This is a genomic window from Proteus sp. PR00224 (genome assembly GCF_016238105.1).
Lineage (GTDB): Bacteria > Pseudomonadota > Gammaproteobacteria > Enterobacterales > Enterobacteriaceae > Proteus.
Genome location: NZ_JAEHQU010000006.1, coordinates 1 through 57,671 on the forward strand (window position 1 = coordinate 1; position 57,671 = coordinate 57,671).

51 protein-coding genes, 1 tRNA gene and 1 pseudogene (1 of these 53 running past the window's edge) are annotated in these 57,671 nt (G+C 38.5%); 28 read left to right on the forward strand and 25 right to left on the reverse strand.

What is annotated here, in order from left to right; translation table 11 throughout:
- Nucleotides 1-284: 284 nt before the first annotated feature.
- The 4 genes from JEP71_RS11325 to acs all read right to left on the reverse strand — a co-directional run bounded on the left by JEP71_RS11325 (nt 285) and on the right by acs (nt 6,380).
- Complete coding sequence (locus JEP71_RS11325) at nt 285-1,865, reverse strand: phosphoethanolamine transferase (RefSeq protein WP_198626250.1); 1,581 nt, start codon at nt 1,863-1,865, stop codon at nt 285-287.
- Between the two features lie 434 nt (nt 1,866-2,299).
- Nucleotides 2,300-3,955, reverse strand: coding sequence for a cation acetate symporter (locus JEP71_RS11330; RefSeq protein ID WP_196533866.1), 1,656 nt, complete (start codon nt 3,953-3,955; stop codon nt 2,300-2,302).
- Nucleotides 3,952-4,263, reverse strand: coding sequence for a DUF485 domain-containing protein (locus tag JEP71_RS11335; RefSeq protein WP_196533867.1), 312 nt, complete (start codon nt 4,261-4,263; stop codon nt 3,952-3,954). The genes JEP71_RS11330 and JEP71_RS11335 overlap by 4 nt, the downstream gene beginning before the upstream one ends.
- 158 nt (nt 4,264-4,421) lie before the next feature.
- Nucleotides 4,422-6,380, reverse strand: coding sequence for an acetate--CoA ligase (gene acs / locus JEP71_RS11340; RefSeq protein WP_198626251.1), 1,959 nt, complete (start codon nt 6,378-6,380; stop codon nt 4,422-4,424).
- 372 nt (nt 6,381-6,752) lie between these two features.
- Here acs and sodA point away from each other — a divergent pair, with 372 nt between their 5' ends.
- Both sodA and yiiM read left to right on the forward strand, forming a co-directional pair.
- Nucleotides 6,753-7,376 (forward strand): superoxide dismutase [Mn], encoded by a 624-nt coding sequence (gene sodA, locus JEP71_RS11345; RefSeq protein WP_198626252.1) that lies wholly within the window; start codon nt 6,753-6,755, stop codon nt 7,374-7,376.
- A gap of 115 nt (nt 7,377-7,491) precedes the next feature.
- Nucleotides 7,492-8,166 (forward strand): 6-hydroxyaminopurine reductase, encoded by a 675-nt coding sequence (gene yiiM / locus JEP71_RS11350; protein WP_198626253.1) that lies wholly within the window; start codon nt 7,492-7,494, stop codon nt 8,164-8,166.
- A gap of 110 nt (nt 8,167-8,276) precedes the next feature.
- Here the strand turns inward: yiiM and trpS are convergent, their stop codons facing one another.
- From trpS to JEP71_RS11405, 11 genes are all read right to left on the reverse strand, one after another.
- Nucleotides 8,277-9,305 (reverse strand): tryptophan--tRNA ligase, encoded by a 1,029-nt coding sequence (gene trpS, locus JEP71_RS11355; RefSeq protein WP_196533871.1) that lies wholly within the window; start codon nt 9,303-9,305, stop codon nt 8,277-8,279.
- A gap of 21 nt (nt 9,306-9,326) precedes the next feature.
- A complete protein-coding gene (locus JEP71_RS11360) occupies nt 9,327-10,016 on the reverse strand; it encodes a phosphoglycolate phosphatase (RefSeq protein WP_198620164.1) in 690 nt (229 codons plus the stop codon).
- Nucleotides 10,016-10,687 carry a ribulose-phosphate 3-epimerase gene (rpe, locus tag JEP71_RS11365; RefSeq protein WP_109374158.1) on the reverse strand — a complete coding sequence of 224 codons (672 nt, stop codon included), beginning with the start codon at nt 10,685-10,687 and terminating at the stop codon, nt 10,016-10,018. The genes JEP71_RS11360 and rpe overlap by 1 nt, the downstream gene beginning before the upstream one ends.
- A gap of 44 nt (nt 10,688-10,731) precedes the next feature.
- Complete coding sequence (gene dam, locus JEP71_RS11370) at nt 10,732-11,547, reverse strand: adenine-specific DNA-methyltransferase (protein WP_160230824.1); 816 nt, start codon at nt 11,545-11,547, stop codon at nt 10,732-10,734.
- 82 nt (nt 11,548-11,629) lie between these two features.
- Entirely contained in the window at nt 11,630-12,571 is a 942-nt protein-coding gene (locus JEP71_RS11375; RefSeq protein WP_109374160.1) for an SPOR domain-containing protein, read from the reverse strand.
- 170 nt (nt 12,572-12,741) lie between these two features.
- On the reverse strand, nt 12,742-13,836 hold the full coding sequence (aroB, locus tag JEP71_RS11380) for a 3-dehydroquinate synthase (RefSeq protein ID WP_198620162.1): 1,095 nt from the start codon (nt 13,834-13,836) through the stop codon (nt 12,742-12,744).
- Between the two features lie 54 nt (nt 13,837-13,890).
- Complete coding sequence (aroK, locus tag JEP71_RS11385) at nt 13,891-14,412, reverse strand: shikimate kinase AroK (protein WP_129586866.1); 522 nt, start codon at nt 14,410-14,412, stop codon at nt 13,891-13,893.
- 579 nt (nt 14,413-14,991) lie between these two features.
- Nucleotides 14,992-16,095 carry a type IV pilus secretin PilQ gene (gene pilQ, locus JEP71_RS11390; RefSeq protein ID WP_198620161.1) on the reverse strand — a complete coding sequence of 368 codons (1,104 nt, stop codon included), beginning with the start codon at nt 16,093-16,095 and terminating at the stop codon, nt 14,992-14,994.
- On the reverse strand, nt 16,092-16,622 hold the full coding sequence (locus JEP71_RS11395; protein ID WP_198626254.1) for a hypothetical protein: 531 nt from the start codon (nt 16,620-16,622) through the stop codon (nt 16,092-16,094). Before JEP71_RS11395 ends, pilQ begins: the two co-directional genes overlap by 4 nt.
- The gene (locus JEP71_RS11400) at nt 16,619-17,188 is read right to left on the reverse strand and encodes a fimbrial assembly protein (RefSeq protein ID WP_198626255.1); all 570 of its coding nucleotides are present in this window, start codon (nt 17,186-17,188) and stop codon (nt 16,619-16,621) included. The genes JEP71_RS11395 and JEP71_RS11400 overlap by 4 nt, the downstream gene beginning before the upstream one ends.
- Nucleotides 17,176-18,000 (reverse strand): hypothetical protein, encoded by an 825-nt coding sequence (locus JEP71_RS11405; RefSeq protein ID WP_198626256.1) that lies wholly within the window; start codon nt 17,998-18,000, stop codon nt 17,176-17,178. Before JEP71_RS11405 ends, JEP71_RS11400 begins: the two co-directional genes overlap by 13 nt.
- A gap of 115 nt (nt 18,001-18,115) precedes the next feature.
- Here JEP71_RS11405 and mrcA point away from each other — a divergent pair, with 115 nt between their 5' ends.
- The gene (mrcA, locus tag JEP71_RS11410; protein WP_109374166.1) at nt 18,116-20,650 is read left to right on the forward strand and encodes a peptidoglycan glycosyltransferase/peptidoglycan DD-transpeptidase MrcA; all 2,535 of its coding nucleotides are present in this window, start codon (nt 18,116-18,118) and stop codon (nt 20,648-20,650) included.
- Nucleotides 20,651-20,701: 51 nt separating this feature from the next.
- Here the strand turns inward: mrcA and nudE are convergent, their stop codons facing one another.
- Entirely contained in the window at nt 20,702-21,250 is a 549-nt protein-coding gene (gene nudE, locus JEP71_RS11415; RefSeq protein ID WP_109374167.1) for an ADP compounds hydrolase NudE, read from the reverse strand.
- Nucleotides 21,251-21,603: 353 nt separating this feature from the next.
- Here nudE and umoB point away from each other — a divergent pair, with 353 nt between their 5' ends.
- The 4 genes from umoB (at nt 21,604) to pckA (ending at nt 26,932) form a co-directional block, all read left to right on the forward strand.
- Nucleotides 21,604-23,712: a flagellar biogenesis regulator UmoB gene (gene umoB / locus JEP71_RS11420; RefSeq protein ID WP_109374168.1), complete on the forward strand. Its 2,109-nt coding sequence runs from the start codon at nt 21,604-21,606 to the stop codon at nt 23,710-23,712.
- 71 nt (nt 23,713-23,783) lie between these two features.
- Nucleotides 23,784-24,197, forward strand: coding sequence for a ribosome-associated heat shock protein Hsp15 (hslR, locus tag JEP71_RS11425; protein ID WP_100158535.1), 414 nt, complete (start codon nt 23,784-23,786; stop codon nt 24,195-24,197).
- Nucleotides 24,198-24,223: 26 nt separating this feature from the next.
- Nucleotides 24,224-25,108, forward strand: a complete 885-nt coding sequence (hslO, locus tag JEP71_RS11430; protein WP_198626257.1) for an Hsp33 family molecular chaperone HslO — start codon at nt 24,224-24,226, stop codon at nt 25,106-25,108.
- Nucleotides 25,109-25,312: 204 nt separating this feature from the next.
- Nucleotides 25,313-26,932 (forward strand): phosphoenolpyruvate carboxykinase (ATP), encoded by a 1,620-nt coding sequence (gene pckA / locus JEP71_RS11435; RefSeq protein WP_198626258.1) that lies wholly within the window; start codon nt 25,313-25,315, stop codon nt 26,930-26,932.
- 172 nt (nt 26,933-27,104) lie between these two features.
- On the opposite strand, the gene JEP71_RS11440 is transcribed toward pckA, so the two are convergent.
- Both JEP71_RS11440 and JEP71_RS11445 read right to left on the reverse strand, forming a co-directional pair.
- Nucleotides 27,105-27,806, reverse strand: a complete 702-nt coding sequence (locus JEP71_RS11440) for a pirin family protein (protein WP_109374170.1) — start codon at nt 27,804-27,806, stop codon at nt 27,105-27,107.
- 541 nt (nt 27,807-28,347) lie between these two features.
- Nucleotides 28,348-29,556, reverse strand: coding sequence for an NAD(P)/FAD-dependent oxidoreductase (locus tag JEP71_RS11445; protein WP_160230820.1), 1,209 nt, complete (start codon nt 29,554-29,556; stop codon nt 28,348-28,350).
- A gap of 309 nt (nt 29,557-29,865) precedes the next feature.
- Between JEP71_RS11445 and pitA the strand changes: the two genes are divergently transcribed.
- Nucleotides 29,866-31,365, forward strand: coding sequence for an inorganic phosphate transporter PitA (pitA, locus tag JEP71_RS11450; RefSeq protein WP_198620170.1), 1,500 nt, complete (start codon nt 29,866-29,868; stop codon nt 31,363-31,365).
- A 67-nt stretch (nt 31,366-31,432) separates the two neighbouring features.
- Here pitA and uspB read toward each other — a convergent pair whose 3' ends face one another.
- Nucleotides 31,433-31,765, reverse strand: coding sequence for a universal stress protein UspB (gene uspB, locus JEP71_RS11455; RefSeq protein ID WP_160230819.1), 333 nt, complete (start codon nt 31,763-31,765; stop codon nt 31,433-31,435).
- A gap of 406 nt (nt 31,766-32,171) precedes the next feature.
- Between uspB and uspA the strand changes: the two genes are divergently transcribed.
- Both uspA and gdhA read left to right on the forward strand, forming a co-directional pair.
- Complete coding sequence (uspA, locus tag JEP71_RS11460; protein ID WP_023583131.1) at nt 32,172-32,603, forward strand: universal stress protein UspA; 432 nt, start codon at nt 32,172-32,174, stop codon at nt 32,601-32,603.
- A gap of 256 nt (nt 32,604-32,859) precedes the next feature.
- Nucleotides 32,860-34,200: an NADP-specific glutamate dehydrogenase gene (gdhA, locus tag JEP71_RS11465; protein ID WP_198620154.1), complete on the forward strand. Its 1,341-nt coding sequence runs from the start codon at nt 32,860-32,862 to the stop codon at nt 34,198-34,200.
- Between the two features lie 76 nt (nt 34,201-34,276).
- Here gdhA and rsmJ read toward each other — a convergent pair whose 3' ends face one another.
- On the reverse strand, nt 34,277-35,023 hold the full coding sequence (gene rsmJ / locus JEP71_RS11470; protein ID WP_198626259.1) for a 16S rRNA (guanine(1516)-N(2))-methyltransferase RsmJ: 747 nt from the start codon (nt 35,021-35,023) through the stop codon (nt 34,277-34,279).
- 3 nt (nt 35,024-35,026) lie between these two features.
- Nucleotides 35,027-37,069 (reverse strand): oligopeptidase A, encoded by a 2,043-nt coding sequence (gene prlC / locus JEP71_RS11475; RefSeq protein WP_198620152.1) that lies wholly within the window; start codon nt 37,067-37,069, stop codon nt 35,027-35,029.
- A gap of 241 nt (nt 37,070-37,310) precedes the next feature.
- Here prlC and JEP71_RS11480 point away from each other — a divergent pair.
- Together JEP71_RS11480 and JEP71_RS11485 are read left to right on the forward strand one after the other, a co-directional pair.
- Nucleotides 37,311-37,405: transfer RNA gene (locus JEP71_RS11480), tRNA-Sec, on the forward strand.
- Nucleotides 37,406-37,576: 171 nt separating this feature from the next.
- A pseudogene (locus JEP71_RS11485) lies at nt 37,577-38,613 on the forward strand (virulence RhuM family protein).
- 183 nt (nt 38,614-38,796) lie between these two features.
- On the opposite strand, the gene JEP71_RS11490 reads toward JEP71_RS11485, so the two are convergent.
- Nucleotides 38,797-39,159, reverse strand: a complete 363-nt coding sequence (locus JEP71_RS11490) for a YibL family ribosome-associated protein (RefSeq protein ID WP_198620146.1) — start codon at nt 39,157-39,159, stop codon at nt 38,797-38,799.
- Between the two features lie 97 nt (nt 39,160-39,256).
- On the reverse strand, nt 39,257-39,604 hold the full coding sequence (yajD, locus tag JEP71_RS11495) for an HNH nuclease YajD (protein ID WP_006534437.1): 348 nt from the start codon (nt 39,602-39,604) through the stop codon (nt 39,257-39,259).
- 182 nt (nt 39,605-39,786) lie between these two features.
- Between yajD and JEP71_RS11500 the strand changes: the two genes are divergently transcribed.
- Both JEP71_RS11500 and JEP71_RS11505 read left to right on the forward strand, forming a co-directional pair.
- Nucleotides 39,787-40,320: a DUF2058 domain-containing protein gene (locus JEP71_RS11500; RefSeq protein WP_198626260.1), complete on the forward strand. Its 534-nt coding sequence runs from the start codon at nt 39,787-39,789 to the stop codon at nt 40,318-40,320.
- Between the two features lie 101 nt (nt 40,321-40,421).
- Nucleotides 40,422-40,904, forward strand: coding sequence for a cold-shock protein (locus tag JEP71_RS11505; protein ID WP_109374180.1), 483 nt, complete (start codon nt 40,422-40,424; stop codon nt 40,902-40,904).
- Nucleotides 40,905-40,914: 10 nt separating this feature from the next.
- Here JEP71_RS11505 and JEP71_RS11510 read toward each other — a convergent pair whose 3' ends face one another.
- Nucleotides 40,915-41,622: an RluA family pseudouridine synthase gene (locus tag JEP71_RS11510; RefSeq protein ID WP_198626261.1), complete on the reverse strand. Its 708-nt coding sequence runs from the start codon at nt 41,620-41,622 to the stop codon at nt 40,915-40,917.
- 125 nt (nt 41,623-41,747) lie between these two features.
- Between JEP71_RS11510 and JEP71_RS11515 the strand changes: the two genes are divergently transcribed.
- The 4 genes from JEP71_RS11515 (at nt 41,748) to JEP71_RS11530 (ending at nt 46,205) form a co-directional block, all read left to right on the forward strand.
- Nucleotides 41,748-41,993, forward strand: a complete 246-nt coding sequence (locus tag JEP71_RS11515; protein ID WP_198620143.1) for a DUF2543 family protein — start codon at nt 41,748-41,750, stop codon at nt 41,991-41,993.
- A 198-nt stretch (nt 41,994-42,191) separates the two neighbouring features.
- Nucleotides 42,192-42,932, forward strand: a complete 741-nt coding sequence (locus tag JEP71_RS11520; RefSeq protein WP_109374182.1) for a MurR/RpiR family transcriptional regulator — start codon at nt 42,192-42,194, stop codon at nt 42,930-42,932.
- Between the two features lie 334 nt (nt 42,933-43,266).
- Nucleotides 43,267-44,823, forward strand: coding sequence for a PTS transporter subunit EIIC (locus JEP71_RS11525; RefSeq protein ID WP_198626262.1), 1,557 nt, complete (start codon nt 43,267-43,269; stop codon nt 44,821-44,823).
- A gap of 11 nt (nt 44,824-44,834) precedes the next feature.
- Nucleotides 44,835-46,205: a class-II fumarase/aspartase family protein gene (locus JEP71_RS11530; protein ID WP_198620141.1), complete on the forward strand. Its 1,371-nt coding sequence runs from the start codon at nt 44,835-44,837 to the stop codon at nt 46,203-46,205.
- Nucleotides 46,206-46,292: 87 nt separating this feature from the next.
- Here JEP71_RS11530 and JEP71_RS11535 read toward each other — a convergent pair whose 3' ends face one another.
- On the reverse strand, nt 46,293-47,609 hold the full coding sequence (locus JEP71_RS11535) for a sodium-dependent transporter (protein ID WP_198620140.1): 1,317 nt from the start codon (nt 47,607-47,609) through the stop codon (nt 46,293-46,295).
- A gap of 953 nt (nt 47,610-48,562) precedes the next feature.
- Between JEP71_RS11535 and JEP71_RS11540 the strand changes: the two genes are divergently transcribed.
- From JEP71_RS11540 to JEP71_RS17560, 10 genes are all read left to right on the forward strand, one after another.
- On the forward strand, nt 48,563-49,720 hold the full coding sequence (locus JEP71_RS11540; RefSeq protein WP_198620139.1) for an N-acetylneuraminate epimerase: 1,158 nt from the start codon (nt 48,563-48,565) through the stop codon (nt 49,718-49,720).
- A gap of 80 nt (nt 49,721-49,800) precedes the next feature.
- The gene (locus JEP71_RS11545) at nt 49,801-50,496 is read left to right on the forward strand and encodes an oligogalacturonate-specific porin KdgM family protein (protein ID WP_109373765.1); all 696 of its coding nucleotides are present in this window, start codon (nt 49,801-49,803) and stop codon (nt 50,494-50,496) included.
- Between the two features lie 210 nt (nt 50,497-50,706).
- Nucleotides 50,707-51,405: an N-acetylmannosamine-6-phosphate 2-epimerase gene (locus tag JEP71_RS11550; RefSeq protein WP_109373764.1), complete on the forward strand. Its 699-nt coding sequence runs from the start codon at nt 50,707-50,709 to the stop codon at nt 51,403-51,405.
- Nucleotides 51,402-52,271: an N-acetylmannosamine kinase gene (nanK, locus tag JEP71_RS11555; protein WP_198626263.1), complete on the forward strand. Its 870-nt coding sequence runs from the start codon at nt 51,402-51,404 to the stop codon at nt 52,269-52,271. Before JEP71_RS11550 ends, nanK begins: the two co-directional genes overlap by 4 nt.
- Nucleotides 52,272-52,321: 50 nt before the next feature.
- Nucleotides 52,322-53,812: a sodium:solute symporter gene (locus JEP71_RS11560; protein WP_198620137.1), complete on the forward strand. Its 1,491-nt coding sequence runs from the start codon at nt 52,322-52,324 to the stop codon at nt 53,810-53,812.
- Nucleotides 53,813-53,825: 13 nt separating this feature from the next.
- Nucleotides 53,826-54,299 carry an N-acetylneuraminate anomerase gene (nanQ, locus tag JEP71_RS11565; protein ID WP_198626264.1) on the forward strand — a complete coding sequence of 158 codons (474 nt, stop codon included), beginning with the start codon at nt 53,826-53,828 and terminating at the stop codon, nt 54,297-54,299.
- A gap of 187 nt (nt 54,300-54,486) precedes the next feature.
- Nucleotides 54,487-55,374 (forward strand): MurR/RpiR family transcriptional regulator, encoded by an 888-nt coding sequence (locus tag JEP71_RS11570; RefSeq protein WP_109373760.1) that lies wholly within the window; start codon nt 54,487-54,489, stop codon nt 55,372-55,374.
- 172 nt (nt 55,375-55,546) lie between these two features.
- Nucleotides 55,547-56,437: a dihydrodipicolinate synthase family protein gene (locus JEP71_RS11575; RefSeq protein ID WP_100158564.1), complete on the forward strand. Its 891-nt coding sequence runs from the start codon at nt 55,547-55,549 to the stop codon at nt 56,435-56,437.
- A 175-nt stretch (nt 56,438-56,612) separates the two neighbouring features.
- A complete protein-coding gene (locus JEP71_RS11580; RefSeq protein ID WP_198620134.1) occupies nt 56,613-57,329 on the forward strand; it encodes a hypothetical protein in 717 nt (238 codons plus the stop codon).
- 101 nt (nt 57,330-57,430) lie between these two features.
- Nucleotides 57,431-57,671, forward strand: partial view of an SGNH hydrolase domain-containing protein gene (locus tag JEP71_RS17560; RefSeq protein WP_232797601.1) — the 5' portion only. 155 nt of this gene lie beyond the right edge of the window; only the first 241 of its 396 coding nucleotides appear in the window; its start codon is at nt 57,431-57,433; the stop codon falls past the right edge of the window.

Below are 57,671 nucleotides of genomic sequence, written 5' to 3' on the forward strand. Positions count from 1 at the left end.
TTAAAAAGATCACAGTTTATATGTTAGTCGTTAATTAGAAACTATGGTTACATTCCTCAATAAAATAGCCAATCTTCATGCCGTTAAACACTATTTATGGCAACTCATTAGTAAAATGATCCCCGTATCAAGCATCTAATATCACATTAATTTAATGCCTAGTGTTCTGATCTTTTATTTCTTGTTATCTCTGATGGATCTTATTAAAAGCAGATGGTGTAAATGTAAAAATACACTCTTTATTACTGAGTCTATTTTTATTTAGATATCTTTTAATGAGAATGTTATTGAGGCTCCTGCTCTTCTGAACGCAGTAAATCATAGTTTAAGATATTTTTATTACCATCAATAACAGTGATTGGTGATTTAGGCTGATAGCACTCATTTAATGGTGAGTGACACTGTTGAGGGGAGTTATGTTCTATTCCAAGCCAACTACTTAGTAGCCAATAGTTATTTACTGTTGAATAAGGCTTATTCAATGCATCATTATTGATAGTAGGTTTAATAGATGATGGGCTATACCAAATAAACAAAGGGATATCATAAGCTTCTTTTCGTGGCGTATTTACACCATGATGATAACGAACCTCTCTATTTTTATCGAGACGCTGTAAAGCGTGATCTGCAAAGTAGAGAATAGAAGCTGGTTTATCTTTGACTCTCTCGATGATGTTATTAATTAATTTATCTGTATAAGCGATAGAGCTGTCATAGCAGTTATCATCATCTTCTTGCGTGAATTTCTTTAAATACTGACTTGGAAATCGATTACAGGCTGGCTCATGGCTACCATATGTATGTAAGATGATTAGTTTTTTCTCTTCAGATGGCTCATTGAGAGCTCTGTCTAAATAAGGAAGCAACTCTTCATCATAACCGATAAATTCATTCCACTTTTTATTTTGAGCCATATTAGCAATGACAGAAATAACACTAGTTTTCTGATTACCTTCACCTTGATTACTTAACCAATATGTTTTAAACCCAGCATGATTGGCAAGAGAAACAATATTATCAGCGTAATGACTTTTATCTTGTAACTGTTCCAATCCTATATTTGAGAGTGAAATTGGTACAGAAAGAATAGTTACTGGTGCAGGAGAATAAACTTGATTGAATAGGATAAGATTACTCTTTTCTTTCATTAGATTAGGTGTTGTATCGTACTGATAGCCATAAATTCCTAGATGATCTCTGCGAACGGACTCTCCAAGAATAAGGATATAAATTTCTGTATTATCATTATGTTTATTATATTGAAACTCAACTTTTTGAGAGGCAATTCTTCTAATTTGGCGATTTTCATGGAAGGTTCGGACAAGTGCTGCTGCATTATAAAAAGGTGTGTTCAGAAGGGTATATTCTGCAAGTAATTTACTGTTGTCATCGTTTTTCAATGCTAAGATTTTATAAATTGGAATGATGGCTATTAATATAACAAAAGCAGTCACACTTTTTTTTGTCGTTTTTAGATCAGATACTTGAGCTGCTTTATGGATGAAAAAATAGTAAATGGCAAAAGCACATAGGTAAAATAAGACATAATACTTATTATAAGAGAGCATACCGACAGTTTCGCTGCCATTGGTATTAATAAAAGTTTCAGCAATGGATGATGAAAAAGCAATATCGTGTTCACGATAGAAAAATAGAGAAATAGACAGGTTTAAAGACCATAGCGCACTAGTAATAAAGGTTATTATTTTTCCAAAAACAGAACGATAAATGCCACTACATATCAGTATAAGTAGCCAACCAATAAGAACAATATAGATTTGTTCTATATGCAGTGTTGAACCACCCAATATTGCAGGTGCCATAGATAAGAAAAATAAAAGTGCGTAATGAGTTAATTGAGACATAATCTATTTAAAAACTACCACCTCTTTTTATACAGAATAAAAAGTTAACCATTTACTTTTTGACAATACAAGCCTTGTTTGGCTGAAGTGTGTCTGAAATTGATATTACTATGTTTCTTCCTCACTATTTTGAGCTATTTGGCTTTATTAATAAGCCTTGTAGAAAATAAGTTATGTTTCTTTTTATTTGTAATTAATTGATTTCAATTTAATTTGTTTTTATTTTTATAACAGTAGAATAACTAATAATAAGTTATTTAAATAATCGTATAGATATGTAGTTAAAGCTTAAAAGTATTCTAAATAAGTAAATAATAGAAATAGGATCAAGATTTTTATGATAATGGATAAAAATCATTGAAAATGAATAACCCCAAAGTTGAAATTCACTTTGGGGTTATTTTTATTTAGAAAGATAACATTATTTCAGACTGTTAGTGCTGTTTACCTTGTTCAATACCTAAGCCAATTTGAGAACGAATAAACTGTGCTTGGAATTTTGCTTTTTCTTGCTCACCTAAAGATGATTTATCAGTAACAGAGAAAAGCCATGAGACAACAAAAGCAATGATTATTGAGAATAATGCTGGATATTCATAAGGATAGATGGGTTTTTCATGACCTAAAATACTTACCCAAATTGTTGGCCCTAAGATCATCAACGTGACAGCAACTAATAAACCAGACCATCCTCCTGCGACTGCACCTCGTGTTGTCAGCCCTTTCCAATACATTGATAACAATATGATTGGGAAGTTACAGCTTGCTGCAATTGAGAAAGCTAGCCCCACCATAAAGGCAATATTTTGTTTTTCAAATAAAATACCTAAACCGATAGCGACGATACCTAAGATAACCACAGTAATTTTGGATACTTTTAGCTCTTGTCTTTCATCTGCGTGACCATTTTTAATTACATTCGCGTAGAGATCATGTGATACCGCAGATGCGCCCGCTAAAGTTAGTCCTGCAACAACGGCTAAAATAGTAGCGAAGGCAACGGCTGAAATGAAGCCTAAGAAGAAGTTACCGCCAACGGCATCCGCCAAGTGAACAGCCGCCATATTGGTTCCACCAATCAAAGCGCCAGCGGCATCTTTGAACATAGGATTAGGGCTAACGAGTAAGATAGCGCCGAAACCAATGATAAAAGTAAGAATATAGAAATAACCGATAAAACCTGTTGCATAGAAAACACTCTTACGGGCTTCTTTTGCATCGCTAACAGTAAAGAAGCGCATGATGATATGAGGAAGTCCCGCCGTACCAAACATTAGTGCAAGACCTAAAGAGAGAGCAGATATAGGATCAGAAACCAATCCACCAGGACTCATGATAGAGAACCCTTTTGAGTGAACACTAACGGCTTCTTTAAATAAGGTATTGAAATTAAAATCGACAGCTTTCATCACCATAACAGCCATAAAACTTGCACCTGCAAGTAATAAAATAGCTTTAATGATTTGAACCCAAGTGGTGGCTAACATGCCTCCAAATAAAACATATAGCACCATTAGAATACCGACGAGCACAACGGCAATATGGTAGTTTAAGCCGAAAAGGAGTTCGATTAATTTACCGGCACCAACCATTTGTGCAATCAGATAAAGAGCGACAACAACCAGTGATCCAATAGCGGAGAGTGTTCTCACTGGTTTAGGGCTTAAGCGATAGGAGACAACATCAGCAAAGGTATAGCGTCCTAAATTACGTAAGCGTTCAGCAATGATAAAAAGAATGATAGGCCAACCAATCAGAAATCCAATTGAATAAATAAGTCCATCATAACCCGAGGTATAAACCAGTGCGGAGATCCCTAAAAAGGATGCGGCAGACATAAAATCACCGGCGATTGCCATTCCGTTTTGGAAGCCAGTAATTTTCCCTCCGGCAGTATAGTAATCAGCACGAGAGCGGGTACGTTTAGAAGCCCAATAAGTGATGTAAAGTGTTAATCCTACAAATATTAGGAACATGATGATGGCCTGAATATTCATAGGTTGTTTCTCACCTCCTTCAGTTATTGCGGCAGCGTAAGCAACCGTTGAGGAGAGGAAAAATAAGCTTATTGCATAAAGTAACTTTCTCATTTTTCTACCTCTTCAATAATTTCAGCGGTAAGTTTGTCGAACTCTGTATTGGCTTTAATAACGTAAACGCCCGTTAATAAAAATGAGGCGATGATTAAACCCATACCAATAGGAATACCTCGTGTAATGTAGCTGCCCTCATATAATGGTGTACCTAACCATTGTGGATAGAACGCAATAAGTAAGATAAATGAGACGTACATAACGAGCGTAATAATTGAAAGTGTCCATGAAAAACGACTACGTTTATTAACCAGTTCTTTAAAGCGAGGGTTGTTTTCTATCTCTTGATAAATATTGGAATTCATCAGAGTTCTCCTCTATATAATTGTTTGGTTTATCACTTGATTTAGAGGCTTAAATCCCCCGCATTCCATGATTTTCAGGTAAGAGAGCCCTGCAAAGGCATTTTCATGCCTTTGCTTTGTCGTATTACGTTTTTTGAATGACAGTTATTTGTTGTGTATTAAGCAGTGAGTGATAGAGACTGTTTTTCTTCTAACAGTTTCTCTACAACACCCGGATCAGCGAGTGTTGAGGTATCCCCGAGGTTAGTTGTGTCTCCAGAGGCAATTTTACGCAAGATACGGCGCATAATTTTCCCTGATCGTGTTTTAGGTAAGGAATCTGTCCAATGTAGGATATCTGGTGTGGCTATTGGCCCAATTTCTTTACGTACCCAGTTGCGAACTTCTGTATAAAGTTCAGGAGTTGGCTCTTCACCGTGATTTAAAGTGACATAAGCATAAATAGCTTGTCCTTTAATATTATGAGGAATACCAACTACTGCGGCTTCTGCAATCTTAGGATGTGCAACAAGAGCGGATTCAATCTCTGCTGTTCCTAAACGATGACCTGAAATATTCAAGACATCATCAACACGCCCTGTTATCCAATAGTCACCATCCTCATCTCGGCGAGCGCCGTCACCAGAGAAATACATCCCTTTAAAGGTTGAAAAATAAGTTTGCTCAAAACGATCGTGATCACCAAAAAGAGTTCTTGCTTGACCCGGCCAAGAATCAGTAATCACTAAGTTTCCTTCGCAAGCCCCTTGCTGTACTTCGCCCATATTATCGACAATTGCAGGCTGAATACCGAAGAAAGGGCGTGTTGCTGAGCCTGGTTTTAGATCCATTGCACCCGGTAATGGTGTTATCATGAAACCACCAGTTTCTGTTTGCCACCATGTATCAACGATAGGACATTGGCTACGTCCCATTTTCTGATAGAACCATTCCCATGCTTCTGGATTAATGGGTTCACCTACGGAGCCTAGAATGCGCAGAGAGGTGCGTTGAGTACCTTCAATCGCTTTATCGCCTTCAGCCATTAATGCACGGATTGCAGTCGGTGCTGTATATAAGATATTGATTTGGTGTTTATCAACAATTTGAGCCATGCGGTTAACAGATGGGTAATTAGGGACACCTTCAAACATAACAGTAGTCGCACCATTTGACAGAGGGCCATACAGTAAGTAGCTATGTCCTGTTACCCAACCCACGTCAGCAGTACACCAATAAATATCACCTTCATGATAATCAAAGGTGTATTTGAAGGTCATTGAAGCATAAACGAGATAACCTCCCGTTGTGTGCAGTACACCTTTGGGTTTGCCTGTTGAACCTGATGTATACAGAATAAAGAGAGGATCTTCTGCATCCATTACTTCAACATCACACTCAGAGCTGACACCTTGGGTGATTTCATCCCACCAAACATCGCGTCCTTCAATCCATTGTTCGGTATGTCCTGTTCGACGAAATACTACTACATGATTAATAGGGGGGATATCAGCGTGATTTAAAGCATCATCAACATTTTTCTTTAAAGGAATAGCGCGACCTGCACGTAATCCTTCATCAGCTGTAATTACTAATTTAGCTTTTGAGTCAATGATCCTACCTGCGACAGCTTCAGGAGAGAAACCACCAAAAATAACAGAATGGATAGCACCAATACGAGTACAAGCGAGCATAGCGACTGCCGCTTCTGGCACCATCGGCATATAAATCGCCACAACATCGCCTTTTTTAATACCTAAATTTTTTAATACATTAGCGAATTGGCAAACATCTTGGTGGAGTTGTCTGTAAGTGATTTTTTTCGACTCATTAGGTGAGTCGCCTTCCCAAATAATGGCGGTTTGATCACCTCGTGTTTTAAGGTGGCGATCAAGACAGTTTTGACTGATATTTAGCTGACCATCTTCAAACCAGCGAATGCGTACATGGCCTGGGTCAAAAGAAGTATTCTTTACCACAGTATATGGTTTTATCCAGTCAATGATTTTCCCTTTATCTGCCCAAAAGGCCTCAGGGTTTTTAATGGATAATTCATAATCTTTTTGGTATTGCTCTTTATTGATCAGGGCGTGTTCTGCAATGCTTGCAGGAATATGATGTTGGTTTATTTTTGTCATAATAGTTCTCCTCACTATTGTTAATACTATGTCAAAAAGTCGTTAACAAAAGAGGGTAAATAAAGATTGTTTCTTTTTTGCGCAGAAGATCACGAATTAATGGAAATGCTTTTCATGGAATGTTCAATTAGTGCTAAAGCTAGCAGGGCATTATTTATCTACTATTTTCTTGTTTAATAGGATCATCGTTTAATAGAATGCTTTTAAATTAAAATAATATACTGTGAAAATTAATTTAACCGTGCTGGATAAAAAAACCACAAAAATAATATGGATATGATAATGATTTTCATTAACGTTTTTTTCACTATAATGAAATGAAAAGATAAATCACATGATGTGATCCAAGATAAAACAGCACTGGAGATTAATATGAGCTATACATTACCTGCACTGCCTTATGCTTATGATGCATTAGAGCCTCACTTTGATGAGCGTACAATGGAAATTCACCATACTAAGCATCATCAAACTTATGTGAATAATACCAATACAGCATTAGAAAAATTACCTGAGCTTGCTGGCTTGGAGATTGATGAATTAGTTAAAAATCTTCATAAAGTGCCTGCTGATCAACGTACTTTTTTACGTAATAACGCTGGTGGTCACTCTAACCACTCATTATTCTGGAAAGGTTTGAAGCTAGGTACTCAATTACAAGGTTCACTAAAAGATGCGATTGAGTGCGATTTTGGTAGCGTTGATGCCTTTAAAGAGTTATTTGAAAAAGCGGCTGCGAGCCGTTTTGGTTCAGGTTGGGCTTGGCTGGTATTAAAAGACGATGGCAAACTTGCGGTAGTTTCTACTGCAAACCAAGATAGCCCATTAATGGGTGAAGAGTTAGCTGGCGCATCAGGTTACCCAATTGTAGGGTTAGATGTGTGGGAACATGCTTACTACTTGAAATATCAAAATCGCCGCCCTGATTATATTAAAGCGTTCTGGTCCGTCGTTAACTGGGACGAAGCGCAAAAACGTTTTCAGAGCAAAGCATAATTGAGTAGATAACATCCTTTCTTTTTTATATTTTCAATGCCGACATTTGTCGGCATTGTTTCTTTTGAACACTATCTTTACTATGAGTTATTCTTTTCTGTTTAGGTAGTGAGCTATGCGTTATTTTCCTAGTGTTTTTATCGGTAATATCACAACAACATCTAATGGATTTACCAGTGCGATCACCAAAAGGCTGGTGGATGGCACTATCAAATTGACATCACTAGGATTAGAAGGTGATGAGCAAGCAGAAAAGTGTTTTCACGGTGGTTCTGATCGCGCCCTTTGTCACTATCCTAACGAACATTATCTTTATTGGGCTGAGCAATTCCCTCAATTGATGGATTTTTTTCATGCTCCCGCATTTGGTGAAAATATCTCAACAACAGGCATGACGGAAGAGAATGTTTTTATTGGGGATATTTATCAATGGGGAACTGCATTAATTCAAGTGACTCAACCTCGCTCTCCTTGCTACAAACTTAACACAGTGACAGAAGTCAGTAACTTTTCGCAAATTATGCAAGATAGTGGTTATTGTGGTTGGTTATATCGTGTTGTGAGTGCAGGAGAAACAGGCAGTCATCATCCTCTTGTGTTGGTTTCAAGAAACAGTGATGTCTCTGTTAAAGAAGCTATTTCTATTGCTTTTCATATGCCTTTTGATGAAGAGCTTTATCATCGTTTATTAAGTGCGGCAGGATTATCAGCGAGTTGGAGTAAAACCATGCAGCTAAGACTGCAAAATCAAACTATTGAAAGCTTTGATAGACGGCTGTTTAAGAGATAAATAGTTATCTAATTGATAATTAATGGTATTAAAACACCTCCCTAAACATGAACTGCACCCCAAAAGTTGGACACCAACTTTGGGGTGTTTTTTTATGTATTAACGAAAAATTACGGATGTGCGATAAACCCAATCGCATCATAAACCTTGTCTAAGGTTGCTTGAGCACGAGTTTTGGCTTTATCAGCACCTTCTTTCATGATTTTATTAAGCAATGCTTCATCATTACGGAATGTGTTAAAACGTTCTTGAATGTTGGTTAGCATTTCAGATACCGCATCAGCGACAGCACCTTTTAGATGACCGTACATTTGACCTTCAAATTCAGCTTCTAATTCAGGAATAGTTTTACCTGTAACACCCGCTAAGATATCGAGTAAGTTAGACACACCTGCTTTATTTTCAAGATCGTAAATAACACGAGGTGGTTCTTCAGAATCTGTCATTGCGCGTTTAATTTTCTTGGCTGCTGCTTTTGGATCTTCAAGCAATGCGATAACGTTATTACGGTTATCATCAGACTTGGACATTTTCTTGGTCGGATCTTGCAGAGCCATAACACGAGCACCGCCTTTTGGAATAAAAGGATCGGGTACGGTGAAGATATCGCCATAAATAGCGTTAAAGCGCTGAGCAATATCACGGCTTAATTCAAGATGTTGTTTTTGGTCGATACCAACAGGGACTTGATTTGTTTGATAAATCAGAATATCTGCCGCCATTAATACAGGATAATCGAATAACCCTGCATTGATATTTTCAGAGTGACGCGCTGATTTATCTTTAAATTGAGTCATTCGGCTCAATTCACCAAAATAGGTATAGCAGTTAAGTGCCCAGCTTAATTGTGCATGTTGTGGAACATGTGACTGAACAAAAATAGTGCTTTTTTCTGGATCAATACCGCAAGCAAGATAAAGAGCCAGCGTATCTAAGGTTCTTTTTCTAAGTTCTTTTGGATCTTGACGAACTGTAATGGCGTGTTGGTCAACGATACAGTAAATGCAATCATAGTCATCTTGCATTTGTACCCATTGACGTAATGCACCCATGTAGTTACCAATAGTGAGTTCACCAGAAGGTTGTGCACCACTGAATACAATTGGCTTTTGTGCCGTTTTTTCTACTGAAGTCGTCATCTTAATTCTGTTCCACAGTTGTCATTGCGTGATGTCGAGGATTGATAGCAAGTCAGCAAAATTATCGAGTGTATAATCAGGTTTGCTGTCTGCAATAGAGACGCCATAGTTATAGCCATAGGTTAAACCTACGCAAGGGCACTCGGCCGCTTGTGCTGCAATAATATCGTTGCGAGAATCCCCAACAAAAAGGAGTTCTTCCTTTTTAACACCAAATGTACCCATTGTTAAATATAATGGTGCTGGATGTGGTTTTTTTTCTTTGACATCATCTCCCCCTAGTACTAAGGAAAAATATTTATCAATTTTCAGTTGCTGTAATAGTGGTGCAATAAAAGGTGAAGGCTTATTGGTAACGATACCTAATGGAATGTTATGTGAAGCTAATACTTCAAGCGTTTCTTTGACGTGTGGGAATAAATCACTGCCTGTTTTGACCGATGTTGCATAATGTTCATCAAAAAGGTCACGCATCTCTTTTAATAAGGTTTCTGTGACATCTTCTACGCCAGCGTTATGTAAAGCGCGCGTAAGTAGCATATCAACGCCATTACCCACCCAAATTGTGACATTATGTTTACCAGCAGGTGCAAAACCTTTTGATGTTAATGCGTAATCTGTTGCTTCTGTTAGTCCAACAGCGCTGTCAGTGAGTGTGCCATCAAGATCAAAGGCGATAGCACGAATGCCTTTGAGTTTTTTGTCTATCATTACGATACCTTTTCTAATTCACGACGCATATTGTCAATAACATGCTTATAATCTGGTTGATTGAAAATAGCTGAGCCAGCAACGAACATATCTGCACCTGCTTGGGCAATTTCAGCGATATTATCGACTTTAACACCACCATCAATTTCTAAACGAATGTCATAACCACCATCATCGATCATTTTACGAACTTGGCGTAATTTATCGAGGGTGTTAGGAATAAATGATTGACCACCAAAGCCTGGGTTAACAGACATCAGCAGAATAAGATCTAATTTATCCATTACATAATCAAGATAATTTAATGGGGTTGCTGGGTTAAGCACTAAGCCTGCTTTACAACCACAATCTTTTATTAGTTGAATTGTACGGTCAACGTGGTCACTGGCTTCAGCGTGAAATGAGATATATGTTGCGCCAGCTTCTGCAAAATCAGGAATGATGCGATCAACGGGTTTAACCATTAGGTGAACATCAATGGGCGCTGTAATACCGTAGTTGCGCAGAGCCTTACAAATTGGCGCACCAAACGTTAGGTTCGGTACATAGTGGTTATCCATAACATCAAAGTGGACAACATCTGCGCCAGCTGCGAGCACTTTTTCAGTGTCTTCGCCAAGGCGAGCAAAATCAGCGGATAAAATAGAAGGGGCAATCAGAAAATCTTTCATCGCATTCTCCAGACAACACTCCCATTGTCGGGAGGTGTTAACGATTATTTATATAAGGCAAGTAATTCGTTCACTTTGCTACGACCAAGTGTGTTGCTACTGATTGTTCTTCTGACTTTCACACTGTGTAGCTCTTTTGCGTCTACATACCACTCTTTTGTTAACGCAGTCTCATGATTTGATATTAACACGGGTATCTGTCTCTCGTAAGCCAGCATTGAGGCAAGTTGAGCCAGGTGTTCCTGCTCTTGAAAACTAAAGCTATTTGTATGGTATGACGTAAAATTTGCAGTCGGTGATAACGGTGCATAAGGAGGATCGCAATAAACAACGGCGCCTTTTTTTGCATTTGTCATCGTTGATGAATAGCTTTGGCAAACAAATTCGGCTTTTTGTGCTTTTTCAGAAAACCAAATTAGCTCTGCTTCAGGAAAATAAGGTTTTTTATAACGACCAAAAGGGACATTGTATTCACCTTTTGAATTATAACGACACAGCCCATTGTAGCAATGACGGTTAAGATAGAGAAATAACACACTACGCTGATAAGCGTCCGTTGAACGATTAAATTCTTGTCGTAGTTGATAAAACTCTTCTGCGATATTCATTTGAGGGGTAAATAATAAGCGAGCATCCTTCATAAATTTTTCAGGATGTTGCTTTACCGTATTATAGAGATGAATTAGATCACTATTTATATCGGCAAGAATATATGAATCGTATTCTGTATTTAAAAAAACAGAACCGGCACCCATAAAAGGTTCAATTAAACAATTACCCTCAGGCAGATGACGTTTAATGTCATCTACCAAAGGATATTTACCACCAGCCCATTTTAGGAATGCGCGTTTTTTTTTCATGCCGTCCAAATTTCTCAATCGTTTCAGAGTCGCCGATTGTACTCTGTTTCAGACAGCATATCAGCGGTGAACTTCGTCTTAATTATTTTTTTAGATCCTGATGAACATGTTTCATCGGTCTAACCCAAGGTTGTTTGGCTTGTACTGGCGCAGGTAAAGAAGAAACAGCCTGCTTGGCTTCACTTATATTACGATAATTTCCATAGATGAGTACATACCATGGATTACCATTACGCTGCGTTTTGTAAATAGTGTAGTTTCCATTGAGGTTCTTTTTAGCGAAAGCCTCTAAGGTATCTTGGCGACTTGCACCACTTAATTGCAAAGTATAGTTAGTAGCAGGGATAGTGCTTAAATTACTTGCTGATAATGAGCCTGAAACAACAGGTTTAGTCGTTGCAGGTTTAGGTTGCGTTGTTGCTGGTGGTGTTACTGGTTTTGTCGGTGGTGTTTTTACTTCAGCCGGTTTTTGTACGGGTTGCACTGGTTTAGTTGCAGGTGGTTGCGTGACAGGCTGCACGGGTTGTGGCTGTTGCGCATTTAATTGCTGCTGATTAGTGGCTTGATTAATACCTGCTTGTTGTTGATTTAAAGAATCAACGATATCTCCAGGGATCTCAACACGTTGACCTTGCGAATCAATCATTGGAGGTAAATTTTGTGAAGGTGGTGTTGCAGGCTGTATCTCTTGCCCAGAAATAGATTGAGGTGTCGATGGCTGACCATTTTCTGAAGGCGTAACGGATGACGGTTGTTGAGATAGGTCGATATTTCTTTCCGTATTGGTCGAAGGTGCAGGTTCAGTTGTTTCTGGTGATTTTAATGCTGAACTTATTGCGATAATTAGCAGAATAAGGACTAAAACACCTGCACCAATCATCATCTGTTGACGGGATACAGAGAATCGTGCGTTTTTTAATGGATTGTTACGAGGTCGGTTGGTTCGACGTTCAGGTCTATCCGAAGTATCAGGTTTGAGTGAATTATCACCCTTGGTTTCATTATCAGGTTTGAACTCGTCCATTATGCCCTCCGTCAGAGCGTCAAAAAGCGAAAAATATTCTATTCAGCCTTAGCCATTACCTCATAGTATAAGGATGAAACGCTTTTTCTGAAACGTTGCATTTGACAATATTAACCAGAATTTTCCTTAAATGAATATTCTAGTTTATTGCTTGTCAGGTAATGGGGAGCTTAATTTGCATTAATGCAAGATGTTATCGCTTTGTGGACTTGTTCGCGAGTAATATCGGCACGTAATTCGGATTGACCGATACCTTTTGGTAAAACAAGGTGTAATTTGCCACCAGATACTTTTTTATCTCTCATCATATGAGGTAAATAGTCATCAGGTGTCATTTCAATAGGACCATTGATGGGGAGATTGGCTCTCTCAAGCAATTGAATAACACGTTGAGTCTCTTCTTCAGTGAATTGACCAAGTGCTTGAGATGTTCTTGCCGCCATTACCATACCTGCGGCAACGGCTTCACCATGCAACCAAACACCATATCCCATATGGGCTTCAATGGCATGTCCATAGGTATGGCCAAGGTTGAGTAGTGCGCGTAAGCCACTTGTTTCTTTTTCATCAGCAGCAACGACGTCAGCTTTTAGCTCACAGCAACGACGGATACAAAATGCCATGGCTTTAGGATCAAGAGCCAAGAGTTTATCAATATTATTTTCAAGCCAGATAAAAAAGTCTTTATCTAAAATGATGCCATATTTAATAACTTCAGCTAAACCCGATGAAAGTTCACGAGGCGGTAATGTGGCAAGACAATCGAGATCGATAACAACAGAAGCGGGCTGATAAAACGCACCAATCATATTTTTGCCAAGAGGATGATTAACTGCGGTTTTTCCACCAACAGAAGAATCGACTTGTGACAATAGTGTTGTTGGTACTTGGATAAAGCGAACGCCACGTTGATAGCTTGCTGCGGCAAAACCAGTTAGATCACCAATAACACCACCGCCTAATGCGATAAGTGTTGTATCTCGATTGTGATTTTTTTCTAATAATGCAGTAAAGACATCATTCATGATTTCAAGCGATTTGTATTGTTCGCCATCAGGCAAAATTACGCTATCAACCAAAACACCCTGTTTTTTTAAGGTGTCCGTTACCTTTTCTAAATAGAGTGGAGCAAGTGTCACGTTTGTGACTATCATAACTTGCTGCCCTGATTTTAAAGGTAAAAAGGTATCTTCTTGATGAAAAAGGCCAGAAGCAATGGTAATGGGATAGCTTCTTTCACCTAATGTGACAGTGATTTTTTCCATAACAGTGGCCTTCTTTTTATTGTCTTTACTTAACCTTATAAATAGCTGAATTTATTAGTTTTGTTCTAATAATTCAATTATTTGATTGGCTACAATTTTTGCACTCTGATCATCAGTATGAATAGTGATGTCAGCAATTTCTTCATAAAGAGGATTACGTTCTTCAGCTAATGTCTCTAAGACATCGCGCACAGGTTCAACACCTTGCAATAAAGGACGTTTTTTATCACGTTGGGTACGCGCGAGCTGCTTTTCGATGTTGGTTTCTAAATAAACAACCACACCGCGTGCAGATAATCTGTTACGGGTTTCTCGCGATATCACCGAACCACCACCTGTTGCTAACACAATGCCTTGCTTTTCAGTGAGTTCGTTGATTATTTTTTCTTCTCGTTGACGGAAGCCTTCTTCGCCTTCAACATCAAATACCCAACCTACATCTGCACCTGTACGCCGCTCAATTTCCTGATCGGAATCATAAAACTCCATACTAAGTTGTTGAGCTAACTGACGACCAATAGTGCTTTTGCCGGCACCCATAGGCCCAACCAGAAAGATATTACGTTTCTCTGCCATGTTTTTGGTATTACTAAGATATTCGTTAATGATAACCCGCCCCGCCAAATTCATTCAGCGACGGGACCTAAACTGAAATTTATGAGTGTTTATCTAATTCACACCTGATAACATTTGTTATCTACTCTCATAATAAGACTGAGTTCTTTCAGTAGATCGCTATAAAATAACCACATGCTGTCATAAGCGACAACATAGGATAAAAATCCCTTTGCCCACAGTACATAACAAAAACTACTAAAAAAGTAATTATCTTTGTTGGCAACGCGGAGATTCTAACACAATTTAGTCGGAAAACCGCATCTGATAATATTGTCTTTTTCGTCATCAATCGATCAATATTACATATAAAAAGCCCTACCTCCAAGAATAGAGGAAGTGCATAAAATGTATCCGTATTTTTATTGTGATGTTTCAGGCTCACTCAAATTAGCTAACCCTTGTAAGCTAAATCGTCCTCATCGTCAAATCTATAAATACTGATTATAAGAAAAAACAATGAATAACTCTCAGTTTAACTCTAGTGAAAAACATGTAATGCTTTGTATTTTATAATAAAAATATTTATCACATAAAAAATTATATTAATTTGGGTGTAATAAAAATAACCAATTCATGGCGACTGTGTTGATCTCTTTTATGACTGAAAAGTACGCCTAGTAATGGAATAGAGGATAAGAAGGGGATCTTTGCTGTGTGTTCTTGTTGCTTTTGCTGAAATATACCTCCCAACATAATGGTTTCTCCATCGCGAATAGTCACTTCTGTGCTGATCTCTTGTTTATCAATAGAAAGATGTTCACTTCCGCCTTGAACAAGTGCAATACCTGGTGTGTTTTGACTAATTTTAAGTATTAACCTTATCTTTTTATTTCTTTGAATAATGGGCGTTACTTCCATACCCAAGACGGCTTCTTTAAATTGTACTCGTGTGATTTCATTATCTCGACTGACATAGGGGATCTCCGTTCCTTGTTTGATGGAGGCTGTTTTTTCATGAGCGGTTGTTAGCCGCGGACTGGCAATAATAGATAACTGTTTCTCTTGTTCTAACGCACTTAATTCAAGCTCTAATAGGCGTCCATTAATTCTAGCAATATTAAATGCAATATAGTGAAGAGGGTTTTTGGTGTTTTGATGGAGTGATAATGCAGAAAGTGAAGGCGTTGATAGCGCCGAATTAAGCGAGGAGGTTGTTGAAATAGCATTAGGTATTGTAGATGCGGCTTCGGTTTGTGTTTTTAATGCTTGTAATCCCCATTGAGTACCTAATTCATTTAGAGCATCCTGACTGCTACTCACAATATGTGCGGTGATATGAACTTGTTGTTGTGGGGTGTCCCGTAATTTTAGCCAATCCCCAATTTCAGATAGTGTTTTACTATTATCAACTATTGAAAGACTATTCGCTTCTCTATCAATAATAACTCGCCCCTGCTGACTTAGTAATGGAATAGTGTGATCACTTAGTTGTTCACCTAGTCTCTCAGCATCAGCATAATTTAAAGGATAAAGTTGGTGATGTAATTCTTCAGGTTGTTCTGTAGTAGATGTTCGCTCTTCAATAAAGGTAGATGATATCTTTTCATCATCGCTATTCTCAGGAAAGAAGGGGTCTCGAGTGTGAGCCCAAATGGTGGTTGTCATCATATATAATATGACGATTAAAATTCCTATCTTCATGATATATCACCCTGTATTGCATTAGGATAACTTAGCTCTGTAAAACTCATTTGTACTGAAATTAGGTGGGGTTTTATTGGAACAATATTCAGAGAGATCAGCGCTAAACTTGTTTGACTGAGGTATTCCAATAGTGTTAAAAACTGTGGGTAAGACAAAGTAAAAGTGAGTTTATATAAAGAGTTAGGCGTGTTTTCCCAAATCTCTGGTATAAAATGATAAGTCATTAGTAAGCGTTGTAATTGCTCACTAACCGGTGGGTTATCGAATGGAATGTCATAATCTATTTGTTGTGTGATTAGTGAATTAATAGATGGCATTGTGTCTAATGTGCTTTGATAGTGATTAATACGCTTTAGTCTTTGTGCTATTTCTAGGTGTTGTTGGGCTATCTCTTGCTGGTAGTCCGTGTAGATAAAGAGGTAATAAAATAGCAGGGTAATAAAAGGTATCATTAAGCTCAGTAAAGTGAGTTTCCACTTAGGTAGAAACGCAATAAGTAACAACCATTGTGCATTTATTTTCATTGGCTTCCCTCATCTTCTTCATTCCATCGCTCTTGTTCTTCTGATTTTCCGTTTAAATGCACTTCTGTGTAAGACGGATCAGTTTTGTTTTGTTGTAAATAACTCAACGTTAAAGAGGCTAAAACAGAGTGACTTTTAAGGTTGGTAATAAAGGAGAGTGATTGTGTATTGGGGAGTGTGAGATGCAGTGAGCGTTGATTATCTGCCTCACCATAGTGGCTAATCCAACCAGTTGAGGGAAGATGGGTTTCGATAGCTCGAAAGAAGCGAATGTAATGTAAATAGCGCAACCAGTTTTGATAATAGAGTGAATAGTGCTGATAGTGTAAAAGTGTTTGTTTTTTCTGTGTTTGATATATATCGACCTGTTTTAGTAATAAATCTTCTTGTTGCTGAGTTTGGCGTTGTTGATCTGTTATGAGTGATCGTTTTTGTGCCAAATGGTAGGTGTAATAGCTACAAATAACGAAAGTGATCGTGACCAATGATAGCGTTTGAGAAAGCCATAACAATGCTTTTTGTCTAAATAAGCTGTGGCGCCAAGGTAGGTAATTTACTTGATACATAGCACCTCTTCAGGGCGTAATGCCAAACCTAATGCAACAAATGGAATGAGATCTTTATCTGACGTTGTTTTAAATAAGTTGAGGGAAAGATTGGGCCAAAGAGGCATCAACTGGCTAAAATATTCTTCATTATCACCCGTTAAATAACACTGTTTTAATGGCCAATGGTATTTTTCTATTAACTGATAAATACAAGCTTGTTGCTCTTGTTGGTTTTCATAGGTGAGAGTGCCGTAATGGGGCATATTTTCATCAGATGATACCCAAAGTAGCGTTTTGTTTTTACAGTACAAAAGGGGATTCTGAGGTGAGATGCCGAGGTAAGTTGCTAAATAGCGTAGTGCACACGCTGGGGTATCAATCGCAGTTATTGTTAAGTTTATTCGAGAAAATAAGTCAATATACTTATCTAAAATCGTTTTATGGCACAGGTGAATAGCGAGTTTCCCCTTATTTTGCCGATAATCAAAATTAACAGGGATTTTCGTATTTTGTGTGTAAGATGTGGCTCGTAGTTGCGCCAACCGATAACATGCTGCTGATGTAAGGGAAACTGCATGAGGCAGTGGGATAATTTGATAGTTTTCATAAATATCCGGTAGAGAAAGCGTAACATTATTAATAGAAGGTAATTTTTTACGCCAACCCATTAGGATTTTTCTTAATTTTATATCATTTAAATCGTCATTAAGAGGTAAAGGGAATTGCCAAAATGCACTGATCTTCCATTGTTTATTCTGCTGAAATACCAAAACTGCATTGATATGATGAGTGTTAATTTCAATACCAATCTGGTAATTGTGTGTTTCCATAAATGATATCCATATCTATTGATGAGTAATTGCCTATTTTCAAAGAGGCGTTACCTTTATACTACGCACTGTTTGTTTATAAACCGCCCAATTCACACTACATGGGAAATTTAAGGTGAAGTTCTTAAAATATTTTTTCATCTTCGTTTTTGCTTGCATAATTTTGGGAGCAGCCTCGATATACGGTATGTATAAGTATGTTGAGCCTCAGTTACCCGATGTCGCGACATTAAAAGATGTTCGTTTACAAACCCCTATGCAGGTATTTAGTGCAGACGGAGAGTTGATTGCGCAATACGGCGAGAAACGTCGTTTACCGCTAACATTGGAGGAGATGCCTCCTCAACTTATTAATGCTTTTATCGCAACAGAAGATACGCGTTTTCGTGAACACCACGGTATTGACCCTATTGGGATCTCGCGTGCTGTTGTAGTGGCATTAACATCAGGACAAGCCTCCCAAGGCGCTAGTACCATTACGCAACAATTAGCTCGAAATTTCTTTTTAACGCCTGAAAAGAAATTAATGCGCAAAATAAAAGAAGCCTTTTTGGCGATCCGCATTGAGAAAGAGCTCACTAAAGATGAAATTTTAGCGCTGTATTTAAATAAAATTTATCTGGGTAATCGTGCTTATGGTGTGGGTGCTGCCGCTTATGTTTACTTTGGTAAAAGTGTTCACGATCTGAGCCTTAATGAAATGGCTGTGATTGCTGGCTTACCTAAAGCACCTTCTACACTTAACCCACTTTATTCTTATGATCGTGCCTTAAAACGTCGTAATATCGTTTTACAGCGTATGTATGAAGAGAACTATATCACTCGCGCACAATATGAAAGTGCAAGAGCAGAGCCTATTGTTGCGAAATACCACGCACCTCAAATTGATTTCTCAGCACCTTATCTAACCGAAATGGTGCGTATGGAGATGTACGAGCGTTATGGTGAAAATGCCTACACTGATGGCTATAAAATTTACACCACTGTGGTTCGTAAAGATCAATTAGCGGCAGAAAAAGCCTTGCGTGATAATGTTATCGACTACGACATGCGTCATGGTTACCGTGGTGCTCAAGAAGTTTTGTGGAGTGAAGGGCAAACACCATGGGATAACGAAGCTATCAACAAGAAATTAAAAGGGATCCAAACTTATGGCCCTTTAATTCCAGCTGTTGTGTTATCTGCTGATGCGAAAGAAGCCAAAGTCATTTTAAAAACGGGCGACAACATTACGCTAGATTTAAAAGCGGTTCGTTGGGCACGTAAATTTATTTCTGACACCTCTCAAGGCGCAACACCAACAAAAGTTGATGCCGTTGTGCATGTTGGTGAGCAAATTTGGGTACGTCAAAATAACGAAAAAAGTTGGGTGCTAGCGCAACTTCCGGGTGTTAATGCGGCATTTGTTGCATTAGATCCTATCAATGGAGGGATTATTGCGCTTGTTGGTGGTTTTGATTTTGAGATCAGTAAATTTAACCGAGTTTCTCAATCTTTACGCCAAGTCGGTTCAAACATTAAACCTTTCTTATATGCTGCTGCATTAGATAAAGGATTGACGTTATCGACACTGCTTAATGATTTACCTATTAGCCGCTGGGATGCTGGTGCAGGAACAGATTGGCGCCCTAAAAACTCACCGCCAACTTATGCCGGCCCTATTCGTTTACGTCAAGGTTTAGGCCAGTCTAAAAACGTGGTGATGGTACGTGCAATGCGCGCGATGGGCGTGGATTATGCTGCTGATTATCTATTACGTTTTGGTTTCCCTAATCAAAATATCGATAGAACAGAATCTTTAGCATTAGGATCACCATCATTTACACCAATGCAAATGGTACGAGGATTTGCTGTTATGGCAAACGGCGGATATCTCATTGAGCCTTACTATATCCAACGTATTGAAAATGCTGATGGTGAAGAGCTGTTTACTGCAAAACCAAAGATAGCTTGCCCGGATTGTACTGATATCCCTGTTATTTACGGCGATACCATGCGTTCTATTGCGTTATCTGATGACTATATGGAAAACGTTGCTCAATCTAATAAATCTCAGCCAGCAGCTGCTACGCCTGAAATTGAATTAGAACAAGCACCGTTAGCTGAAACTGTAAAAGAAAGCCCTTATGCACCACACGTTATCAGCACACCACTGGCTTACTTAATGCATGATGCATTAAGGACAAACCTTGTGGGTGAACCGGGATGGTCTGGTACAGGTTGGCGTGCTGTTCGTGATCTTAAACGCCAAGATATTGGTGGTAAGACCGGAACAACAAACAGTTCTAAAGATGCATGGTTCTCTGGATATGGTGCCAATATTGTTGCCACAGCTTGGATTGGCTTTGATGACAGTAGCCGCAATTTAGGTCGAACTGCCGCGAGTGGTGGTGAAGCGGGTGCTAAAACAGCGCAACCTATTTGGAATGACTTTATGAAAGTGGCTCTGGATGGTGTCCCTGTTAATATGATGCCTGTGCCAAAAGGTGTTGTGGCTGTTCAAATTGATAGAAGAACAGGAAAATTGGCAGGTGATGGCCCTTCAATGAAAGAATATTTTATTGATGGGACTCAACCGACAGAAAGGGCAAAAAATGAAGTAGGAACACAGATTTTTGAGGATAATGGCGAATCTAACGAGTTATTCTAATTAATCGAAAATAAAAACCGGATGTTAAAGTCCGGTTTTTTATTTATCTATTTATTTTTGTAATAGATAGCGGTGAGCTAAGAAGAGAGCACTGACACTACGAGCTTCTGTAAAATCTGGGTGGTCGAGTAAATCCATCATTTTGGCGATAGGCCAACGTATTTGGATTAGTGGCTCAGGCTCATCACCTTCGAGTTGCTCTGGATAAAGGTCATGCGCAATGACAATGTTCATTTTGCTAGAAAAGTAAGATGGCGCCATAGAAAGCTTTGCGAGTTCTATTAATGAGTGGGCACCATAACCAATTTCTTCTTTTAGTTCGCGGTTTGCGGCTTGTAGGGCATTTTCACCAGGATCAATGGCGCCTTTGGGAAAACCAAAGTCGTAATTTTCGATACCTACGGCGTATTCACGAATAAGAATAAGATTGTCATCAATAATAGGAACAATCATAACAGCTTCACGATTAGCGGGTTTCATTCGCTCATAAGTGCGCTTTTCTCCGTTGCTAAACTCCAGATTAACGGATTGGATCTGAAATAATCGAGAACGGGCGATGTTATCAATGTTTAATATATTGGGTTTTTTTAGTTCTTTCATAACAGTCCCTGGCAGAATAGAGATTAACCTGAATTTAACACATTAATGACAAAATAAATCTAACAATTAGATTTAGCTTTTAAAGGAAAATTGAGTACACTCCGCTATCAAATCTAGTTATTTATTGATTTTTTGAGAATATTATTATTTATTGATTCGCTATTTTACCCGAAGATAGCATTGTTAGCGGATATAAACTTGATTATAGATATAAATTATAACGCGACTGCAAAAATATAATCTATTGTATTTAAATAAAAAATAGAACAAAAGAATAGGAATTGCCTTATGTTAGGCAGGGTTTTAAATTTGTTATTGTTACTACGCAGCATCAGTATAAGCATGGGGAAAAAATGAGATTATCAGTCATTATATTGGCTATCTTGATGATAAGCCTATTTATAATGGCCGCCTTTCTATTCTTTAAAAGAAGGCGGCTTGATGGCTCACATCATCTCCCATCTCTCGCTAAACCTACTTATCGCAAGCTCACTTCTGATGACTATGGGCTTATTAGTGATTATTTATCTTATTTTGGTACATCAAACTTCTCTTCTGGCTATTCATTACAAAACTTCCCCGAAATGCCAATTAAAGGCGAAGTCGTTACTACATTAAGAAATATCGTTAATCGCTTCGCAGGTTCTAGTGAAGGATTAAATCATTGGCGTTACTATATTGATGCTGTAGAAATTCATATTCCCCCGCTGCTCGTTCCTTATCTTCAGCAAGAAAACGTTCTTGATGTTGTCTGTACCCCTTCGATCCCCATCGTTGTTGGTGTGAATGGACATTTCTTAAAAGATGAAAAAATTCATTTTTCTGCGCTAAGTTTAAAACAGCTGTCTGAACCGATATTGGCAAATGGTTCATCAACTATCCAAAAGAACGAAGGTGATGCGGCTCACTTATTACAAATCCGAGAAGAAACTAACGAAGAATATCGATTACATAACTCATCTGGTTTTTGGGATGGCTCTTTTATTTGTATAGGGCTTACGTTGTGTCTAACAGCCTTAATGATGCCTCAAGTTTTTCTTCCTTGGATCCTAGCGACTGGTGGTGCTTTTCTTGCTGTTGGTATTTTTCTGATCCACAACCCTTTAATCAAACCACGTAAACAAGAAATCCACTGTTTTAAAGGGCGCTTAAAGCGCTGGGGGCTTTTTGGTAATTTTGATCATGGGCAGGTAAAAAATGTTTCTTTAGGGGGGATTGATCTTGTTTACCCGCCTCATTGGGAGCCTTATATCCAAAACGATATTGATAAGGTGACCTATTTAGAAATGTATCCAAACCATCATGTTGTAAAACAAGGAAATTACCTTTCATTACATGATGAAGAGAAAAATTATCCTTATAAACGATATATTAAAAATATTATTTTCGTTTTTTGGAGTTTGTTTATTATTGGAATGTTGTATCTTTATCAGCCACTTTCTCTTTCTATGAAACTCAGCTTTTCATGGCTTAAAGATACTGAACCTCATTTAGTCACCAACTTTACCGAGTTGGAAACAACCGATTTGCATGTCGGAGATATTATTCAAGCTAAAGGGGTTGGGATGTGCTACATGCCACCTAATTTATCAAGTAAGAATAATAAAACGATTTTTGCACCTTTTGATTGCTCAGGGATTTATTGGAATAACAGTAATCCAATGCCAATGCCTGAATCGAGCACGATAGAAAAAGCTGCCGCTTTATTGCATATGGTTGAAGAGCAATTACACCCTGTTTCTAATAACAGAGTTAACCCAAGTTTAGGCCAAGCGATTACTAAATCTGGGATGAACTTGTTAGATAATTTTGATGGCATTGTGTTGAAAACACAGGATTTATGTCCACGAGAAAATGAATGTATTCGGCTAAAAATGGCGCTAGTTAACTTAAGTAACGTCAATGATTGGACTGCATTAGTTCAACGAGCTGAAAGTGGAAAATTAACCGGAACTAATGTTTTATTGCGTGCAGTGAGTGCTGAGGCCTTGGAAAAGCTTATCGACACCACCACATCTTCTTTTATCTACCGAGAAATAGATAAAGCCGCAATACTGTTAAACAGTCCTCCACCAGGTGGTGTGCTGTTAATCAGTGATGAGAGAAAACAACTTGTTGATTACGCTTCAAGTTCAAATTCGGTATTTGAACCGACCCCGTTAGAACAGTGGCGAGAACTACAACGTTTATCTGATATTTTATTACACACGCCTTTTGATACCGGAGGTGTCATAACAGGCATGGTTATCGATGCAAATGGCACGTTACAGATATTTTTACATAGCCTGCCAGACTCGATGACAATGTTATATTACATCGGTAATACGTTATTATTGTTTCTTGCTATCGGGTTCTTAATATTGAACCTATTTCTTATCATCCGGCGCCGGCGACAAAATAACCAACGCATGAATAAAATCAGTCTCTATTATGAGCACTGTTTTTATCGCCCTCCTCAGTAAGTCCCTTGTTGTGGAAGGCTATGTGTTTACACTATCGCCTTCGTAAAGAAGTTGAAGTTAAGGAGAAAGGGATGAGTCAACCATCACAAGAAAGTGGTGTCCGCTTAGATAAATGGCTTTGGGCCGCTCGTTTTTATAAAACGCGTGCCATTGCTCGCACAATGATTGAAGGTGGTAAAGTCCATTACAACGGTGTGAGAGGCAAGCCAAGTAAAATCGTTGAAGAAGGCGCAGAAATACGCCTACGACAAGGTAATGATGAACGGACGGTAACCATTCTCATGGTGAGTGCACAGCGACAAGGTGCTACACAAGCGCAGACACTCTATTGTGAAACACCAGAGAGTATTGCTAAAAGAGAAAAAATTGCTCTAGCAAGAAAAATGAATGCGTTAACAATGCCTCATCCTGAGCGTCGCCCTGATAAAAAGGAAAGACGCACCTTACTTCGCTTCAAACAGACAAATTTACAAGAATCGGATTAACCGATTCCCTGAAATGAGAGAAAGTTATGTCTAAAAAAGACGCTTTATCACGTTTTTTATTTGAAAAAAACGCGGTACGTGGTGAATTGGTCAATGTGACTGAAACCTATCAATCAATGCTTGAAAATCACCATTATCCTGAGCCAGTTCAATGCCTTTTGGGTGATTTGTTGGTGGCAACGAGTTTGTTAACAGCAACGCTTAAATTTGAAGGAGATATTACAGTTCAAATACAAGGCGATGGTCCAGTACGATTGGCGGTTATTAATGGCAACAATAATCAACAAATGCGTGGTGTTGCGCGTGTAGGTGATGATGTTAAGGCTGGAAGTACATTAAAAGAGATGATCGGTAATGGTTTTATGGTCATCACGGTAACGCCTGAAAAAGGTGAACGTTATCAAGGTATTGTTGCTCTTGATGGTGAAACTATTGAAGCATGTATTGATAACTACTTTAAGCAATCAGAACAGTTACCTACACGCGTATTTATTCGTAGTGGTATGCAAGCGGGCAAACCAGCCGCAGCGGGTATGCTATTACAAGTATTGCCTGCATCAGAAGAGTTCACAGCAGAACATACTGCTGAACATTTTGAATTGCTCACACAGTTAACGCACACAATTAAAGCTGAAGAGCTATTTACGCTAGATACTAAAGAGATCTTACATCGCTTATATCACGAGGAAGATGTCACTCTTTATGATCCTCAACCTGTTGAATTTCATTGCACTTGTTCACGTGAACGCTGTGAAAATACATTAGTAACATTGTCGAAAGAAGATGTAACTCACCTGTTGCAAGAACAGGGAAATATTGATATGGAATGTGAATATTGTGGAACTCATTATATCTTCAATGAGAATGATATTAATAATATCAATAAGTTGAACGACTCTGAATTGCACTGATTCGATTTAGCAAGTCAGTTTTATCAAAAGGACGCCATTTTGCGTCCTTTTTTATTCAACAATTTTTCTGTAGTTTTGTGCATTAGCTCTCGTTCTTAACATAAAAAAATTATAAATTTTCAAAATATTGATAACAATCGCTGTTAATTACTCGTAACACCTTAATATTATTCGTAGAAAGGTCTATTTATCAGGAGCGAAACTATGAGCGTTAAAGGTCTTACCCCTAAGGATCTCCAGCAGTACGGTATTAAGGACACGAGTGAAATCATTTATAACCCAAGTTATGAACTGTTATTTAATGAAGAAACCAAGCCTGGATTAACAGGTTACGAGCGAGGTACACAAACCTCGTTAGGCGCTATTGCCGTTGATACAGGTATATTTACTGGACGTTCTCCGAAAGATAAATACATTGTTCGTGATGATGTTACTCGTGACACCGTATGGTGGGCTGATCAGGGTAAAGGTAAGAACGATAATAAGCCACTTTCACAAGAAGTGTGGACTGACTTAAAATCATTAGTAACCAATCAGCTATCAGGCAAACGTTTGTTTGTTGTCGATGCATTTTGTGGTGCGAATGCGGATACACGTTTGAAAGTTCGTTTTATCACAGAAGTTGCTTGGCAAGCGCATTTTGTTAAAAATATGTTTATTCGTCCTGAACAAGAAGAGCTGGAGAATTTCACACCAGACTTCATTGTGATGAACGGAGCGAAATGTACAAATCCAAATTGGAAGGCGCAAGGTCTGAATTCAGAAAACTTCGTTGCTTTCAATTTAACTGAACGCATTCAGTTAATTGGTGGTACTTGGTACGGTGGCGAGATGAAGAAAGGTATGTTCTCTATGATGAACTACTTCCTTCCTCTTAAAGGCATAGCTTCTATGCACTGCTCCGCAAACGTTGGCGAAAGTGGTGATGTTGCTATTTTCTTTGGTCTATCAGGCACAGGTAAAACAACCCTTTCAACCGATCCTAAGCGCAAGCTAATTGGTGATGATGAACATGGCTGGGATGATGACGGTGTGTTTAACTTTGAAGGCGGTTGTTATGCGAAAACAATCCACTTATCAAAAGAAGCCGAACCTGATATCTATGGTGCAATTAAACGTGATGCACTGTTAGAAAACGTGGTTGTGTTATCTGATGGCTCTGTTGATTTCGACGATGGTTCGAAAACAGAAAATACTCGTGTTTCTTACCCTATTTATCATATTGATAATATCGTTAAACCCGTTTCCAAAGCAGGTCACGCTAAGAAAGTTATTTTCTTAACAGCGGATGCTTTTGGTGTGTTACCTCCTGTTTCACGTTTAACACCAGAACAGACGCAATACCACTTTTTATCAGGTTTCACCGCTAAACTTGCGGGAACTGAACGTGGTGTGACTGAGCCAACGCCAACATTCTCGGCTTGTTTTGGTGCGGCATTCTTATCTCTGCACCCAACACAATACGCTGAAGTATTGGTAAAACGTATGCAAGCATCAGGTGCTAAAGCCTACTTGGTTAATACAGGTTGGAACGGTACAGGTAAGCGTATCTCTATTAAAGATACACGCGCTATTATTGATGCCATCTTAAATGGTGATATTGATAAAGCACCAATGAAAACACTGCCAGTATTTGATTTAGAGATCCCAACCGCACTGCCAGGCGTTAACAGTGAAATATTAGATCCTCGAGATACTTATGCTGATAAAACGCAATGGGATACCAAAGCAGACGATCTTGCCGATCGCTTTGTGAAAAACTTTGATAAGTATACGGACACCCCAGCGGGTCAAGCGTTGACTAAAGTTGGGCCAAAACGTTAATTTTTATTAGCATGAATAAAAACACCAAACTCATAGGATGTTTGGTGTTTTTTATTTGAGATCTTTGAGATAAAAAAAATCCCTGAAATGCGAGAAGATTTCAGGGAATAGAAAGAAAATAAAGTGAAATTGTTTATTAGAGAAAAAGTGACTTTAGAGGGTGATAACCCAACTATGCTGTTACTGGAGGTAAATCAAACAGTAAAATTTCACTGTCCTCATCACCAACGAAACGGATCATATCTTCATTTGCGATAGCCACACCATCACTGGTGGTCGCAATTATGTCATTAATCGTTATTTTGCCTTTCACAACTTGTAGCCAAACATTGCGTCCTGTTTCAGCTTGATATTGTGCTTCTTCACCTTTTTTCAGGTTCCAGCGCCATAACGTCATATCTTGAAAGACTTTTAAAGAGCCATCACGGGCATCTGGCGATAAGATAAGCTGTTTGCTCACTGTTGTATCAAAACGACGTTGATCGTAACGTGGTGTGATACCGACGGTGTTTGGCATAATCCAAATTTGGTAAAAATGCAGTCCTTTATCACTATTTGGATTATATTCTGAGTGAGTAATACCTGTACCTGCACTCATTATTTGAAACTCACCTGCGGGAACATTTTCTTTATTACCCATGCTGTCTTTATGCTCGATATTACCTTCAAGCACATAGGTTAAAATTTCCATGTCTTTATGTGGGTGAGTACCAAAACCTTCACCGGGTATTACGCGATCTTCATTAATCACTCGTAGTGCAGAAAATCCCATAAAATCACGATCGTAGTAATTTGCGAAAGAGAAGGTATGCCAGCTATCTAGCCAACCATGATTAGCGTGTCCTCTTTCATTTGCTTTGCGTAGATAAATCATAATGTGTTTCCTTCTCTGAAGTTGTTGAACACAGTTTACTCAATAGCGCAAAGTAAAAAAGCGGAGGAATTTAACCTGAAGATCCAAATAATTTGAATAAGAGAAAACAAAAACATCGAATAAGTTCTAGAAAAGAAAAAGCCAGCACCCGGCTGGCTAAAATAAAACACTGGAAGCAATGTGAGCAATGTCGTTCTTTCATATGACCCTGAAGGTGGTGCATCTGAAAGTGTTATTGATGATAATAGTTCTCAGTATCATTTGTAAAGCCCTTTTTTAAGCAAATTAGAAAAAAGCGCTAAAAAAGTTTTAACTCACTGATTAAAGAGTTGTTTTATTTTAATAATTTTTTAAAACAGTAATATAACCAAATAGTTAACAATATTCTTTATGGGGTCATTTATAGGAAAAAGAAGAGAAAATGTGGCATAGAACCAGAGGAAAGGAAGGGATATAAGGTATTTTTAATCTCCACCGAGAAATACAAGAAGAAAAAGCCATCACTGATTGATGATGGCTGGCTTTTATTATGTGTAATTTATCAGTTTGTTGATTTTGGTGTTGAAATAAGGCTCTGCGCACAGGCATAAGCTGAACTCCACGCCCATTGGAAGTTATATCCACCTAACCAACCTGTGACATCAACCACTTCCCCAATAAAATAGAGTCCTTTTACTTTTGTGGCTTCCATTGTTTTAGAGGAAAGGGCACGGGTATCTACGCCACCTAGTGTGACTTCTGCGGTGCGATATCCCTCAGTACCATTAGGCTGAACTTGCCATTCTTGTAATAACGTTGCAATTTGCGTAATACGTTCATTACTAAGTTGGGTCAGGGAAACATCAGGTAACTGTTTATTTTCTATCATTATTTCAATAAAACGCTTTGGTAATAAGCGAGAAAGTGTATTTTTTAATAATTGATTCGGATGCTCTTGACGTTTTTCTTGGAGAAGGCTTTCAAGATCAATGCTTGGAAGTAAGTTAATACTTACATACTCTCCAGCTTGCCAATAACTAGAAATTTGTAAAATCGCGGGACCTGAAAGACCACGGTGTGTAAAAAGAATATTTTCTTTAAAGCTTGTCCCATTTTTTGCCGTCACAATGGCAGGTACAGCTACACCAGATAGTTGGCTTAATTGCTCAAGTTGGGGTTTATGCAGAGTAAAAGGCACTAAACCTGCGCGAGTGGGTAAAACAGAAAGTCCAAATTGTTCTGCAACTTTATAGCCAAAAGGAGTAGCTCCTAAACCAGGCATAGAAAGACCACCACTGGCAATGACCACCGAAGGTGTTGTGATCGTTTTTCCATCAACAAAAATAGTAAAGCCCACATCCGTTTTCTCGATTTGCGTGACTTCACTACGTAAGCGAACACTTACTTTCCCTTTTTGACATTCAGTGAGTAATAAATCAACAATTTGCTGTGCTGAATCATCACAAAATAGCTGTCCTAGCGTTTTTTCATGGTAGGCAATGTTATGTTTTTGCACTAATTCAATAAAATCCCATTGTGTATAGCGAGCAAGTGCTGACTTACAGAAATGAGGATTCTCTGATAAGTACGCTGAAGGTTCGATATACATATTGGTGAAATTACAACGCCCACCACCTGACATTAGAATTTTACGGCCCGCTTTTTTGCCATTATCGAGGACTAAAACAGATAATCCTGCTTGTCCTACTAAAGACGCACAAAAAAGCCCCGCGGCACCTGCACCTATAATTACTGTATCGTATGATCCCACAATGATGTCTCGTTCTTGGTTTTCTCTGACAACTTAATCAATGATTTTCGCGTAAGATCAGAGTATTTTTGTAAAATTATATGGAGAAATCTGCATTTTTCACCTAAATTCTTATTAGCAAGGAAAAAAATTGTCAGAAATTTACTTTTTTTTTATTTTTATTAATTAAATGATATATAAGGAATTATCTTAAAAAGGTTCTAATTTTCTTGGTTATCAAATCAAAAAAAGGTTAAATTTCGCTTCCACCGTTCGCATTTGTCGCTGATAATGCGCCGCGTTCATGTCCAACTAACTGGCTTAACGTCTATGCTACATTTGTTTACTGACCTAGAATTTCACACAGGTTTGATGTTGGTTTTAGCACTGTTATTTGTGCTATTTTATGAAGCTATTAACGGCTTCCATGATACCGCAAATGCGGTAGCAACTGTTATCTATACTCGTGCTATGCGTGCGCAATTTGCGGTCGTGATGGCGGGTGTATTTAACTTCCTTGGAGTTTTGCTCGGTGGATTGAGCGTAGCTTATGCTATCGTTCACTTGTTACCGACAGATCTTCTGCTGAATGTGAGCTCAGCTCATGGCCTTGCCATGGTCTTCTCGTTGCTGTTAGCCGCCATTATCTGGAACTTAGGTACATGGTATTTCGGTATTCCAGCATCAAGTTCACATACGCTGATAGGTGCTATCATTGGTATTGGTTTAACAAATGCTATCGTGACAGATTCGTCTATCGTTGACGCATTAAACATACCAAAAATGATCAGTATCTTTCTATCACTCATTCTTTCACCAATTATCGGCTTGGTTATTGCAGGCGCGATGATTTTCTTACTGCGCCGTTACTGGAGTGGTACGAAAAAACGTCGTCGTATTCACCTGACACCTGCTGAACGTGAGAAGCAAGATGGTAAGCGTAAGCCGCCATTTTGGACTCGTACTGCACTGATTTTATCTGCAGTTGGGGTGAGTTTCTCTCATGGTGCAAATGATGGGCAGAAAGGTATCGGTCTTATCATGTTGGTATTAATTGGCGTGGCGCCTGCGGGCTTTGTCGTCAATATGAGTGCGAGCGGATACGATATCACCAAAACTCATGATGCAGTTGTGCACTTACAACAATATTATGAGAAACATCAGCCAGCACTACAGCATGCTATTGATAATACACCAGTAGTACCAGTACAAGCTGATGCTAGTGATACAGATTTCCATTGTAATAGCGCAAGAACGCCAATTGTTCTGAATCAAACAGAACAGATGCTTGCAAATATTAGCTCTTATGATGAGCTAACTGCAGACCAACGTGCTCAAATGCGTCGATTACTTATGTGTATCGCTGATACCGCAACAGAAGTGGCTAAATTACCAGAAACTAGCGCCCAAGATGCACGGTTCTTAAAAACATTGAGTCGTGACCTGCTAAACACCGTGGAATATGCTCCGATTTGGATCATTATCGCAGTGGCATTAGCGCTCTCTATCGGGACAATGGTAGGTTGGAAACGCGTTGCAGTAACGATTGGTGAGAAGATTGGTAAGAAAGGTATGACTTATGCTCAAGGGGTTTCTGCGCAAGTAACAGCAGCGGTATCCATTGGTGTAGCAAGTTATACGGGTATGCCTGTATCAACAACACAAGTTCTGTCATCTGCAGTTGCAGGTACAATGATTGTTGATGGTGGTGGTGTCCAATCGAAGACGGTGAAAAATATTGCACTGGCTTGGATCTTAACATTACCAGTTAGCATTGGTTTATCAGGTTTACTTTATTGGATATCACTTACATTTATTGTGAATAGCTGATAACAATAATTACCTAAGTTTGTTTATAAACGGTGACTTTTTAGTCACCGTTTTTTATTTTTATTACCTACCAAAAAAGCATGGCAATTAAACTTGCGACAGCCAAAATACAAAAACGGCTAACAAGATAAAATTGCCGATAAATCCGCTCACAACGCATAATGACTTCAGGATTATGATGACTGACGTATTGGCGTTGGTTGATATAGCGAATTAGTCTTAGTTGTTTTGAAAATTGTCCGTGCATAGTAAAAAATCCATTGCCATCCACAGATTGGTAGAGCAAAGGATCAGATTGGCGCAATATCGTGAGCAATACCCGAATAGATGAAAAATAACGCATCATATTAATCAGGCAAAGAATACATAGCGCCCAAAAGACAACAATGACATTAAACATAATCCCCTCCCTAGAATAATAGATTCTGAGATGAGAAAACCTTTACCAATAAAGGTTACTTTTTTCTCTAATTTAAGTTTAGGTGAAATTAAGCAATAAACAAAAGTGACTTTTTCAAGTTGTTTCCTTTTTCAGAAAAAAAGATAAAAAATAACTCTAAAAGGGTGTTTTTGTTGTTTTTTATACTCAATTCTCATTATTATGATGATATTGTCGGTGAATGACATCGTGCTAATGTAAAATGGTGTATATTGTTATTTATCGATAGATGCTTTCTTGATGAATTTGACATAAGTTGTGATCAAGGCGACATCTAATTTTCATCTTAAAACGTTATATTTAATACATAGGATTTAGGCTTAACAGCCTTTCCAACCGATTAATCAGCTTATGGAAGGAGTTCACGATGGCTTATAAGCATATTCTAGTGGCAGTTGATTTATCCCCTGAGAGTAACGTCTTAGTACAGAAAGCTGTATCTATGGCAAAACCCTATAATGCCAAAGTTTCCTTAATTCACGTTGATGTTAACTACTCTGATCTTTATACCGGTCTAATTGATGTCAACCTCGGTGATATGCAGCAACGTATTACTGATGAAACCCGTAACGCGTTAAAAGACCTCTCTGATAAATCAGGTTATGAAATTCAGGAAACCCTGAGTGGTAGTGGTGATTTAGGCCAAGTTCTGGTTGATGCGATTAAGAAATACGATATGGATTTAGTCGTTTGTGGTCATCACCAAGACTTCTGGAGCAAATTGATGTCATCAGCACGCCAACTAATTAATACTGTGCATGTTGATATGCTAATTGTTCCTCTGAAAGATGATGAATAATAATCGATTGCTTGTTTAAGCAAAAAAAATGCCTGCTTATGCAGGTATTTTTTTTGCCTAAAATTCCTATTTTTCCTGCTTTTAAACCGAGTCAACCTTTTTTTTTTGTCTAATTATGAAAAAAATGTCTTGAAGTGCGAATGTATTTTAATGATATATTCAAGAAGCAAAACAACATCAACCTCACAAAACCCAAAAATATTCCGAATAAATGAGGTTATGCCAACATCACATTACACAAAAAAGGAATAGCTGAATGAATATATCTGGCTCATTATCTTCGTTTTTAGAAGGGGTAGAAAAATATAACGCTCATCAACCTGAGTATCATCAGGCGGTTCGTGAAGTTTTTACCACTTTGTGGCCTTTTTTAGAGAAAAACCCACAATATCGTGAACAATCATTACTTGAGCGCTTAGTTGAGCCTGAACGTATTATCCAGTTTCGCGTCTGTTGGTTAGATGATAAAGGGCAAGTGCAAGTTAACCGTGCATGGCGTATCCAATTTAACTCAGCCATTGGACCTTACAAAGGTGGTATGCGTTTTCATCCATCAGTAAATCTTTCTATCCTAAAATTCTTAGGTTTTGAGCAAACATTTAAAAATGCATTAACTACATTGCCGATGGGAGGAGCCAAAGGCGGTTCCGATTTTAATCCTAAAGGTAAAAGTCATGGGGAAGTCATGCGTTTTTGTCAGGCACTGATGACGGAACTCTATCGCCATTTAGGCGCTAATACGGATGTTCCTGCTGGTGACATTGGTGTGGGTGCACGAGAAGTCGGCTTTATGGCAGGCATGATGAAAAAGCTGTCTAATAGCAATGAATGTGTATTTACAGGTAAAGGTCTTTCATTTGGTGGCAGTTTAATCCGCCCAGAAGCTACTGGGTATGGTTTAGTTTACTTTACTAATGCGATGCTTAAACGTCATGGTATGTCTCTTGAGGGAATGCGTGTAGCGGTTTCTGGCGCGGGTAACGTTGCACAGTTCACTATCGAAAAATGTTTAGAGTTAGGCGCTAAAGTAATAACAGCATCGGATTCAGGTGGTACTGTGGTTGATGAAGCTGGATTTACTACTGAAAAACTCGCTCGACTCACTGAAATTAAAAATAATTATGGTCGTGTTGAAGAGTACGCAAAAGAATTTGGCTTAACGTATCTTGAAGGGCAACAACCTTGGGCTATTCCTGTTGATATTGCTTTGCCTTGTGCAACACAAAATGAGTTAGATTTGGAAGCGGCTAAAATACTTATCAAAAATGGTGTGAAAGCCGTTGCTGAAGGCGCGAATATGCCAACAACGATTGCTGCAACGGATGCCTTTACTGAAGCGGGCGTCCTGTTTGCGCCAGGTAAAGCTGCTAATGCTGGTGGTGTTGCAACCTCTGGTTTAGAGATGGCACAGAATGCGGCACGTTTAAGCTGGAAAGCAGAGAAAGTGGATGCTCGCTTACATCACATTATGTTAGATATTCACCATGCTTGCGTGAATTACGGTGGTGAAGGTAAGCAAACTAATTATATCCAAGGCGCGAACATCGCAGGCTTTGTTAAAGTCGCTGATGCAATGCTGGCACAAGGCGTTCTGTAAATTTTATCTATTCTGAACGGGTGTTTAACACCCGTCAGATTTAAAATTTATTTATTTTTTCCTAATGTGTAAGTGATTACACACAAGGATAAATATCAAAACGGTGATTTTTTGTAGTTACATTGGCGTGTGCGGGCTGATTATTCAATGGTTCTGCATAATCAGGGCGTTTTACCACAACCCTTTTTTTAGCTAACGTCATTGCTGGTTCTAATAGTGCATCTGCATCTTCATCGGCACCTACTAAAGACTGAAATACTCGCATCTCTTTTTTCACTAATGCGCTTTTTGCTTTATGTGGATACATAGGATCAAGATAAACTACATCGGGTGCTGGTGTGATTTCTGTCAGTGCTTGAGCTGAAGAGGCGTGGATCAGTGTCATACGTTCTTGCATCCATTCACCAATATCAGGATCAAGATAAGCTCGTTTTAAGCCGTCTTCAAGCAACGCCGCGACAACAGGGTGGCGTTCAACCATTCTCACCTTACAACCAATAGAGGCCAATACAAACGCATCACGACCAAGTCCCGCTGTTGCATCAACTACATCAGGTAGGTAGTCTTTTTTAATGCCGACCGCTTTTGCCACAGCTTCACCTCGACCACCGCCAAATTTACGACGGTGCGCCATGGTGCCTTCCACAAAATCGACATAAATACCACCCAATTTAGGTTCATCTTGTTTGCGTAATTCAAGGTGAGTAGGTGTTAACACTAATGCCATAATTTGCGTTTCATCGTGAACTAAGCCCCAACGTTGCGCTAAATCAGATAAGGCGCTGTTATCAGCGCCTTCTTCACAAAGTAAACAGATATTCACATATCATCCTTTAATGCCGTAGCCTTTGAGCATAGCATCAAGTTTCGGCTCACGACCACGGAAGCGTTTGAACAGCTCCATTGGCTCTTCTGAACCACCACGAGTTAAAATATTATCAAGGAATGATTGACCCGTTTCGCGGTTAAAAATGCCTTCTTCAGAGAAGCGAGAGAATGCATCTGCTGCCAGTACATCAGCCCATAAATAGCTGTAATAACCTGCTGCATATCCACCTGCAAAAATATGGCTAAAGGCGTGAGGAAAACGCGCCCAAGGTGTAGAAGGAACCACGGAAACTTTCTCTTTCACACTGTTTAAGATTTCCATAATACGCGCTCCTTTCGATGGATCATATTCAGCGTGTAAACGGAAATCAAACAGACCAAATTCCAGTTGACGTAACACAAACATCGCTGACTGATAATTTTTTGCTTTAAGCATATTATCAAGCATTGCCTGTGGTAATGGTTCACCAGTTTCATAATGACCCGAAATAAAGGCCAACGCTTCTGGCTCCCAACACCAATTTTCCATAAATTGGCTTGGTAATTCAACAGCATCCCAAGGCACGCCATTAATGCCTGCAACATCTGCCGTATCAATCTGAGTTAACATGTGATGTAAGCCGTGACCAAACTCATGGAATAGAGTGGTTACTTCATTATGAGTAAACAGTGCTGGTTTATCGCCTACTGGCTTATTGAAGTTACAAGTGAGGTAAGCAACGGGGTTTTGTAGTGAACCGTCAGCATGACGCATTCTTCCTACGCAATCATCCATCCAAGCGCCACCACGTTTGTGCTCGCGTGCATATAAATCAAGATAGAAGCTACCACGTAAAGTGTTGCTTTCATCATAAAGCTCAAAGAAACGGACGTCGTCATGCCAAGTTTCGATGTCGTTACGTTCTTTGGCTGTTAAACCATAGATACGATGAACGACTTCAAATAAACCACTTAAAGCACGTTGTTCAGGGAAATAAGGGCGTAACTGTTCATCATCGATTGAGAATAGGTGTTGTTTTTGCTTTTCGCTGTAATAAGCCAGATCCCACGATTCGAGTTTATCAACACCATAGTGTTCTTTTGCAAATTGAGTGAGTTCTGCTAATTCTTCTTCACCTTGTGGATGAGCGCGTTGGGCTAAATCAGTTAAGAAGCTAATTACTTGTTCAGGAGACTCTGCCATTTTAGTAGCAAGGGATTTTTCAGCGTAATTTTTAAAGCCTAGCAGTTGAGCGAGTTCATGACGTAACGCTAAGATTTCCGCCATAATTTCACTGTTATCCCACTGACCAGCATTTGGACCTTGATCAGAGGCGCGAGTACTATAAGCAATGCTCATCTCTTTTCGCAGTTCACGGTTATCTGCGTAAGTCATAACTGGTAGATAGCTTGGCATATCAAGTGTTAACAGATAGCCTTCTTGCTCTTTAGCTTGCGCAATCGCTTTTGCTGCATCAATCGCACTTTGTGGCATACCAGATAGATCGTCTACATTGGTAATTAATTTAGACCAACCCATTGTGGCATCTAATACGTTATTGCCGTATTTCGCACCTAATTCTGACATACGCGCACTAATTTCACCAAAACGCTGTTGTTTCTCTTTTGGTAAACCGATACCTGATAATTCAAAATCACGCAGTGCATTTTCAACCGCTTTTTTCTGAGGTTGAGTTAATGTGTTGAAATCTGCACTTTCTTTAATGGATTTATAAGCTTGATATAAACCTTCGTGTTGCCCCATCCAAGTACTAAATTCAGACAATAGCGGTAAGCTTTGTTCATAGGCTTCGCGCAGTTCTGCACTATTTTTAACTGAGTTTAAATGGCTAACAGGAGACCAAACTCGAGACAGTTTATCGCCAGCTTCTGCTAACGGTTGGCAAAGGTTATCCCAGTTAAATTGAGTATTATCAGCCAATAATTTTTCAACTGTTTCACGGTAAGTTGCTAAGACTTCTTTAAGGGCGGGAATAACGTGTTCTGGTTTGATAAGGGAAAATGCAGGTAATCCCGTTGTGCTAAGTAATGGATTTGACATAAAAAACATCCTGTATTTAGGTTTGCAGTGGCGTAAAACACACCACTGAGTTTATTCGTTATAGAGAGTAAGATGAGGATGAAACCGCATAAGTTCAATAGTATCGCGGTAATTATCCGAGGTTTTACTCAAAAATGGGATTATTTTATTTGAAAGAGCTTTTATTGATTTGATGCACTTGGGATTAAAAATAATTCAGCGTATAATCATCCCGTTATTTCCTTTTGACCCATTCAAAAATGGAAGATCATCGTCCCCGGTGGGGCGGCTGGACTTCAAATCCAGATGGGGCCGCCAGCGGTCCTTGGCAGGTTCGACTCCTGTGATCTTCCGCCACTTTGTATTAACTGATCTTCCAATAAAACCTCTTTTTATTCTCTTATCATATTGTTTTTCAGCAAAATAGTACGTTTGTTATCTATTGGCTGATGCCCTTATTTTTTTATTAAACATGGTATATTGTTGTTCACAGTTTATTCATAACGTATAGAGAGTGGGGATAATTTGATGAGCAAAAATCTTCCTGAAGCGCCACAGGGCGAATTTGTTTTGTTCCGCAGTGAAGATGGTCAGACTCACGTCGAATGCCGCTTTGAGTCGGATACGCTGTGGTTATCTCAATCATCAATTGCTGAGCTGTATGGAAAAGATGTTCGTACAATTAATGAGCATCTTGTTAATATTTTCTCTGAAGGAGAACTTGCTCAAAATGCAACCATCCGGAAATTCCGGATAGTTCGATTAGAAGGAAATCGTCAGGTTTCCAGAGATATAGACCACTATAGTTTACCCGCCATTCTTGCTGTTGGTTACCGTGTTCGTTCAGTTCGCGGTACTCAGTTCCGTCAGTGGGCAACACAAACCTTAGAACAGTATCTGATCAAAGGGTTTGTGATGGACGATGAGCGGCTGAAAAACCCGCCTGTTGGTCAGTCTGTCGTGCCAGATTACTTTGATGAGATACTCGAACGTATCCGTGATATTCGTGCCAGTGAGCGACGAGTTTATCTACGGGTGAAAGAGATATTCACCATGGCAGCAGACTACGAACCTTCAAATAAAGAAACCAATCGATTCTTCCAAACCATCCAAAACAAATTGCATTTTGTGCCTGTACGGGAATGACTGCCGCAGAGCTTATTGCCAGCCGTGCAGATGCGAGTCAGCCAGATATGGGATTAACCAGCTATAAATTTGATGAAGTACGTAAAACGGATGTAACGATTGCGAAGAACTATCTGCGTGAAAATGAACTTAAAGAATTAAACCGTATTGTCAATATGTGGCTCGATTTTGCTGAAGACCAAGCACTGCGCCGTAAGCAAGTTTTCTTACAGGATTGGGATACCAAGCTGGATCAGTTTTTAAGTTTCAACGACCGTGAAGTATTACAAGGCGCAGGTGAAATAAGTAAAAAAGCCGCTGATGAAAAAGCTAAAGAAGTATTTGATATTTTTGCCCAAAAACGTCGTCGATTAAAAGAAATCGAAGGGGCAAGAGCGAATATTGCGGCACTGAAAGATTTGCTAAAAAGAGGTAAATAAAAAAGCAGTCATTCTATTAATTTTTATATTAACTAAATTGTCAGGATCAGTTTTATGGCAGAAGATGAGGTAGCGAATATTGAAGGCGAATTATTTACTGACGGTTCATAACAACGAAAAGTATATTAAGAACCAGCCAGTATTAGTCGATCTTTGCAGGTTTTAGTCGGAGTAATTTTCTAACTAGAAATCAGTCTTAGAAAAACCAGTCATACTATCTAGCCCCATTTCTCTGCCTAATGCTGTCATTGGATGGACAATGATCAAGCCTCGTACGGCTTTCTTCAGCTTGCCAATATCAGCTTGTTCTTTCTTAGTAATGGGGCGTTTGAATGGCATATCTTCTAATTTCTGCGCTTCTTTACTTAGTTTATTGCTACGTACTTCTTTCAAACGAACGATTTCAGTTTCCAGTTCTACTTTTTCTTTCTCAAACTCTGCGTATTTTTCTGCTTCGTCTGTCAGCGAGATATTTGCCATTTTGTGACGAATAAGATCTAAACGGTCGCTAAGGAGTTTGATTTTTGCTTTTTCGATTTCTTTCATTATTAATTAACCGTGAACAAATTTCTTGTTGGCAAGTATACACCATTCTGCATAGGAGCGTGAAAAGAGGGACGGACTAAAGCAGATATCACCTTCATTATTTTTTCTTGTTCAGCATCGACTTTAAATCAGCAAACGGATTATAAGTGGCTGCGCCTACATCGTCTTGTGCATCTTCGCCTGCGACAACGGTTGTACCGTATTGGTCTGCTTCTGTATATTTAGAGTGTTCATGATCATGGCAAAACAGACACAATAACTCCCAGTTACTGCCATCTTCTGGGTTATTGGTATGGTCGTGATCAATATGATGAACGGTTAGTTCACGTAGATTGGAATAAACGAACTCACGAGCGCAGCGCCCACATACCCACGGATAGATTTTCAGCGCTTTTTCACGGTAGCCACTTTCCAACCGTGCATAGTTTTTGGGGATCAGAGCCATTGTTATTACCTGTTATAAGAGAAAGTTTGACGATAGTTTTTCCAATATACTCTGAATGCACTCATTGGTTCAAATCTCACAAGGCCTATTTCCTCCAATAACCCATCACACTCACAATCTGATGCACTCTTGGAAATTACAGGTATAATTTCAAAAATTATTTAGCAGATTTAGGCATAAAAATGGCAAAACTTACCTTACAAGAACAAATGTTAAAAGCAGGGCTTGTGACCAGTAAAAAAATGGCGAAAGTTCAAAGAACGGCGAAAAAATCACGCGTTCAGGCACGAGAAGCAAGAGAAGCCGTGGAAGAAAATAAAAAAGCCCAACTTGAGCGCGATAAACTGCTTAGTGAGCAACAAAAACAAGCAACTTTATCTAAAGAGTATAAAGCGCAAGTTAAGCAACTTATTGAGATGAATAGAATTACGCCAGCAACAGGCGATATTGATTTTAACTTCACTGACAATAATGTGATTAAAAATATCGTAGTGGATAAACTGACACAATCTCAATTGATTAATGGACGTCTCGCCATTGCTCGTCTGGATAGTGCAGATAAAACTGAATATGCGATTATTCCAGCAAGTGTTGCGGATAAAATTACACAAAGAGATGTGGACTGTATCTTGTTAAATAACGCACTTAGCGAAACAGAACAAGATGAAGACGATCCTTATGCTGATTTTAAAATCCCAGATGATTTGATGTGGTAATAAGCAAAGTAGCTTATTACCTCAAAGACATAGTCTGTATAAGCATTGTGCTTTATACTGCATCTGGAAATTTTTGTAGATAAACGATTAAGTAGGCGATAATGGCAATGAACGGAATAATCACAAAGTGGTTTGAAGATAAAGGTTTTGGATTTATTAAAGATGAAAACGGTGATAACCGTTATTTTCATGTGATTAAAGTTGCCAACCCTGCTTTGATAAAAACAGATGCAAATGTCACGTTTGAACCAACCACAAATACTAAAGGTCTATCTGCTTACGCTGTGAAAGTGATCCCAGACAGCAAATATGTCTATATTGCAGGTGAGAGAGTTAAACTGACATCCATTAAATCATTTCGAATTTATAGTGAAGATGTGCCCGCAGATACGCATATCAATAAAGAAAACACCGTACTTTCTGTCGGTACTTTAATGAATAGCATCAGACCAAAATCAGCGGATGACGCCAATAATATGCGCACGTTGAGAAAGCTTGCGATCACCACTATGCATGGAACAGAAATTGTTTTTACTGAAGATGAACTTGATATCGATGAAACAGTAAAAGCACTTAAACTGTAAATATCGATATTTAAAACGGGCTCTCGCAGCGCGCTTTTATGGGTGCTTGGCTAATGGGATGAACAAAATGAAGTTCACTCGCATGAAGCATAAGTCGCGGAGTCCGTTCAGTTCCTTCAATTAAATCTCCGTCGCACCCACCATATAAATCACAACCTAAAATAGGATGCCCTATAAACTGGCTGTGAATACGAAGTTGATGAGTTCTCCCTGTTTCAGGCATAAATTGTACTCGCGTTAAAGGCAATAACGTTCCATCTTCTAACGTATGATAAAAACGTTCAATAACGTGGTAGCGAGAGCGCGCGGGTTTGCCATTAATGGGGCTAATCGACATACGTGGGAACAGAGCCGTATCTTTTGCAATCGGCGCATCGATTATTCCTTCATTATCATCTAAATGCCCGCACAGTAGCGCGCTGTATACTTTGGTTACACTGCGCTGGCTAAATTGCTGACACAAAAGAGCATTGATTGTTTTATTGCGTGCCACAACCATCAATCCAGATGTACCAAAATCAAGTCGATGAACAAGCGTACAACCCGGAAATAGCTTCACTAATCGATAGTGTACTGAGTCGATGTTTTGTGGATTCTTTCCTGACAGACTGAGTAGCCCTGTTGGCTTATTGATAAGCACTAAGTGCTCGTCTTGATAAAGGATCTCGATTTCATCATGGCAAGGTGGGGCAATAAAAGTATCGATAATCGTAGACATCAGCTTATCCGCAGAAAAAGAAGGAAATGGATGATAGCGAATTTTAGGTTAACAGGCGAATGTAGAGATATACTCTTAGTAATTTGAATACGACGAGTATAAACGTTAATCCCTGAGGACAACCGATGAACAATGACATTCATTTTAAATATTATGACATGGTAGAAGAGTATGCGATGGAATCGATAGAGCCTGTTGCTGAGGCTGAAGCAGATGCGCTGGCTCTCTACTTCCAGTTACTACTTACACGATTAATGAATAACGAAGAAATTAGCGAAAACGCACAGCAAGAGATGGCAAAAGAAGCGGGTATTGATAAAAAACGCATTGATGATATCGCCATGTTTCTTAATCGCTGGGGTAACGAATAATACGTATTGGGCTCATTAAAAAATGGGCTCAATATTATCCTAATTCACAAAATGTCACTCTGATCCTACATAACTGTATGATTTAACGTATACTCGTTATGCACTTTATTTCACATAAACTCGTAAAAAATAACCGAACTGCTTTTTTGATGTTTGCTGTTTTCATTAGATATTTTAGATTAATTTATTGGGTGAGATATGCTGGATTTTTTAAAAAATTATGACAATTTGACGATCAGCGAAAAGAAAGTATTAAAATATCTCACCGATAATATTGCGGATATTCCGTATTTAAATATTAATGATTTAGTCGCCAAAACCTTTGTATCAAAAACGGTTATCATTAATTTATCGCAAAAATTAGGATTTAGTGGATTTAAAGAGCTTAAATTCCAAATTAATAATTATATTTTGACGAAAAATAAAGTCGAAAAAACGAATGCGGCATCTTATAAAAAACAATTAGAAAAAAATATTCATAAAACATTTACCTTAATTAATGAAGAACAAATTCAGGAGTGTGCAAAAACCTTACGCCATTCTAGGAATATTTTTATTGTTGCAAGAGGTACAAGCAAAGCCGTAGGGTATTACCTTGAACACCTATTGTTTGCATTAGGTCTGCATTGCTTTTTTATTAATGATTACAACTTATCTGATTCGTTTACACGTCTTGTTAATGAAGATGACACGGTTATCTTTATCTCTCTTTCTGGTGGCACTAAGAAAATCATCGAGACAGCAAAAATCGTGCAGCTAAAAGATGCTAACATCATTAGTATGACAGCATTTAATACCAATGAATTAACCACTTATGCAACTCATGCTCTATTTTGTTTTGCTGATAATCATGATACTAAAAAAGATGATACCAAATCACGAATTGGATTTTTTATGCTGGTGGATTTACTGATTAATGAGTTAGAAAATCTACTTTAAAAAGGGATAATAGAGCTTATATGATTTATTAAATACTCTTTTTAATTATTAAAGCGTGAATAATATTAATATATCTTGTTAGATTAATCGTTATTTATTCTAAAATAGCTTTTCTTTTCAATCTTACTTCTCAGCCCTAAAATAAATATTATTTAATAGAATAAAAGGATTTATTCATTGTTCTTTATTACATCGATAATTAACAAAAAGACCTAAGTCATAAAATATGACCTGAGATAATATTTAAAACCAGCGCGTCATTCATTTCCTATAATCCCTAAGATAGAGTACCTCTGTAATTCTTTTATATTCGAGAAGTCATAAGGAAAAAAATATGGCCAGGAAAAAGTTCAGCGAATCTATTCAGCGCTTTGGTAGAACCCTACTTCTACCTATCGGCGTATTGGCACCAATCGGTATGATATTGGGGATCAGTGGTGCTTTAGTTCAGTCTTATATGATTGCACGCTTTCCTTTCTTAGGAAATGAAACCGTCAACGCATTGTTAGTGAGTATCCGTTCTATTGCGGGTGTTGTGTTTGACAATATCCCTCTCTTATTTGCAATGGGTGTGGCATATGGTATGAGCCACAAAGATAAGGGGATAGCGGTCTTTGCCTCTGTTGTCGGCTATTTAACCTTGATAAGTACTATCAATATCTGGCTGGTATTGACAGGAAAATTGGCTGATCCTGCGATTATGACGCAAGTGGGGCAAATCAAGGTGCTTGGTATCCAAACCATGAATATCAGTGCAGCAGGGGGGATTATCACGGGATTAATCGCCGCATGGGCAACGGATAAATTCTATAACCTGGAATTACCAACTGCATTTGCTTTCTTCTCAGGGAAAAAATCTGTCGCCATTATTATGGTCGGATTGATGATAGGCGTAGGCGCATTATTGCCATTTATTTGGGAAGTATTAGTCATGGGCTTAACTAAGCTCTCGGCTGTCTTCTTAAGCCCTGTCGGGCCTTTCTTTACCGCGGGTGGTGAACGTCTATTTATTCCATTTGGTTTACACCATGTTTGGAACGTTCTGTTTAGATTTACCGAAGCGGGTGGCTCTTATGTTATTGAAGGTCAAACCTATGTGGGTGTTGTGCCAGCAATGACCGAAGTATTGTTTAATCAAGGGCCAAGTAGTGAATATTGGGCAATGATGCCAAGCCTAACGCGCTTTATGGCTCAACAACAAATGTTGGTTACGTTGTTCCTATTCCCTGCGATTGCATTAGCAATTTATAAAACCTCGAAGAAAGAAAATCGCGCTGAAGTTAAATCGATGCTGGTGACGATGGTCTTAACGGCAATGTTAGGTAACGTTACTGAGCCACTTGAATTTACTTTCGTCTTTATCGCGCCGTTACTCTACTTAATTTACGCGATTATCGTCGGTATTGGCGCTGTTCTGCTCTCTTTTGCGGGAGTTGCGATTGGTTATATTCGAGGCACTGTCTTTGACTTCACCATCTTTGGTTTGCTGTACGAACATACTAACTGGATCTTCTTAGTGTTGATTGGTAGCGCACTGGCTGTTGTGACCTACTTTATTTTCTACTGGGCTATCGTCAAATTTGATATCAAAACACCAGGTAGAGAAGAATCAAGCAATATGAAAAATACGTTAATCAAAGAAAAACGTTATGGCGAAATTGCAGAAATTCTTATTCAAGCGTTAGGTGGCAAACAAAATATTTGTAATGTTGATAACTGTATTACACGATTACGTATCGATATTAATGAAGTTAATCAAATAGATAAAGAGTTAATGTTAGAGTCTGGCTGTACAGCATTCTTCTTTCCGGCAGCAAACCATGTCCATGTCGTTTATGGCCCTAAAGTCGAATTTGTTCGCAATGCTGTTGATGAAGCAATGAAGAAATAAAAGGATACATGATGAGAGCGTTATACGATTCTAAAAGTAAAACAATCGACGATCGCGGTATAAAAAATCTGCTGTCCAATGAAGCGAAATATTCAACTTGGTTGATGTTTGAAGCCATGTTAGCGCAAGCACAAGCTGAATACGGTTTTATTCCACAGTCTGCCGCAGATGAAATTAAAGAAAAGGCGATTATTGAGAATATCGATTTCGAAGAGATGAACCGTATTTATCAAAAAATCGGTCATGGCTTTGTGCCTTTCTTAAAAGTACTGGTGAATGCATGCTCTGAAGAGAGTGGTAAATATGTGCACTACGGCATTACCACTCAAAATATACAGCAAAGTTCACAGCTGTATATGATGAAAACGGTACACAACAAATTTATGTTGTTGTTAAGCGAGATCATCGAAAACTTATCAAATCTCGCTGAAAGAACCAAACATATGGTGATGGCAGGTAGAACACACGGTCGCCATGCTATTCCAATTACTTATGGTTATAAAGTGTCTGTTTGGATCAGTGATTTTATTGATTGCTACCAGCGTATGAAAGAGTGTGAAAAGCGTGTATTCACTATCATGATGGGGGGCGCAGTAGGTGCTTTTAACTCCATGCCTGAAGTGGGGATGAAAGTACAAAAACGCGTTGCTGAATTAGTGGGTATGCAAGCAATGGAAGTCCCATCACGTAACCTAAGTACGCATAAATTAGAGTACATGATGAATTTGGCATTGATGGCAAATATCTGCCATAAAATGGGTGAAGAAGTGTATAGCACCACGTTAGAAGAAATTGCTGAAGTTTCTGAAGGATTTACAAAAGGCACTGTGGGTAGTAGCACGATGCCTCATAAAATTAATCCAAAATTAGCCAAAGGAATTATCGCTAACTCACAAAAGCTTTACTCATTACCGAATGTGGGCATGTATTCCGCAGTAAGACCATACGAGGGCGATAGCAGCTCTTATATGTTATTCGATGGCTTAATTGAAGAAGCATTAGAATTAACAACAGAAATTTTGCTAAGAACGGAAGAGCTTTCAAGAACCATCGTTCCTCATGAAGAGAGAATGCTACATAACGTGATGAGAAATAAGGGTTTAGATAATACCGAATACGTTATGATGAAAATGGCAGAAAAATTAGGCAAAGATAAAGCGCATTCATTGTTATATGAAGAAGCCATTAAAACGGCGGCAGATGGTGAAGATTTTTACACTAATCTGATGAAGAATGAAACCATTACAGCGGCATTTAATGCAGATGAAATTAAGGCAATGCTTGATCCTCGTTCTTATATCGGTTTATCTGTTGAACTTGCTGAAAAAGAAGCAAAACGTGGATTAGTGGCGGCTCAAGAAATTAAGCAAAGCTATAAATAAGTCGTAAAAGTTATCAAGTATCCATCAATAAATCATTATCAGTTAAGTCGAGAGCCACTCATTTTGAGTGGCTCTTTTTGCTGATGACTAACCAATCAAACCATGCACTAAAATAATCCCGATACAAATTGGCCCAATATAACGCCATACCAATAATAAGCTTTGACGTTTTAATCCTGTGATATTTTCAGGAATAAAGGCATTCGCTCTACGTGACCAACCAAAGATTAAACACATTGCAATACCAAACAGTGGCATCAAAATATTAGAAGTCAGGTAATCCAACAAATCGAAGACTGTTTTGCCCCCCAGCGTCACGTCACTCATCGGTCCAAAAGATAATGACACTGGAATACCCATCAACATAATCGATGCGGTTACGACTAACCCTGCACGACGGCGTGTCCACTGAAAACGCATCTGTACGTAAGCGACGATATGTTCCAGTAATGAAATTGCAGAAGTTAACGCTGCCATTAATAACAAGACAAAGAACGTCACGGCTAAAATATTGCCACCAGGTAAGTTAGCAAAGTAAACTGGCATGGTCATAAAGGTTAAACCTGGGCCCGCATTAGGCTCTAAGCCTGCGGCAGATAATGCAGGGAAAATCATTAATCCGGCAAGTACACATACCATACAAGACAGAATAACCACCCACATACTGGAGTTAGCGATACCTTTATTATCCGCTAAATAAGCACTGTAAGTGATGTGAATACCTAAACCGATAGACAGTGAGAAGAAGGCTAACCCTAACGCATCTAATACGCCTTGAGGGGTTAATTTGCTGAAATCAGGGTATAAAAATAATTTTAAGCCTTCAGAAGAACCAGGTAAGCTAATACCAACAATAATCAATAAAATCATAATGATAAATAACATTGGCATCATGATTTTAACGGCTTTTTCTAATCCGCGTTGTACACCTGCTAAAACCACAAAACAGGTTAATCCAGCAAAAGCAAGGTGAGCCAAAATAGGCCATAAAGGATCACTAATAAAGCGGGTAAAAATACCCGTTAATTCAGCGCTATCTGTAATATTCAACTGACCTGTTGCCGCCATAACGGTATAGCCAATTGTCCAACCACCGACAACACTATAGAAGCTATAAATACACCATGAACTGAATACACCAATAACGCCAATGATGACCCAATTGCGCCCCATCATTTTCTTAAATGCATTAACTGCTTCGGCGTGTGTGCTACTGCCTAATATATTTTCAGCCAGTAATACCGCAAGCCCGATAATAAAACTAAATAATAAGAAGACGATTAAGAATGCACCACCACCATTATTGGCAGCGACATAAGAAAACTTCCAGATTGCGCCAATACCGATTGCAGAGCCTGCGGCTGCTAAGATATGGCCGACTCGTGATGTCCATTGCTGGCTCATTTTGCCTCCGATTTAATTATTTTAGTGATGGAGGTAGCTGGCAAACAACGAATTGCAGATAAAACATTGTAATTCATAACCTTTGTGGTGAAACTAAACATCATAGAACTCCCCTAAAAAATCAGTTCCACCAGTAGGTTACAAACAAAAAAACCACCTTACTGGTGGCTTTTGCAAAAGATGAATAAGCGTGGCCACCTAACGAAGTAGTAGTAGGTTTAGGCCTAAAAGTCGGTTGTTAGTGTTCATATTCATCTTTTTGCTCTTTATTGAAATGGATATCATCGCAATGCAATATGAAATATTGTTTTTCAAAATGCGTATTTGTTATTTATATCATAAATTCAAACTAAAGAAATAAATTTTATTGGAATTCAGTGTTAATTTTTATTTCTAAATGTTTTTCTGATGCCAATAGATAAATGTCGTAATAAGTCATGGAATTAACCTTATTTGTGTAAGGTGAGCATCGGCAAAAATGTCGAAACGGTTATTAAACATTATTTTATTTTTATATCTTATTGATTATATTTAAAAAATTTAATTGGAATAATTCCTGATTAATTGAAAGTTCTTTATGACTCTTTTACTCCCTAGTTAGCACACAAGGTGAAAATGGGGATTAAATCGATTAAAAAGGCTCTTGAAATAAAACTCCATTCTTATCTCTTTTATAAAAAAATTTTACTGTAAAAGAAGTAACATTATATTCTGCATAAAATCTCAACAATAAATTATTGTGACTACTTTTTATTCCAATGTCAGATTTTTATTCCTAAATTTGATTTAAGGAAAGTTATAAAAATATAAGGCTAAAAAATAGACATTTTGATCGTCTTCACAATTCAGAAAAGATCGATTTGAAGTTTAACTCCGAAAATAATTATATATTGGAGTGATCTTCAATATACAAAAAACACCCTACTTGATGACAATAATAAGAGCTAATAAGTATGAACAGAATAAAGAAAATATCTTACGCCTGTCTCTCTGTAATGCTAGTGTCAGCAATATTCACCTCTACTAGCTTTGCAGAAAAACTTCCTAACTTACCTGTCACATTTAAAAGTGGGGCAGGAACAATCAACAAAAATGTTATTTATATTGGTTTAGGCACAGCAGGAAAATCTTGGTATAAGCTTGATCTTAATAATCAAACAAAACAATGGGAAAAAATAGCAGACTTTCCTGGTACACAAAGAGATCAGGCCATTGCACTAGCATTAAATAACGATATTTATGTATTTGGTGGTGCGGGAAAAGAAAATAAAGAGAGTGAAACTATTAGTGCACTCACAGAAGTTTATCGTTATTTACCTAAAGAAAATAAATGGGAAAAAGTGAATACGCGAGCGCCTTACGGATTAGTTGGGCATGCTGGTATCAATATTAACAACCATGAAGCTATTATTCTTGGTGGTGTTAATCAACAAATTTTTGATGGTTACTTTGTTGATTTAAACCGCACCAAAGAGAATGGATCTGAAAATAAAAAAGTCATCAGTGATTATTTTAATAAACCTGCGGAAGGTTACTTCTTTAATCGAAATATAATGGAATATAACGCTGAAAGTAATCAATGGCGATTATTAGGTGTTATGCCATTTAATGGAACGGCGGGTTCGGCATTAGCTTATGATGGTAATAAAATCACCTTAATAAATGGTGAAATAAAACCGGGATTACGAACCAGTGAAGTACAAACAGCGACATTTAAAAACAACCAATTACAATGGAACACGGTAGCACAAAAGCTACCAAATCCTACACCTGATCAGCAACAAGACGGCTTAGCAGGTGCATTTGCGGGTTACAGCATGCACACCTTGCTGGTTGCTGGAGGGGCTAATTTTCCGGGTTCTCAGGCAAACTATGCACAGCAACATTATTTTGCACACCAAGGACTAGAAAAAACATGGCATAAAGAAATTTATGGCTTTATTAATAATCAATGGAAAGTCATTGGCGAATTACCGCTTCCTCTTGGCTATGGTGTCACTATCTCACATGATAATTCACTTTATTTAATCGGAGGTGAAACAAATAAAGGTGAAGCTGTTAATTCAGTTATTACTTTAACGATGAAAGATAAACAATTAATTATTGAATAATCTCTCCCTACATATAAATTAAAATAACCCATTAAGACCCCTGATTTATTCAGGGAGTCTTACCTATTTAGGTAAATATTATGGCAAATAAAAAGAAAAAACTTTTATTGGCATGCTGTACTTTATTAATGTCATCTCAATTATATGCGACTACATTAGACTTCCGTCATGAATATGCAGATTCGACACGAATTAATAAAGATAGAATTGCATTTATTCATTCTTTTTCAAATGGTATTGGTTTTTATATTGATGCGAGTGTCAAATCAGGTGGTGTTGATGGTGAAAAAGATAAATTATTTAGTGATGTTGTTAATAATGCCATTGAAATGGGGTTAAGCTACAATCATAAATTAAATAATAATGTCACATTACAACCTGGTCTTATTTTCGAAACAGTTACCGATACTTCTATATATAAACCTTATTTAAAAGCACAATATAATTTTGATAGTGGTTTATATATTGCAGGGCGTTATCGTTTTGATTATGCCCGTAAAACAAAACAGGGTGTTGATGACGAAAAGACAAATCGTTTTGATGGTTTTATTGGTTATAAATATAACAAATTTAAAGTGGAATATGACTACACGCAAATGTATAGCGATGCCATAAAATACGATAATAAAAAACGTAATTATGAGCATAACGTCGCTTTCTCTTATCAAATCAACAGCACATTCACGCCTTATATTGAAATTGGCAACATGGCAGTAAGCCCACTTAGTGATGCTCGTCAGACGCGTTATCGTGTTGGGTTACAGTTCCATTTCTGATTTTACTTAATGAAAACAAAGTAAAAAAACAGGAAGAGTGGTGGAGACATCATTCTTCCTTTTTATTTTGTTTATTTATCAGTTGGTTATATGGCTGTGGTTATTGTTTGATCTTCTTCACAAATTGTTATTTTTTTGATTGAGAAATTAAACTCCGTAAAATATTATAATTTGGAGTTGTATTTCAAAAAAGAGAACAGTGAGTTCAAAATGGCGCTAATTGAAAAAATGACTAAGGATATTCAGCAAAAAGGCGGATTAATCGTGTCTTGCCAGCCAGTTGATAATAGTCCAATGGATAAGCCCGAAATTGTCGCTGCTATGGCTCAAGCCGCAGTAAATGCAGGTGCAATCGCAGTACGTATTGAGGGAATTGATAATTTAAAAGCAACGCGTCCTCTTATTGATGTGCCGATTATTGGCATTGTGAAGCGTGATTTGCCTGATAGCCCTGTAAGGATCACACCGTGGCTCAGTGATATTGAAGAATTAGCCACCGCAGGTGCAGATATTATTGCTTTTGATGGTACTGATCGTGTGCGTCCTGTACCCGTGAAAACGTTATTAGCTCATATTCATCGTTTAGGAAAATTGGCGATGGCGGATTGCGCCACCTTTGACGAAGGCATGTATTGCCAAGAGTTGGGCACCGAATTTATTGGTTCAACGATGTCGGGCTATACCGGTGGCGAAATACCAAAGCTGCCTGATTTACAGCTGGTCACTGCATTGGCTGAAAAAGGATGCCGAGTGATTGCTGAAGGGCGTTATAACACACCGATGATGGCAGCAAGAGGTATGCATGCGGGTGCTTGGGCTGTCACTGTAGGCTCTGCATTAACACGTCTTGAGCATGTCTGTGATTGGTTCACTCAAGCATTAAAGTGGCAGCAGGAGTTAGATAAATGAATACATTAGCCATTGATATTGGAGGAACAAAAATTTCGGCAGCATTAATTAGCCGAGATAACCAATTGACACAACATACGCAGATCACCACACCCGCAAGTGCATCACCAACACAACTTTATGAAGCACTCGTTGCTATTACGACACCACTAAAAAACCATGCTGATAGTGTTGCCGTGGCATCAACAGGCATTATTTGTAATGGCATTTTAACGGCTCTGAATCCGGATAACTTAGGCGGATTAAAGGATTTTCCTTTAAAAGAAACGTTATCTGCGATCACGGGGTTGCCATGTTGGTTACTGAATGATGCTCAAGCCGCAACATGGGCTGAATATGATTATCGTCGTGAAACTATTTCTGATATGGCGTTTATCACTGTATCGACAGGTGTTGGCGGTGGCGTTATTCAACAAGGACAACTTTTTACAGGAAAACGAGGTATTGCAGGCCATTTAGGTCACACCTTAGCAGATCCTCATGGCCCACGTTGTGGCTGTGGTCGCTATGGTTGCGTTGAAGCCATCGCTTCAGGTCGTGCGATTGCCGCACAGGCAACTGGAGAGCTTGCAGGAAAAGATGCTAAAGCGATTTTTGCTGCCTTTTATCTGGGAAATTCACAAGCAAAATCAATTATTGAGCACTCAGCAAACACAATTGCAAATTTGGTGACAGATATTAAAGCCACAACCGATGCCGATTGTGTCGTTCTTGGCGGTAGTGTTGGGCTAGCGAAAGGGTATATAGAACTCGTTCAAGCAGCCATGACACAACAGCCATTAGCATTACAAGTGCCGATTTTATCGGCTCACTACCATCATGATGCCGGGCTCTGGGGCGCTGTCCTGTGGGCTAGAGAGCAATAAAAAACTGTCGTAAAACTTACCTTTTACCCTACATATGGCAGGACTAAAAAATGCAATTACATGATTTTGGTTTCATTAATTATGCAGTGCTGTTTGGTTATTTAGCAGCAATGCTACTCGTTGGTGTTTATTTCTCTAAACGTCAAAAAACCGCGGATGATTATTTCCGTGGCGGAGGTCGCGTTCCTGGTTGGGCTGCGGGTGTTTCCGTCTTTGCAACCACATTAAGCTCGATTACGTTTATGTCTATTCCTGCAAAGGCTTATACCTCAGACTGGACTTTCATTATTGGGCAATATTTAGCGATCGCTATTTTGCCATTAGTCTTTTATTTCTATATTCCGTTTTTTAGAAAATTAAAAATCACCTCGGCTTATGAATATTTAGAAGCGCGTTTTGATATACGCAGCCGTTTATTTGCCAGCCTTTCATTTATGTTATTCCATATTGGTCGAGTGGCAATTATTACTTATTTAACTGTACTTGCTTTGCGTCCTTTTATGGGTATCGATCCCGTTGTATTAATTGTGCTGATTAGCTTGCTATGTATTGTTTATACTTGGATGGGCGGCATTGAAGGCGTTATTTGGACTGACGTTATTCAAGGGTTATTACTATCAGGTGGCGCAGTGCTTATCTTTATTATGATCTGCTTTAAAGTTGATGGCGGAATTAGTGAAATTTTCACTGCAACATCACAGGCAGATAAATTCTTCCCTGCGACACAATTACGTTGGAGTTGGACTGATAGCACCATTCCTGTTTTGATGATCGGATTTTTATTCGCGAATATTCAGCAATTTACCGCAAGTCAGGATGTCGTACAGCGTTATATTGTGACGGATTCCATTGAAGAAACTAAGCGTACACTGATAACAAACGCTAAATTAGTTGCCATTATTCCTATTTTCTTCTTCGCTATTGGCTCGGCCTTGTTTGTGTATTACAAACAGAATCCTAGTTTCTTACCTGAAGGCTTTAATACAGGTGGTATTCTACCTCTATTTATTGTGACCGAAATGCCTGTCGGTATTGCTGGATTAATTATCGCTGCTATTTTTGCTGCGGCTCAATCGAGTATTTCGAGTAGCTTAAACAGTATTTCAAGTTGCTTTAACTCAGATATTTATACTCGTTTAAGTAAAGTAGAACGCCGTGCTGAACAAAAAATGAAAGTCGCAAGATTAGTGATTATCGTAGCGGGTGTGTTCAGTAGCCTTGCCGCAATTTGGTTAGTTTTATCTGATGAGTCTGAAATTTGGGATGCCTTTAACAGCCTGATTGGCTTAATGGGTGGCCCAATGACAGGTCTGTTTATGTTGGGTATTTTTGTTAAACGTGCCAATGCAGGCAGTGCCGTGGTGGGTATTATCGTCAGTATTATTGCGGTATTAGCGGCTCGTTATGGCAGTGATCTTAACTTCTTCTTCTACGGTGTGATCGGTGCAATGTCTGTGGTAATAGCAGGAACAATCACAGCGCCTCTTTTCGCCTCAGCAAAACAAATTTCATTAGATGACAATGAAACATCAGGGAATTAATAGGGGATAACCTATGTTATTTGGACACATATCAGATTTGGCTTTGATGCCAGAAATGAATTCAACACTGCGTAACGCGATGGAAAAAGCACTCGCACTTGATCCTGCATCTCTCGCACCGGGTAGTTATAAAATTGACGGTGAAACGTTGTTTATGAATGTGATGACGTTTGACACGCAGCCTCGTGAGCAAAAACGTGCAGAGTTACATCAGCGTTATATTGATATTCAGATATTGCTATCTGGTGAGGAAATTATTGATTTTGGTATACAGGGCTCAGCTCAAGATGTGACGCCTTATAATGAGGCTGATGATTATCAACTAACCGATACAATAATAGGTCAACAGACCTTAACGCTTACACCAAGCATGTTTGCTGTTTTTATGCCTTATGAACCTCATAAACCGGGAATTTCGGCTGAAAAGGGTGCAAATACACTGAAGAAAGTAGTCGTTAAGTTGGATATCGCCGCATTGACTGACTAACAATTACTGTTTTTATTAAGCGCTTTATTTCTGATGTATCAGTAAGTTGTATTCTGATGATATAAGGAATAAAGCGTTTTTTATTATCACATTATTGTATGAGCAAGGCTTTTTTTAACCTGTTGGAATTGGTACTCTTGTTAGCAGAATTTTTTCCGTGTATCCGCTGCAACCAAGGATAATCTCCATGACAGAACAGGCAACGACCCGATTAAAGCCGGGTAAAATACTTGATACGCTAGGCGCAATGAAAAATAGTCTAACGCGAGTATCACAGCGTATTGCAGACTATATCCTGTTCCATCCTACAGAAGTTACTCAGCTCTCTATTGCTCAACTTTCACAAGCGACAAAAGCGGGTGAAGCGACGGTTGTGCGTTTTTGTCGCACATTGGGTTATAAAGGGTTTCAAGATTTTAAAATGGATTTGGCGATTGAAATGGCGACCTCTGATAATGAAGAGTCACCTATTCTTGATGCAGAAGTCACTCATCAAGACGATATCCATACCATTGGTTTAAAACTTCAAGCAACGATTAATAACGTACTATCAGAGACATTGAATCTGCTCGATATGAAGCAAGTTCAAGGCGCTGTAGATGCTTTATTGTCAGCAAATTATATTTTTATCTGTGGTGTTGGTTCTTCAGGTATAACGGCGGAAGATCTAAAAAATAAATTAATGCGAATTGGTTATCGTGTTGATGCGGTGACAAATAACCATTTTATGTATATGCAAGCCTCGTTATTAAAACCGGGTGATGTTGCTATTGGTATTAGCCACTCAGGTAATTCACCAGAAACGGTTCATTCCCTTAAATTGGCAAAAGAAGCGGGAGCCCATACCATTGCACTGACTCATAATTTGGGTTCACAAATTATGGAACATGCGGACTACCATTTGATTAATGGTAATCGACAAGGGAAATTGCAAGGCGACTCTATTGGTACAAAAACAGCACAACTCTTTGTGTTGGATCTCCTCTATACCTTGTTAGTTCAAGCTCAACCAGAAATGGTCAAGGAGCAAAAACTACGAACACTGAATGCGTTAAAACAGACTCATTCCGCGTAAGCTCATTTCTGCATTGTGTGATTTTTTGCGAAAATTGGCGAAAGATCACACTTTCATTTTTCTCTTCCTTTAACGCTCATTTCGTTATTGCGTTCTGAAGTATAGCTCTCTAATATAGAGTCAAACTCCATAAATTAAACAATAAAGAAATTAACCTCCAAAGGAAGTGATCATGAACAAACTCTCTGGACTGATTGCCGCGCCTCATACCCCATTTGCGACTGACGGTAGCGTTAATTATCCTGTCATTGATGAGATAGCAAAACACCTTATAGCAAGCGGTGTGACGGGTGCTTATGTATTAGGAACAACGGGTGAAGGTATTCATTGCTCTGTTGAAGAACGTAAGAAGGTAGCCGAACGCTGGGTTGATGCCAGTCAGGGTAAACTAGACCTTATTATTCACACGGGTGCATTAAGCATTGCGGATACACTAGAACTTGCTCGCCATGCTGAGACATTAGATATCAAAGCAACATCAGTGATTGGTCCTTGTTTCTTTAAGCCAGGCAATGTTGATGACTTGGTTGAATATTGCCGTTTAGCCGCCGCCAGTGCGCCATCAAAAGGTTTTTATTATTATCATTCCACGATGTCAGGCTTAAGCATTGATATGGAAAAATTCTTACAAGCTGCGGGTAAAGCTATCCCAAATCTATCAGGTATGAAATTTAACTCTCCTGATATGTATGAATTCCAGCGTTGCTTACGTGTAGATGGTGGAAAATATGACATCCCATTTGGTGTTGATGAATTTATTCCTGCTGGATTAGCCTGTGGTGCATTAAGTGCAGTCGGCAGTACTTATAACTATGCTGCGCCATTATACCTTGAAATTATTGAAAAATTTAAAGCGGGTGATCATGAAGGTGTGACCGCTTGCATGGATAAAGTGATTGCGATTATTCGTGTGTTAGTCGAATACGGCGGCGTTGCGGCAGGAAAAGTGGCAATGCAACTGCATGGTATTGATGTGGGCTCTCCTCGTCGCCCATTACGCCCAATGACCGCAGAGCAAACAGCAGATGCTCTCGCGAAGTTTAAAGCTGCTAATTTTCTGTAATTGATTTGATTTTGATTGAGTATTTATAGATAGCCCATTTTTAACATCTCCCCCATTGATGTGACAGTGGCTTTTAGATGAAAGCCACTTTTTATTATTCACTCTGCAACTTGATTTTAAATTTCACTCCAACCAAAGTAATAGCAATAATTATATTCTTTACTTAGGTGCATTTATGGCATGCGAATTCCTGACACAAGCAACACTCAAAAAATTGTCAACAGGTGAAATTTGGCAACGACAAATCAATGATGAAAGTATTTTTGATGTCAGCTTAAATGCGGGGCAATTAATGATTTGTCAGCCTGAAATTGAGGAAAGCTTTATTCCCTTTAGCCAGAAGCTAATGGCTTATTGTGAACCGCTTGCACTTAAGTTTCCATTTATTGAATTTGCTCAGCCACAAGAATTTCATTCCACATTATTAACGATTTTTAATCAACAAAATGAACAGTTTAAACTGCAACGACCCGGATTATTGGCGTGGTGCCATGAGATTGCCCAAATCTTTAATCAAACAAAACGAATTGAAATTTCATTTAATAACGTTGTGTTAACGTCTAATGGTAGTGTGATATTAACGGGCGTTTCAAAGGAATTAGAACAATTTAGACAAAAGGTTTATCAGCAGATCCCCATTGATAACACCCTTCATAAAAATATTATTCATATCACGCTTGGGCGATTATGTGAAAATAGGTCATCAGCAGAAATGAGGACGCTTTATGATGAGTTAGAACAGAGCCGATCATCATTAATGTTTTATGATATTAATACCTCTATCGTTATTCGACATCCAAAATTTGTGGTGAGTAAAGGTTCTCTTTCATCTGAAGTGCAATTAGGTTTAACGATGGAGTTTAATCAGTTATGGCCATTTAGGTGTTATTAATAATAAATATTAAATAGCCTTTTTCTTTTTGTGACTAAAGCGATATGGCTAATTGGTATATAATCCGGCAATTCTTTTCATCTGGATAATGTACTTGAATTATGAATGAAAAATATCACGGTGTTGGCGCAAGGCTTGGGCAAAATTACGTTAATTTAGAAGCTAAGTTGAATCAGTTTGATTATCCTAATCGAACCAAATGTATGAATTTTGAAGCCTCTGATCCAGATAAAATGTGCCATATTGGTGAAGTGGGAAGCCAGAGAAAAGCGTTTTTATTTGGTGATTCTTATGCAAATCATTATTGGGGCTTTATGGATATTTTAGGTAAAGACGCCAAAA

Excerpts from the sequence above, each read along its gene's own strand:
- JEP71_RS11325 (WP_198626250.1), bottom strand. The coding sequence starts at position 1,865 with ATGTCTCAATTAACTCATTACGCACTTTTATTTTTCTTATCTATGGCA.
- JEP71_RS11330 (WP_196533866.1), bottom strand. The coding sequence starts at position 3,955 with ATGAGAAAGTTACTTTATGCAATAAGCTTATTTTTCCTCTCCTCAACG.
- JEP71_RS11335 (WP_196533867.1), bottom strand. The coding sequence starts at position 4,263 with ATGAATTCCAATATTTATCAAGAGATAGAAAACAACCCTCGCTTTAAA.
- acs (WP_198626251.1), bottom strand. The coding sequence starts at position 6,380 with ATGACAAAAATAAACCAACATCATATTCCTGCAAGCATTGCAGAACAC.
- sodA (WP_198626252.1), top strand. The coding sequence starts at position 6,753 with ATGAGCTATACATTACCTGCACTGCCTTATGCTTATGATGCATTAGAG.
- yiiM (WP_198626253.1), top strand. The coding sequence starts at position 7,492 with ATGCGTTATTTTCCTAGTGTTTTTATCGGTAATATCACAACAACATCT.
- trpS (WP_196533871.1), bottom strand. The coding sequence starts at position 9,305 with ATGACGACTTCAGTAGAAAAAACGGCACAAAAGCCAATTGTATTCAGT.
- JEP71_RS11360 (WP_198620164.1), bottom strand. The coding sequence starts at position 10,016 with ATGATAGACAAAAAACTCAAAGGCATTCGTGCTATCGCCTTTGATCTT.
- rpe (WP_109374158.1), bottom strand. The coding sequence starts at position 10,687 with ATGAAAGATTTTCTGATTGCCCCTTCTATTTTATCCGCTGATTTTGCT.
- dam (WP_160230824.1), bottom strand. The coding sequence starts at position 11,547 with ATGAAAAAAAAACGCGCATTCCTAAAATGGGCTGGTGGTAAATATCCT.
- JEP71_RS11375 (WP_109374160.1), bottom strand. The coding sequence starts at position 12,571 with ATGGACGAGTTCAAACCTGATAATGAAACCAAGGGTGATAATTCACTC.
- aroB (WP_198620162.1), bottom strand. The coding sequence starts at position 13,836 with ATGGAAAAAATCACTGTCACATTAGGTGAAAGAAGCTATCCCATTACC.
- aroK (WP_129586866.1), bottom strand. The coding sequence starts at position 14,412 with ATGGCAGAGAAACGTAATATCTTTCTGGTTGGGCCTATGGGTGCCGGC.
- pilQ (WP_198620161.1), bottom strand. The coding sequence starts at position 16,095 with ATGAAGATAGGAATTTTAATCGTCATATTATATATGATGACAACCACC.
- JEP71_RS11395 (WP_198626254.1), bottom strand. The coding sequence starts at position 16,622 with ATGAAAATAAATGCACAATGGTTGTTACTTATTGCGTTTCTACCTAAG.
- JEP71_RS11400 (WP_198626255.1), bottom strand. The coding sequence starts at position 17,188 with ATGTATCAAGTAAATTACCTACCTTGGCGCCACAGCTTATTTAGACAA.
- JEP71_RS11405 (WP_198626256.1), bottom strand. The coding sequence starts at position 18,000 with ATGGAAACACACAATTACCAGATTGGTATTGAAATTAACACTCATCAT.
- nudE (WP_109374167.1), bottom strand. The coding sequence starts at position 21,250 with ATGAAAGAACTAAAAAAACCCAATATATTAAACATTGATAACATCGCC.
- umoB (WP_109374168.1), top strand. The coding sequence starts at position 21,604 with ATGAGATTATCAGTCATTATATTGGCTATCTTGATGATAAGCCTATTT.
- hslR (WP_100158535.1), top strand. The coding sequence starts at position 23,784 with ATGAGTCAACCATCACAAGAAAGTGGTGTCCGCTTAGATAAATGGCTT.
- hslO (WP_198626257.1), top strand. The coding sequence starts at position 24,224 with ATGTCTAAAAAAGACGCTTTATCACGTTTTTTATTTGAAAAAAACGCG.
- pckA (WP_198626258.1), top strand. The coding sequence starts at position 25,313 with ATGAGCGTTAAAGGTCTTACCCCTAAGGATCTCCAGCAGTACGGTATT.
- JEP71_RS11440 (WP_109374170.1), bottom strand. The coding sequence starts at position 27,806 with ATGATTTATCTACGCAAAGCAAATGAAAGAGGACACGCTAATCATGGT.
- pitA (WP_198620170.1), top strand. The coding sequence starts at position 29,866 with ATGCTACATTTGTTTACTGACCTAGAATTTCACACAGGTTTGATGTTG.
- uspB (WP_160230819.1), bottom strand. The coding sequence starts at position 31,765 with ATGTTTAATGTCATTGTTGTCTTTTGGGCGCTATGTATTCTTTGCCTG.
- uspA (WP_023583131.1), top strand. The coding sequence starts at position 32,172 with ATGGCTTATAAGCATATTCTAGTGGCAGTTGATTTATCCCCTGAGAGT.
- gdhA (WP_198620154.1), top strand. The coding sequence starts at position 32,860 with ATGAATATATCTGGCTCATTATCTTCGTTTTTAGAAGGGGTAGAAAAA.
- prlC (WP_198620152.1), bottom strand. The coding sequence starts at position 37,069 with ATGTCAAATCCATTACTTAGCACAACGGGATTACCTGCATTTTCCCTT.
- JEP71_RS11490 (WP_198620146.1), bottom strand. The coding sequence starts at position 39,159 with ATGAAAGAAATCGAAAAAGCAAAAATCAAACTCCTTAGCGACCGTTTA.
- yajD (WP_006534437.1), bottom strand. The coding sequence starts at position 39,604 with ATGGCTCTGATCCCCAAAAACTATGCACGGTTGGAAAGTGGCTACCGT.
- JEP71_RS11500 (WP_198626260.1), top strand. The coding sequence starts at position 39,787 with ATGGCAAAACTTACCTTACAAGAACAAATGTTAAAAGCAGGGCTTGTG.
- JEP71_RS11505 (WP_109374180.1), top strand. The coding sequence starts at position 40,422 with ATGGCAATGAACGGAATAATCACAAAGTGGTTTGAAGATAAAGGTTTT.
- JEP71_RS11510 (WP_198626261.1), bottom strand. The coding sequence starts at position 41,622 with ATGTCTACGATTATCGATACTTTTATTGCCCCACCTTGCCATGATGAA.
- JEP71_RS11515 (WP_198620143.1), top strand. The coding sequence starts at position 41,748 with ATGAACAATGACATTCATTTTAAATATTATGACATGGTAGAAGAGTAT.
- JEP71_RS11520 (WP_109374182.1), top strand. The coding sequence starts at position 42,192 with ATGCTGGATTTTTTAAAAAATTATGACAATTTGACGATCAGCGAAAAG.
- JEP71_RS11525 (WP_198626262.1), top strand. The coding sequence starts at position 43,267 with ATGGCCAGGAAAAAGTTCAGCGAATCTATTCAGCGCTTTGGTAGAACC.
- JEP71_RS11530 (WP_198620141.1), top strand. The coding sequence starts at position 44,835 with ATGAGAGCGTTATACGATTCTAAAAGTAAAACAATCGACGATCGCGGT.
- JEP71_RS11535 (WP_198620140.1), bottom strand. The coding sequence starts at position 47,609 with ATGAGCCAGCAATGGACATCACGAGTCGGCCATATCTTAGCAGCCGCA.
- JEP71_RS11540 (WP_198620139.1), top strand. The coding sequence starts at position 48,563 with ATGAACAGAATAAAGAAAATATCTTACGCCTGTCTCTCTGTAATGCTA.
- JEP71_RS11545 (WP_109373765.1), top strand. The coding sequence starts at position 49,801 with ATGGCAAATAAAAAGAAAAAACTTTTATTGGCATGCTGTACTTTATTA.
- JEP71_RS11550 (WP_109373764.1), top strand. The coding sequence starts at position 50,707 with ATGGCGCTAATTGAAAAAATGACTAAGGATATTCAGCAAAAAGGCGGA.
- nanK (WP_198626263.1), top strand. The coding sequence starts at position 51,402 with ATGAATACATTAGCCATTGATATTGGAGGAACAAAAATTTCGGCAGCA.
- JEP71_RS11560 (WP_198620137.1), top strand. The coding sequence starts at position 52,322 with ATGCAATTACATGATTTTGGTTTCATTAATTATGCAGTGCTGTTTGGT.
- nanQ (WP_198626264.1), top strand. The coding sequence starts at position 53,826 with ATGTTATTTGGACACATATCAGATTTGGCTTTGATGCCAGAAATGAAT.
- JEP71_RS11570 (WP_109373760.1), top strand. The coding sequence starts at position 54,487 with ATGACAGAACAGGCAACGACCCGATTAAAGCCGGGTAAAATACTTGAT.
- JEP71_RS11575 (WP_100158564.1), top strand. The coding sequence starts at position 55,547 with ATGAACAAACTCTCTGGACTGATTGCCGCGCCTCATACCCCATTTGCG.
- JEP71_RS11580 (WP_198620134.1), top strand. The coding sequence starts at position 56,613 with ATGGCATGCGAATTCCTGACACAAGCAACACTCAAAAAATTGTCAACA.